Source organism: Nocardia sp. NPDC055050 (genome assembly GCF_053608345.1).
The window spans coordinates 1-57,671 of the sequence record NZ_JBSGVG010000002.1 but is presented as its reverse complement, the minus strand read 5'-3'; the positions used below and the strand labels follow the sequence as shown (position 1 = coordinate 57,671).

The window sequence follows — 57,671 nt, the reverse complement described above, 5'->3', positions numbered from 1 at the left end:
AAAACCGACTCGTGCTTGACAGGGCACCGCCAGGTAGCAAATACTACACTCAATGTAGCTACAAAGACTGTAGCTTTTGATGGGAGGTCGCCATGACGCGCCGGTACTGCATCATCGGAGCGGGATACACCGGTCTGGCCGTGGCCAAGGCCTATACCGACCTCGGTCTCGACTACGACCACATCGAGGCGACCGCCGCGATCGGTGGCAACTGGTCGCACGGGGTGTACGACTCCACCCACCTGATCAGCGCCAAAGCGGTCACCGAGTACCCCGACTATCCGATGCCGGATGACTATCCGGATTTTCCCAGTGCCGGGCAGATGCGCGACTATCTGCATTCCTTCGCTGCCGCATTCGGGCTCGATCGGCGCATCGAGTTCGACTCTCAGGTCACCGACGTCGCGCCGCTCGATGACACCGGTACGGCGGGCTGGCGAGTCGAATTCGCGAGCGGTGAGGCACGCGAGTACACCGGCGTCGTCGTCGCCAACGGGCACTACTGGGACACCAACATTCCGACGTATCCCGGCGAATTCACCGGCAAGCAGATCCACTCCAAGAACTACAAGCGCCCCGCCGACCTCGACGGCACGCGGGTCCTGGTCGTCGGCGCCGGTAACTCCGGATGCGATCTGGCGGTGGAAGCCGCACTGAATTTCGGTACGTCGGAGATCTCTCTTCGCCGCAGCTACTGGTTCATCCCGAAATATGTGCTCGGCGTGCCGAGCAGCAAGTTCGACATCGGCTCGGTTCCGGTGCCGAAACTGCTGCAGGAGGCCGTCTTCCGGTCGATCGTCGCAGTGGGGATGGGTAGCTTTCACCAGTTCGGGCTGGAGAAGCCGAAGCACCGCATCTTCGACCAGGATCTGGTGGTCAACCAGCAACTGCCGTATTTCCTCAAGCACGGCCGGATCGCGGTCCGTCCCGAGATCGCGCGCTTGGACGGGCACACAGTGCATTTCGTCGACGGCACCAGCGGGGAGTACGACACCATCGTCTGGGCCACCGGTTTCAGGACAACCTTTCCGTTCCTGCGCGAAGGGCTGCTCACCTGGGAGAACGGGCAGCCGCGGCTGGTGTCGCACACTTTCGCGCCCGGCCTGGCCAACCTCTCCTTCGCCGGACTGGTCGCGCCGCGTTCCGGCGCGGGCATGTTGTTGATGAACAGCTCCCGGCTACTCGCCGAGGCGGCGTTGCTGCAACAGCAAGTACGCACCCCGCTCGGCGATCTCTACTCGATCGTCTCCGAACCCTCCGGTGAAATCCTCGCCGGTGGACCGGAATTGCGCTGGGAGGTGCTGCGCGGCCGATGGCTGGTGCGCGTGCTCACCCAGCTGTCCACATTGCGGATCCTGCTGTTGCGCAGTTCCGTCACGACGGCGACGGAACCTGCGAGCCCAGAACCCGTGCCGGTTGCGCCACGCAGGCTGACCCGCATCGTGGTGAGCCCAGTCCTCGCCGTCGCCCGTCGGATCGCTTGACTCCCAACCCACTACACAGGAGCCCCTTCCATGCCTCCCAAGAATCGTGCACCCCGGACGATCGCCGTCGGTAGCCCCTTGACCCTGCCGTGCGGGGTGACTTTGCCCAACCGCATCGCCAAGGCCGCGATGAGTGAACAGCTCGGCGAGATCAACGGTGCGCCCAGCCAGACGCTGACCCGTCTCTACAGTGCGTGGGGTCGCGGCGGCGCGGGTCTGTTGATCACCGGCAACGTGATGATCGATCGCCGCGCCTATGTCGAGCCCCGCAATGTGACACTCGAAGACGATCGCCACCTCGAAGCCGTCGGCAACTGGGCGCGCGCGGGGTCGCGGGAAGGCGCCGTGATGGTCATGCAGATCAACCATCCCGGCCGAGTCGCGATCGGCCCGCTGAATCGGCTTCCGGTGGGCCCGTCGGCACTGCGTCCGGGGACCATCGGCTACAACCTGCGCAAGCCACGCGCGTTGACGCTTGACGGCATCGCCGACCTGCGACGTCGCTTCGTACGCACCGCGGAATTGGCGGTCGAGGCCGGTTTCGCCGGTGTGCAGGTGCATGCCGCGCACGGATATCTGCTCTCGCAGTTCCTCTCTCCCATCGCCAACCAGCGAACCGACCGATACGGCGGCAGCCCGGCGAATCGTCGTCGACTGCTACTCGACATCGTCGCCGACGTGCGCGCAGCCATCGGGCCACGCGCACTGCTCTCGGTGAAGCTCAACTCCGCCGACTTCCAGAGCGGGGGACTGGACAAGCGCGAATCGCTCGATATCGCACTCGCCCTCGAGCAGCTCGGGATCGATCTGCTGGAGGTCTCCGGCGGCAACTACGAAGCGCCGGCGATGACCGGCGTGGTGCAGGACAGCACCCGTGCGCGCGAGGCCTACTTCCTGCGCTACGCCGAGAATCTGCGCGCCGAATCGGCGATGCCGCTCATGCTCACCGGCGGTGTCCGCACCCTCGAATTCATGAACGACGTGCTGGCACAGGGCGCGGTCGATGTGATCGGGCTCGGCCGCCCGTTCGCGGTGCGCCCCGATATCGCGGCCGAACTGCTGGCCGGTACGCAGGAGCCGCAGATGCTGCCCACGGCGCCGCGCATCCCGATCAAGGGCGCGACGCCGATCAACTCCTATCTCCAATTGGCCTGGCACGCGGCGAATTTCCGGCTCATCGCGGCCGGCGAGCGTCAGGTGAGCGGACCGGGCGCGATCCGGACTCTGGTCGCCGCCGGGACCACCGTGACCGCCCGCGCGCTCACCCAATTCTGATCACCGAGGAGCAACTCATGAGCCTGCCCACTCCCACTCCCGCCCTGCGGGCCGTCGTCACCGGAGCCTCCTCCGGGATCGGCGAAGCCCTCGCCGACGGCCTGGCCGGTCGCGGATACTCGTTGATCCTGGTGGCACGCCGCGAAGACCGGTTGCGCGAGTTGGCCGATCGGCTTGCCGAACGTCACCGCGTCGAAGCCGAGGTCCGTGCCGTCGACCTGTCCGACCGCGACGAGCGCGCGAAACTGTGCGAGGAACTCGCCACCCGCGAGATCGCCGTCCTGTGCAACAACGCCGGTTTCGCCACCTACGGCACGCTGGCGACCGCGAACCCGGCCAGGGAACGCCAGCAGGTGGAGCTGAATACTGTTGCCGTCCACGACCTCACGCTCGCTGTACTGCCCGGCATGCTCGCCCGCCGCGCGGGCGCGATCCTGATCACCGGATCCACCGCGGGCAACCAGCCCGGTCCGAACAATGCCACCTACGCCGCCAGCAAGGCCTTCGCCAACACCTTCGCCGAATCGCTGCACGGTGAATTGGCCGGCACCGGCGTGCAGTGCACCTTGCTCGCGCCGGGGCCGGTGCGGACCGAATACGCCGAGGTGGCTGAGGTTCCGAACCTGGACCGGATGGTGCCGGGCCCGCTGTGGGTCAGCGCCGAACAGGCCGCGAACGATGCGATCGCGGGCATGGCAGGCGGTCGCCGCCGTGTAGTCCCCGGCATCTTCGCCAAGGTACAGACCGTCGGCGGCCAGTACACCCCGCGCGGGTTGGTCGGGCCGATCCTGCGCACCATCTACCGAAGGGTCAAGTGACATGGGTTGGGAACCTGCCGACCGGACCGAGGGCCGATCTTTCCGGGTGGATATGCGCCGCGCACTGGCAATCGGCGATCCGCGCCGCAGCCTCTACCGCGACGCCCACTACTTCAGCGCCACCGTCGACATCGACCCCGCTGCGATGAAGCCGTGGCTCCCGGCCGGGGTGCGGTTGACCGAACCGGCGCGCGCGGATCTGTTCACCGCGTGCTTCCCGGACAACAACTTCGAGTCGCCGGGATACCACGAGGCGGGGTTGTTCGTGCACATCAAGACGGTGCAGGGCACCGGAATCCACTGCCCGTGGATGATTCTCGACGACGATGTCGCCTTGATCATGGGGCGCGAACTGCTCGGCTATCCGAAGAAGCTCGGTGAGGTCGACTGGACAGTCACCGACACCGAGATCCGTGCCGAGGCGTCGCGCCGCGGCAACAAGCTGCTCACCATGGGTGGCAGGCTCGGCGCGGTTATCGCCGATCCGCCACCGATTCTGGGCCGCCCGCACCGCAATGTCGTCGGCCTCGCCGGGCTGTTTCCCGCCTTCGTGGTGGGCTTCACGCCCCGCGAGCGGGTGATCGAGGTGCGCCAGATCGAGGACTTCAGCCTGGACGTACACGGTTCCGAACGCGATCCACTCGACCAGATGGGGATCGGGCGGGTGATCCAAGCGCGGCTGCACCGCGTCGATCTGCTCGGTGTGTGGGTGCCACCGATACCGCTGCGACCGCTCACCCCGCTGTTCACAGCGAGCCGGATGCGGCCTCGAGTCCTATGAGCATCGCCGATCGACTCATCACCGAACCGCTCGACATCCCGCGACCGGCCGTCCGCGCGCCGTTCCCCCGCATCGATACCTTCGACAAGGCACTCACCGCACCGGGCGGTTTCGGTCCACGACTGCGCGCATGCCGCACGGCCGCACTGGATTTCCGTCGCGAGTTCGCCGCCACCGGGCGACCGGACTCGGTGCGGACCCACGATCTGATATCGCTGCCGTATCCGACCCGCTACGGTCTGTTCCGCGCCGCGATCAGTCCCACACCGTTCGTCACCATCAGCAACCGCTTGCTGATCGTGCGCTGGACCGAGACCGACGGCACCCCGCGCACGTTGCTGTTCGAGCCGAGCGATCATGCACTCGACTCCTACACGCCGTATTTCGATGACATGAAGCGATTGGCACCAGGACCGGTACGAGGCCTGTTCGTCCATGAGCACACCGATGTGCCGACTGCCTGCCGCCGCGCCGGAGTCGACCCGGCCGAGGTCGACTACCTCGCCTTCGACCACCTGCACACCCAGGATGTGCGGCGCTGGCTGGGTACCACCTCGCCGCAACCCGACATCAGCCCGAATCAACCTGTGGTAGCGGCTTTCCCGAATGCGAAGCTGCTGGCTCAGCGTGACGAGCTCGAGGCCATGGCCGACCTGCACCCGTTCCAGCGGCCCTGGTATCAGCCGAGCACCTTCGTCGACCTGCCACCCGAGAAGATCCTGCCGCTCGACGGCAGTGTCCTGCTCGGCCCCGGTGTCGCGCTGATCACCACGCCGGGCCACGCCATGGGTAACCAGTCGCTGGTGCTCAATACCGACACCGGCATCTGGGCGATCAGCGAAAACGCCATCGCCACGGAATGTCTCACGCCGGACCAATCTCGAATTCCGGGTCTGGCGAAGGCGGCGAAATCCTGGGGACACGAGGTGGTGCTGAACGCCAACACCATCGAAACCACGTACGAGCAGTACAACTCGCTGGTCATCGAGAAGACCATCGTCGATGTGTCCCAGCAGGATTCACGCTTCCTGCAATTCTTCCCGTCCAGCGAGCTGACCGGCGCACTGCTCAATCCCGGCACCGCACCCACCTTCACCCACCGCGCCATCCGGCACGGCTGACCCACTCGGCGGCATCATGACCACCACACCCGCGCGCAACCTCGGACTTTTCGCTCAGCTGCTCGATCCCGCACACCGCGCAGACCCGTACCCGCTCTATCACCGCATCCGCGAGCGCGGACCTGTCCGGCTCGGCGGGGCACCGGTAGTGGTGTTGTCGTCGTATCAGGACTGCGCAACGGTATTGCGCGACAAGGCGAGCAGCGTCGAACGCCACTACGCCTCGATTCCTTTGGGGCCCACCCCCGTTCACGACCTCGCGGGAGACCTCGCCGGCGAACTCACCGGCATCGCCCCGATGCTGTTCCGCGACAACCCGGATCACGCCCGCCTGCGTCGTCTGGTCGCCGCGACCTTCACTCCCGCCGTTGTGCGCCGGATGGAGCCACGGATCACCGCCATCGCCGACGCAGCTCTGGACCGTGCGGCCGAGCGCGGGCAACTCGATATCGTCGCCGATCTCGCCGGCCCGCTGCCGGTCACAGTGATCTGCGAACTACTCGGTGTCCCACTCGATGACGAACCCCTGATTCGAGGGTGGTCGACTGGACTGGCACGCGCTCTCGACCCGGTGTCGGCCACCGCCACCACGGGCCGCCCCGACCCCGCGGCACTGGTCGGCGACAACAACGCGCTGCACGATTACTTCGAACAGCTCGTGCGCCACCGCCGCACCCGGCCGGGTGCGGATCTGGTGTCCGCCCTGATCGTCGCCGAGGACTCAGGCCAGGCCCTGAGCCACGACGAACTCATCGCCACCTGCGCGCTGCTGCTGATCGCTGGACACGAAACCACGGTCAATCTCATCTCCAACACCGTTCTGGCTCTGCTTTCTCATCGCCTCCATGGCCAGATCCTGTGCGTAGCACCGCCTTTCGTCACATCAGTGGTCGAGGAGAGCCTGCGCTACGACCCGCCGGTCCAGCTGGTTCCCCGCATCGCCCGCGAGGCCATCCAGCTCCCGGATATCACCATCGCGGCCGGTGACTTCATCGTCATGCTCCTCGCCGCGGCCAACCGTGATCCGGCGGTGTTCGCCGACCCCGATCGATTCGACCCTGCCCGTGCGAATCGTCATCTCGCCTTCGGTCTCGGCCAGCACTTCTGCCTCGGCGCCTCGCTGGCTCGGCTCGAAGCCACCGTCGCCATCAACTGCTTCGCCCGCCGGGTCATCGACCCCCGCCTGGTCAGCGATCCACCGAGCTATCGCGAGCACGTCACCTTGCGTGGACCGGCGGCGATGCCAGTCACCTTCGCCTCGATCGCTTCCGCGAACGCCGCGTGACCGGATGCGTGTGGTCCTGAGTGACCCGGGCGGGACCCAATCGGTCCAGTCCTCGTTCAGCCGGCGGAACGGGCCATGTAGCAGACCAGAGCCTCACCTCGGCAACGAACCGAGGTGAGGCTCTGTGAGTCCGGCCGCCTCGACGCTGAACCGGATAGCGCAGAGGCGCCCGCTCGATGACTTCCGCGCCGGCACGGTGCAGCCCCGGGATCGACACGGAATTGCTCAGTCCAGGAGCTGGGGATCCCGGCGGCAGTAGGTGATGGGCGGGTCGATGACGATCACATCGGTGACGGTCAGCAGGTCGGCGGGCACCTGGCCATCGAGGTGGATGAACGTGGGGCACAACACCACATCGACGGCGAGCTCGGTGACGAGGAACTGTAATCGGGCCAACGGTGTCGTCGTGAGTATCAGAGTCCCGAGGAGCTCGTAGCCGAGATCGATCGCGGTGGTACGGATCAGTGATTCGCACTGCGGTCGGCTCGGACCGGTCAGGTCGGCACGCACATAGCCGATAGCGGTCCTGACGGCCGGACGCCGGCGCCGACGGGCGAACCCGATGTCTGCCGAGGCGCGAGTGAACCGGCGCGCACCGGCCGGGTCCGAGATCTGTTTGTGCATCGGATGTCCTGCCTTCGGTCGAAGCCATGTCTGCGGGCACGGCACGGATAGGAAGGTGATGGCGAGATCGCACCAGGCTGGAACGATCTGGCGCGATGAGCTATCGAGTCCGCCCGCGGACATAGGACGCAGTGGTCGCATCGGCGAAGTAGCGCACGGCGCCACCGGTGGTGATATCGGCTGCGCTGTCGCCGATGTCCGGGTGGGCGGCACACGCAACTCGAGGGGCAATCATCACCTGAACACCTCACTGTCTGCGGGGTGGAGCGTTCGACGGGCCCAACCTCATCACAGTTACCGATAGGCAAATAGAGTAGAAAGTCCCTCTAAAAAGAGTGGTCGGGGAGCCGTGTCAGCATCGGGGACGTGCTCGCGTCTCGGGTAGCGTTCGACCGGGTGGGTTGTGAGTACATCTTCACGAGCAGATCCACTGCTCGGTACGAAGCTCGTCGAAACCCCGGTAGGACTAGCACATCCGGGCACACTGGATCGGCTCGCCGCCGGACCGGCGTGTTACGCCGAAACCGAGACGGCATCACGTGGTGACACCGGCAGCGAATCCGGTACGTCTAGCGAGATTCGCTGATTCCGATTCGATCATGCAGTGCGGCAAGGGGTTTCGGAGCCCACCAATTGGCGCGGCCCATCACGTGCATCGCCGCAGGCACCAGCACAGTGCGTATCAGTGTCGCATCCATCAGCACCGCCAGGGTGAGCCCGAGGCCGAACATCCTCATGAATGGCACTTGCGAGGCTGTCAGCGCGCCGAATGAGATCGCCATGAGCAGCGCGGCGGCGGTGATCACCCGTCCGGTTCGGGCTACGCCCAGCGCCACGCCCTCGTCGTTGGCCTGAGTGCTGTGGTCGGAGGTCTCCCAATGTTCGCGGAACCGCGAGACCAAGAACACCTCATAGTCCATCGATAGGCCGAATGCGATGCAGAACAACATCACCGGCATGCTGGCGACCAGGGTTCCGGTGGGCGTGGTTCCCAGGGCTCCGAGGTTGCCGTCTTGGAAGATCCATACGAGCGCGCCGAACGTCGCCGTCAGTGACAACACGTTGAGGATCAACGCCTTCACCGGGAGCACGACACTTCCGGTGAGCAGGAAGAGCAGCGCGAAGGTGAGGCCGGCGATCAACCCGAGCACCAGCGGCAACCGTGAGGTGATGGCATCCACGCTGTCGCGGTTGATTTGCGCGAGTCCGGATATCTGTACCGATCGGCCCGCCGGGCCCGCCACATCGTGAATCCTGTCCAACTGTGTGTCGGAGGCGTCAGTGCTCATCGGTGCGGTGCTGAAGACCGTGAGAAACCCGCTGCCCTCGGCCAAGCCGGCCAGATCGGCCGGTGGCCCCACTTTCATGCCTCCCGCGAACGAGCCGGTCGGGGCGGCCACCGCGGCGACGTCGGGCACGAGAGAGAGGTTTGCGGCGTAACGCTCCAGGTCGGCCTGTTCCAGGCCGGACGCGTCAGGGATGACGATGGGGATCGACGCCGCGGGATCGATGGCGAACTCGCTGCGTAACTGGTCACCCACCTGATGCGCCGACATGGAATCCGGGAGCAGGCGGTCGTCCGAGAATCCCCATTTCATGCCGATGGCGGGAGATCCGAGCAGCAGTAGGAGTGCGATCACAGCCAGACCGATCGGTATGGCGTGGCGCATGACGCGCTTGGTCGAGCGGTACCAGAACGACTGCTCGATCGGTGTGGGCACGGGATCGGGTCTGCCCAGCAGGCGGCGAGCCAGGCGCCGCACATCCAGGGCATCCAGTCTGTGCCCCAGCAGGACGATGACCGCCGGTGACACTACGATCGCCGCAATCGCCGCGAAGGCGACGATGGACACGCCCGCGTACGCGAACGACCTCAGGAAATACATCGGGAACACCGCCAGCACCGACATGGACAGTGCGACGGTGATCGCGGAGAACGCCACGGTGCGGCCCGCGGTGGCCATGGTCCGGAACAGCGCGGCGTTGCCGGTGGCGCCGTCGGCCACTTCGTCGCGGTAGCGACTGATGATCAGCAAGGTGTAGTCGATCGCCAGGGCGAATCCCAGCGCGGTCGCCAGGTTGAGAGCAAAGGTCGACACCTCGGTGCCGAAGGTGATCAGCCTGAGCACCGACAACGAACCGACGATGGCGATCAATCCGACGGCGACCGGCAAGGCCGCCGCCAACAGCCCGCCGAACACCCACACCAGCGCAACGAAGCTCAGCGGAATCGCGATGGCCTCCATCAGAAGCAGGTCGTGCTGGCTCTGCTCGTTGACTTGCGCGTAGGCCAGTGGCGTGCCGCCGGCGCGCACGGTGACGTCGCCCCTGTCGCGCGCCACTTCGTCGGACAGGGTCTTCGCGTAGTGCTCCGCGTCGTTCTCCGAGCCCGCGAGATTGGCCACGATCAGCCCGGACCTGCCGTCTTTGCTGACCATGGCCGCCGCTGCCTGCTCGGGCGAGGTCCACGCCGACGACAGGTCCATGACGTGCGGCGACCGTTTCATATGGTCGACGACATCGATGGCGACCTGTCGACCTTGTTCACTGCGGGCACCGTCGGGGGCGGTCACCACGATCAGCAACTGCTGATCGCTGACGCCGAACTTGTCCGTCAGTAGCCGGGTCGCCCTGGCCGAATCCGACTCCGGATCATTGAAGCCGCCCGCTGACAGGCTCCCCACCGCCGGGATGCCGAATATCGCCGCGCCGACAAAGAGCGCCATCGTGACGGCGACGACTCGTCGTGGTGCGGCGACAGCCAGTTGTGTGATCCGGTGAAACAATGCGGGTCCTCTCGGGGCGGGAGCTATCGGCGGACGGCTATATGATCAGTCGCGCCCCGGCTTGGTTGCCGAGAAATATGCGATTGCGCCCGAACAATTGATGGTGATCTGATCGAGGCCGGCCGCTTGAAGCCATTGACGAAGCTCGTTCTCCGGGTAGACGTCGGCGAAGATCCCGCGCCGTTGCCACAGTGACACGAAGAGATCGTTCTTCCGGCCCTTACCGGTGAGAACCGTACTTCCGCGCAATACACCGCCCGGGCGTAGCGCGCGCCCGACAGCGGCTATCGCACCCGCCGGATCGGGCATGCAATGCAGGCCCATGTAACTCAGGCAGAGGTCGAATTCCGAATCGTAGGGAAGTGTCACCACGTCGCGTTCGACCAACTCGAGGTTCCCGATTGCGGATTTCTCTGCTTCTTTGGCGGCGAGCGTGAGCATCGCCGGGGAGACGTCGGCGCCGATGTATCGCTTCGGTGTGGTGCCGGCCAGTTGCGGGAATACCGCACCGCCGCCGCACGGAATATCGAGGACCTCGGCGCCGTCGACCAGACCGCGCACGTCTTTCAGGTCGGCATAGAAACGCCGGTAATCGGATCCGAATGCGACGTATGTGTAGACCATCGCAACGATCGGATGCTTCACCGTGTAATCCCATCCTGAAGTGATGGGTGTGCCTTTACGCCATTTCTGGGTGACGATCGTCATTGTTCTTTACCATCCTTTTCTTCGGCGTATCGCACTGATATGAGTGTCTTCGTGATCCGGCCGTTCATGCGCAAAACGTATGTCCGCCGATATGTTGGGTTCGAGGGGTGCGCGGGTCGGTCCAGGGCGATCACGTGGATTGCGGGATGCTTGCGAAGGTGCCGCGCGGAAAGCCAATTGCGATGGGGTGCAAGGGTATTGGTGGTCGTAACCACATGCTCCCGGGTCGCGCTCGCCGGCGGCCGGACCGGCGGCCTGCAGTCCGGGGCCGCCACGTCGCTGCTGGACTGGTCTGACCTCTGAAGATGCATGCTGACATGCTGAAATAAACCTGCGCCAGGTATGGCGGCCCCCTGCCGATCCGAGTGGACGAATTGCTCCCCAGGCTTCACGGAGGCCACCATCACCTCAAGCGAGTGTGACTTATCTCACATTAGGCGGAGAAGCTCCGGTCCTACGTAGCTGGTAGCTTCCAAAGTAAGGGGACTCGGGGCGAGGAGCGTCGAAGTCACGCGGGAGAAGTGCAATTCATGGCTCGGAGGGGATGACTATGTTCAACGATTCTAATCCAAAGATCGATGCCGGTGTAGCCCACTGATGCAGCCCGGCGCGGAATCGCTGTTAAAAAAGCTTTCTCCGGCAACCAAGGCTGCGCTACGCCGTGCGCTCGCTGCCGAGGATGTGAACGTATCCACGTCGGCGGAAACGGACGCTGTAGCGCTCATCGGCGTTGGTTGCAGGTTCCCCGGGCGCATCACCGATTCCGGTAGTTACTGGGATTCCCTGATGGAAAAACGGGATGCGATCACCGAAGTGCCGGCGGGGCGCTGGAATATTCGCGAGCAGTACGAACGGCATCCGGGAATTCCCGAGAGCAGTTCGATGAACTGGGGCGGATTCATCGATGATCCCGCTGGGTTCGACGCTGAATTTTTCGGTATATCCAGCGCCGAGGCTACGGCCATGGATCCGCAACAGCGGGTACTTCTCGAAGTCGCTTGGGAGTCGATTCAGAATTCCGGAATTCGCTCCGACGCTCTCGGCAACAGCCGGACTGCTGTGATTGTCGGGATGACGAGCTGGGATTATACGATCGTCAATATCGAGCGGCGCAGTGAGCCTGTCGCGCATATGGCTACCGGAAACACCCACAGCACCGCCGCCGGGCGTATCTCGTATCTGCTGGGTCTTCACGGGCCGTCTTTCACGGTCGATACGGCCTGCTCTTCTTCGCTGGTCGCCATCCACCTCGCGTGTCAGAGCCTGCGGTCGGGCGAAAGCGACCTGGCCCTCGCCGGTGGCGTGCAGCTGAATCTGGCGCCCTACGCGGGGCTGGCGATGTCGCGATGGTCTGCCTTGTCGCCGACGGGCAGGTGCCGGGCGTTCGACAGCGAAGCCGACGGATTCGTCCGGAGCGAGGGTTGCGGTGTCGTCGTGCTCAAACGCCTGTCCGATGCGGTGCGCGACAACAATCGCATCATTTCCGTCATCCGCGGATCGGCGGTGAACCACGACGGACCGACGAACGGGCTCACTGCCCCGAGCAGGGCTGCGCAAGCCGATCTGATCCGTCAGGCACTGGCATCGGCCGATGTCCCGCCGGGGACTGTGGGTTTGATCGAAACACACGGCACTGGAACGCCGCTCGGCGATCCCATCGAGTTCGATGCGATACGTCGGTCCTACGGCGCCGCGGGTATCAGTTGCGCGCTGGGTGCGGTGAAGACGAACCTGGGTCATCTCGAGGCAGCGGCCGGGGTGGCCGGGCTGATCAAGGCGAGTCTGGCGCTCTACAACGACGCGATTCCGCCCAACAATCATTTCAACGAGTGGAATCCGCAGATAGACGCGTCGGGATCGCGGTATTTCGTTCCGACCGATTGCACGAAATGGCCGGTCGCCGATCACCCGCGTCGTGCCGGGGTGTCGTCCTTCGGCATTTCCGGCACCAATGCGCACGTGATCGTGGAACAGGCACCGGAAGTGCCGCTGACAGCGGTGCTGGAACGTCCCGTCACGGCATTGCGCCTGACGGGGAAGACGCCGGAACGGATTGCCGCCGAGGCCGATGCCCTCGCAAACTGGATGGCAGGCGACGGGGCGAAGGTTTCGATCGACGATATCGCCCACACCGTCAACCGGACACGGGCGAGCTATCGGCATCAAGCTGTGGTGGCAGGCCGGGACCGGGCCACGATTACCCGCAGGCTTCGGCAACTGTCCCGGCCGGAAGCCGATGGCGCCGTGGTGCATCGACGGTTCCGGAGCGGGCTGCGGCCGGTGTGGTTGTTCTCGGGCCAGGGATCGCAGTGGGCCGGGATGGGTCAGCGGCTGATGGCGGACGAGCCCGTCTTCGCCGCAGAAATCTCGCGGGTGAGTTCGCTGATCGCCGCCGAAGTGGATTTCGATCTTCGTGACATGCTGAGCCGCGGCGAAGAATTCAGCGGAATCTCGCAAATTCAACCCGCACTGTTCGGTATTCAGGTCGCGCTCGCGGCGCTCTGGCGTTCGTACGGGGTCACACCCGGCGCCGTAATCGGTCATTCCATGGGGGAGATCGCCGCGGCGGTCGTTGTTGGCGCTATCGACGTACAGACCGGGGTGCGCGTCATCTGTCGTCGCTCCCTGCTGCTGCAGCGAAACGCGGGCCGAGGCGCGATGGCGATGCTGTCGCTCAGCTCGGCCGACTGCGCCGCACTGATCCGCGGATACCGCGGCCTGGATATCGCCGTGCTCGCGGCACCGAGCCAGACGATCGTCTCCGGCGACGAAACCGAGCTGGCCGACCTGATGGCGCGGGCCGAGAAGGAGTCGATTCCGGTCTGGTCCATCAAATGTGATGTGGCGAGCCACAGCCCCCAGGTGGACAATCTGCTCGGCGATCTGCGCCAGCGCCTCGCGGGGGTGGCGAAAAGACAAGAGCCGGAAGGCGGGTACTACTCTGCGACCTCGGCCGACCCGCTGGAGACGCCGCTGTTCGATCCCCAGTACTGGGTCGACAACCTGCGCCGGCCCGTGCAGTTCCACCGAGCCTTGTCGGCCGCGGCTGCCGACGGGTATCGGCTCTTCACCGAGATGTCTCCGCATCCGCTGCTCGCCTCACCGGTCACCGACACGCTCGAGTCGGTGCTGGCGGGAGAAGAGTTCATGGTGAATTACTCCATGAAGCGCGATCAGGATGAAACCGAGGAGTTTCGTTCTCAACTCGAGCGCGTCTTGTCCGCGCTCGAGCCGGCATTCGGCGAACTCGGCCCCGACACAGGTCGATTCGTCGATGTCCCGGCCGCGCCGTGGGCACATCAGAACTTCTGGACGGCCGATCGAGCGCCCGTCGTGGATACCGGCGGTCACCCACTGCTCGGCCGAAACGTTGGTGTCCCGCGCACCGGCACCCACGTCTGGAGTGTCGATGCCGGTACCGAACGGCATCCGTGGCTGAACGATCACCGGGTGCACGGAATGCCGGTGATGCCGGCCGCGGTGTTCGTCGATATGTGTCTGGGTGCTGCCGGTGACGTATTCGGTCTCGGATCCGAACAACTGGAGCTGCACGATTTCACCGTCGACAACATGCTCGTGCTCGACCAGCACTTGACCCTGACCACGCACCTGACCTGGCGGGCTGCTGATCGAACGGCCGAGATCGAGATCTTCTCGCAGTCGGTTGACGGCGACTGGCTCCGGCACGCCGGGGCAGTGGTGAGTCGCGTCGATGATGTGACCGGCGATCGCGACCGGGCTCCCGTCGATATGGCCGGCGAGCCGGGGACTTCCACGAAGACGGTGCCGGTGTCGGCGCTCTATGCCCTGTTGAGGCAATCCGGCCAACTGCACGGGCCGGCTTTCGCGGCGTTGACCAGGATCGAACGGCATGGCGGGGGAAAGGCTTCCACCATGATCGAACTCCCGGCCTCCGCTCCGCAGAACCTTCGATTCACGGCGCATCCGGTCATCCTCGACGCTGCCCTGCAGAGCATCGGCGCCGCGCTGAGTGACACCTCTTCGACGCTGTCTGCGGACGCCACCTATCTGCCGCGATCGATCGAGTCTTTCCGGATCTTCGAACCGATCGGCCACGCAGTCGGCTGCCGCGTACGGCTACGGCAGTCCGACGATGTGGACCGCAGTGTCCAGGCATCGGTCCAGCTCGTGAACGAGGCCGGCCGGTCGGTGGCGGAATTCACCGGTATCTCCTTGAGGAAAGTGACCTCCCGGAGGCTGGATCTTCCGATCGGGCACAAGGTCTTCGACACCCGATGGACAGCGAAACCACCGACGGCACCGGCGAGTTCGTTCGATGGGAGCAGCTGGATCCTGGTGACCGACGGCGACAACTGGTCATCGTCCGCGTCGGCCGTCGCCGCCGCGATCGGCGAGAATCAGGGGCGGGTTCTCCCCGCTACGCTCGCGGACGAGCGATCATTGCTCGCGGCATACGAGTCGGCCGCGGAGGGTGAAGGCACTTCCCCGGCCGGGATAGTGATCTTCCTCGATCCCGCCGGGCCGCGGGAGGCAGCCACCGCGGTGGGAATCGCGCGCGCACAGGGGTGGCTGCGGCACTTGTCGTCCATTGTTCGGACGATCGTTCAGCACCCCGCCGAGCAATCGCCACGTCTGTGGCTGGTGGCTCGGGGCGGCCTTGCTGTTCACGATGACGAAGTCGGCGACCCCGGGGTCGGGGCACTGCGCGGGGTGATCCGGACGCTCGCGTTCGAGCATTCGGAATTGCACGCGACGCTCATCGATCTCGACCCCGGTGCCGACGGTGCCGCGGAACTGTTGTCCGAACTGAGGGCAAGCGCCGGAGACGATACGGTCGCCCTGCGTCGCGGTCTCAGATATGTGGAAACACTCGCGAGAGCGCAACTCGGCTCAGACGTTCCGGGCAATACGGTGCGAACCGACGGCTCGTACATCATCACCGGCGGCCTCGGCGGGCTGGGACTCAGCATCGCGCGATGGCTGGTGGAACAGGGTGCCGGCCGCGTGGTTCTCAACGGCCGGTCCGCGCCATCCGACGAAGTAGCGGCGCTGCTGGCGGAGTTCGGCGGCAGCGCCGAAGTGGTCGTCGAACTCGGCGACGTTTCGGCCGCCACGACCGCGGACAGACTCGTCGCGGCCGCCGAGCAGACCGGTCGGCCGTTGCGGGGTCTGATTCACGCTGCCGGCGTGCTCGACGACGGAATATTCCTCTCGCTGGACGACGAGAGCTTGACGAAGGTGTGGCGACCGAAAGTGGCCGGTGCGGTGGCCCTGCACCACGCCACCGTCGGCCGGGACATGGATTGGTGGATCGCCTTCTCATCGATGGCCGCGATGCTCGGATCGCCTGGCCAGGCAGCCTATGCCGGGGCGAACGCGTGGCTCGACGCTTTCGTTCGATGGCGCCGCGCGCAGGGCGCACCGGCATCGGTGATCAATTGGGGCCAATGGTCGGGTGTCGGATTGGCGACGTCGGTAGTCCTTCCTGTAGTCGACCCGCTCACTCCGGCGGAAGGTGTCGAGGCGTTCGGAACGCTGCTGGCCCACAACCCGGCGCGTATCGGAGTCGCGCGGCTGCGGCTGGATCGTGCGCGGGATCTTCCGGAGCTGAAACAGCTGGCCTATTTCGGGGAGGTGATCCAAGAATTCGATCATGCGGACGTATCGGAAGAATGGATCGGCCCGGACGGTCTGCGGAAAATGGGCCCCGACGAGGCGCGCAAGGCAATAGCGGAACGATTGGCCTCCCGTCTGAACGCCATAGTCGGCGCGACGTCGTCGGTCGGACTCGATGCGAGTGCTTCACTGTTTTCGGTGGGAATGGATTCGCTGATGGCGATACGTATCAAGAATGCGTGCCGAAGGGATTTCGGGGTGGAACCGTCGGTTGGACTGCTGTTGCAGGGCGCATCATTGCATGATCTGGTACAGGACATCGCCGGTCAGCTCGGGTTGAGCCTGTCCGAGCATTCGAATGAGAACGACGAAACACATAATCGGCCGATAGCACGTGCGCACGCTCGCCGAAGCGCACGGGCACGACGGTCGCGCGGCGGAGAATAGGATTGCGTGAGTAAGGTGACAGTAGCGGCCGATTCCGGTATCGAGAACTCGATTGCGATCGTCGGTATCGCCGGGAAATTTCCCGGCGCCGAGTCAGTGGAAGAATTTTGGGAAAATCTTCGTCATGGTCGCGAATCCATTATCGATATCTCCGACGATACGCTGATCGGGTCGGGAGTTCCGGAAGCGGTGTTCAAACGTCCGAATTATGTGCGGCGTGCCCCGATTCTGGCAGACATCGACAAGTTCGACGCCGAATTCTTCGGGTTCACGCCGCGAGCGGCACGGATCATGGATCCGCAACACCGGATGTTCTTGCAGACGGCCTGGAAGGCGCTCGAGGACGCCTGCTGTGATCCGTACCGGTACGACGGCGCGATAGGAGTGTTCGGCAGCAGCGCGGCCAGCGGTTACCTGCTGCACAACCTGCTTTCGCACGGTGACCTGCGCGAATCGATCGCTCAGGGAGCGAACGCAGAGCTGCTCAACCTATTGATTCACAACGACAAGGACTATCTGGCAACCAGGCTGTCCCACCAGTTCAATCTCCGAGGCCCCAGCCTGACCGTGCAGACGGCGTGCTCCTCTTCCCTGGTGGCTGTGCACATGGCGTGTCAGAGCCTGCTGTCGAACGAATGTGACATGGCGCTCGCGGGCGCCGTATCGCTTCGGATACCGCACCACGTCGGATACTTCTACGAACCGGGATCCATGGCATCGGCGAGCGGACATTGCCGGCCCTTCGATGCCAGGGCCGACGGTACCGTCTTCGGTAGCGGTGCAGGCATCGTGGTTCTGAAGAGGCTCGAGGACGCGCTGGCGGCGAATGACACCGTCCACGCGGTGATCGCCGGTTCCGCCGTCAACAACGACGGGTCCCGGAAGATGGCGTTCACAGCGCCCAATGTCGCGGCCCAGGCGGACGTCATCGCCGAAGCACAGGCTGTCGCCGGTGTCGACTCGTCCGATATCAGCTATATCGAAGCCCACGGCACCGGGACGCCGCTGGGAGACCCCATCGAGCTGGACGCACTGCGCCGGGCTTTCGAGATATCGAGGAAACAGCGGTCGGCGCCATGCTATATAGGCTCCGTCAAGTCCAATATCGGACACCTCGAGGTGGCATCGGGTGTAGTCGGTCTGATCAAGACCGTACTGTGCCTGAAGAACCGAGCGATTCCGCCGACGCTGCATTTCGAAAAGCCCAATCCCGAACTGCGGCTCGATCGCAGTCCTTTCGTGGCACCGACAGAGTATCGCCCGTGGGATTGGGACGGCCTTCGATACGCCGGCGTGAGTTCGTTCGGAGTGGGCGGAACGAACGCGCACGTCGTGGTGCAGGAGGCCCCCGTCGTCGCCGCTGCGCCGTCCCGTTCCGGGCCGCAGGTGCTGTTGCTGTCGGCGCACACCCATGAGGCCCTCGTGGAATCACAAGGGCGCCTGGCCGCGCACCTGAATTCGAGCCCGGAACTCGACCTTCTCGATGTGGCGTACACCCTCGACAAGGGACGAAAGCCCCATCAGGTGCGAGTGGCCACCGTGGTGAACGACCGGGCTTCGGCGACGCAGGCCTTGGCCGGTCGCGGAAACGAGCCCAAGATCGTGCTCGACCCGGACGCAGCGGTTGCCTTCCTGTTCCCCGGCCAAGGAACTCAGCACCTGGGGATGGCCCGGGACCTGGTGGAATCGGAGCCGGTTTTCGCCGAGACCTTCAACCGTTGTGTCGACGAGTTCCACAGACTGTCGGGTCGCGATATTCGCTCGGCGGTATTCGGCTCGGACACCACGCAATTGAACCGGACCTGCTACGCGCAGCCGGCGATCTTCAGCGTCGAGTACGCCTTGGCGAAGCTCCTGGAGTCGTACGGCGTCCGGCCCGCGGCGTTGGTCGGGCACAGCATCGGTGAATATGTGGCAGGCACGGTAGCCGGTGTCTTCGATCTCGGCACGGCGATCCGGGCTGTGGTCGCGCGCGCTGAGCTGATGCATGCCGCGCCGATGGGCGCGATGCTCGCTGTCGCGTCTGCGGTCGGCGGGATCGAGGACGGGCTGGGGCCGGAGCTGGATGTCGCCGCGATCAACGACCCGCACCAATGCGTGGTATCGGGGTCGACTCCGCGCATCGAGGAGTTCGAACGCTGGTCGGCGGGCCGGGGAATTCTGACCCGCCGATTGGATGTCTCGCACGCATTCCATTCGGGCCTGATGGAGCCAGTGGTGCCGAAGTTCCACGATGCACTCCGGGACCTGCCGCTCGCCGAACCGAAGATCCCGTTGTTGTCGAACAGATCCGGTTCGTGGATGTCAGCGGTGGAAGCGACCGATCCGGCCACGTGGGCGCAGAGTATCCGCGCTACCGTCCGGTTCAAGGACAATATCGAACATGCCCTGGACACGGCAGGCTACGTGTTCGTGGAGGTCGGACCCGGCGGATCGCTGAGCGCATCCGTGAAGCGGCACCAGAGCTGGACCGAGGACAATCACGTTGTGCGCCTCATGCGCCGACCGTCGGAGAACGCGAACGATCACGACGTCTTCCTCGGCGCACTCGGCCTGCTGTGGACTGCCGGAGTGGGTATCGATTGGTCCCCGCGGTATTCGGGCGCCGCTCCGCGCTGGGCTTCGTTGCCGGCGTATCCGTTCGCACGTGACCGCTATTGGATCGACGCCGCCCACGTTGTCACCGGCGACTCAGGAGGAGCCGACGCCACCGAACCGAAGCGGGACGTGTCCGGACGGGTCTCGGCCCCGAGCGAGAACGCCGAAGACGTGGGCGGCGTCCGGGCGATCGAGATCATGCTCAGCGAGATCGCGAACGAAGTGATCGGTGTAGACCACCTCGATCTCGACACGAACTTCTTCGATCTCGGCGTCGATTCGCTCATGGCCGTCGGATTCGTCCGACGAGCGCTGGAGTCCGGGGCGGATATCGAACCACAGGATCTGTTGGAGAATCAGACGATCCGATTGCTGGCGCGGGCCGTGTACGAGCGGTCGTTGTCGAGTGAGGGCAGCGAGAGCGCGGCCACACCCGATGCGCAAGCGGCGGATTCGGTCGCCGACACAGGCACACCGGCGAAGTTCACCGACCGCGAACTCACCGGGATCGCCGGTCAGCTGAGCGGACATCGACCGGGAACACCCGTGCCCGTCAGCGAGATCGAAGATATCTATCCGCTGTCTCCGGTACAGAAGGACACGCTGCGATACGTGCTCGCAGACGGGGGCGCCGGTGTCTTCCTCGAACAGTTGGTGGCGACGTTGGTCGGCCCACTCGACGTCGAACTGTTTCGCGATGCGACACAGCGGGTGGTCGACCGGCACCCTGCCTTGAGAACGTCGATCGCGTGGAACGGGGATGCCGAGCCTGTTCAGGTGGTTCGCCGCAGCGCGACAATTCCGTTCGTCGTCGAAGACGTGACGGCATCGGACAGCCACGATGGGGGGAAGCGCGAGAGCGAATTCATTGCCCGGGATCGGGGGCAGGGCTTCGACCTCGCCTCGGCGCCCCTCGTTCGGATCACGATCGTCAAGGTATCCGAGGACCGCCACCGAATCGTGTGGACGCATCATCGGATGCTCCTCGACGGCACATCTTTCGCCATGGTCGTCGCGGAAACCGCCGCCCGATACCAAGGTCTGAAGGCGGGAAGACTGAGCGCGCCGAAGGCCGCTCGGCCGTTCCGGGACTACATTTCGTGGGTTCACGAACTCGACGGCGATTCCGCCGAGGAGTTCTGGCGCGCCGAGCTGAACGGCATGAGGTCCAACGCGCTGAAGGAGATTCGTCCCGCGGAAGCCCCCGCAGCCTCCGGGGAGGGAGACGCGCAGCCGGTTGTCGCCGTCGGACTCACCGCCGCGCAGACGGCACACGTCACCGAAAGCCTGCGTGCTCAGCGCGTAACTTTGGCGACCGCGGCCTACGGGGCGTGGGCAGGCGTCGTCGAGCGGCACAGCGGCGAATCGGACGTCACCATCGGCGCGGCCGTATCCGGGAGGTTCGGTCCCTCGGCCGGCATGGAGCAGATCGTCGGTGCGTTCTCGAACGTGGTCCCGCTGCGCGTTCACTTCGATCCGTCGGTTCCCACCGGAGAATGGCTGCGACAACTCCAGTCCCATGTCACCTCGCTCAGGAGTTTCGAGCATGTCGCACCGCCTGACCTGGCGCAGTGGTCGGGCGTGCCCGCGGGGCGTCCACTGTTCGAGACCGCGGTGTCGGTCGCGGTCCACGCATACGAAGGTCTGGACGTCGGCTTCGCCGATGTGTCGTTCGAGGATGTCGACGTTCACCTCCGATCGAACGTCCCGCTCTGGGTGATGGTGATTCCCGGCGCCGAGATCTCGTTCCGGGTGATCTACCACGCCGCCCGGATCGACGCAGCGGAGGCAAGGTCGCTGCTCCAGGATTGGGTGTCGATTTTCCTGGAGTTGGTCGGGGAGGGTCGGCCGGGTGTCGATGGCGAATAGGGGCGGGCCCGACCGTGTTGCGGTGCCGGTCGTTCCGTGGGTGATTTCGGCCAAGAGTGCTGCCGCGTTGACCGCGCAGGCCGCGAAACTGCTGGCTCACGTGGAGCGACACCCCGGGCTGGACCCGGTCGATATCGGCTATTCGCTGGTGACGACGCGATCCACGTTCGATCACCGGGCTGTCGTTCTGGGCAGGGACAAGGACGAACTCGTCGCCGGACTCACGGCCTTGGCCCAGGACGCCACCGCGCCCGGACTCGTGACCGGCCGTACGACGGTCGGGGCCAAGACCGTTTTTCTGTTCCCGGGCCAGGGCAGCCAATCGTCGGGTATGGGGCGCCTGCTCTGGGATCGGTATCCGGTCTATACCAAGGCGTTCGACGCCATCTGTGCCGAGTTCGACGGAGAACTCGAGACTTCGCTGCGCGAGGTGATCTTCGCCGACCCCGGCTCCGGCACCGCCGAGTTGCTGCATCAGACCGTGTATACGCAGGCCGCGCTGTTCGCGGTGGAGGTGGCGCTCTTCCGGCTGCTCGATTCCTGGAATGTGCGGCCGGACTGTGCGATGGGGCATTCGCTGGGCGAGATCACCGCCGCCCATATCGCCGGTGTCCTGCCGCTGAAGGATGCCTGCACCCTGGTAGCCGCACGCGGTCGGCTCATGCAATCCCTGCCCGCCGGCGGTTCGATGATGTCGGTATCGGCGGCGGAGGATTTCGTGGCACCCTTGCTGGCGGATTACGGAGACAGGCTCGGCATAGCGGCGGTGAACGCACCCACCTCGGTGGTCGTCTCCGGCGACGACGACGCGGTCGGAGAATTCGAAGAGGCGCTGGCAGCCGCCGGAACACAGACGAAGCGACTACGAACCAGCCACGCCTTCCATTCCCGGCGAATGGACCCCGTCCTGGCCGAATTCGCCGCGGTCTGCCGCGGCCTCGATTTTCACGCGCCCGGCATCGAAGTCGTCTCCAACCTCACCGGAAAGCCCGCGGACCCCACCCAGCTCGGTTCACCGGACTACTGGGTTCGGCATCTGCGCGACCCCGTCCGATTCATGTCGGGCGCCCAATACCTGGGCCGAGGTGGCAACGCCGGCAGTTTCCTCGAAATCGGCCCCGGCACCGCGCTTTCCGTGATGACGCGGGAAAGTCTCGCGGCTGCGGGCGACGCCACGCCACCACAGGTCGTCACGTCGATTCTCCGGCTGAACCGTGATGCCGACACGGCTTTCGTCACCGGTGTGGCGGAGGCGTATGTGGTCGGTGTCGGTGTGGATTGGTCGGCTGTCTTCGCGGGGACCGGTGCCGGGCGGGTCGACCTGCCGACGTACGCCTTTCAGCGAAAGTCGTTCTGGCTGAACGAGAGTACGACTACAGATGTCGGCGCGGCCGGTCTATCCGCGGCGGGTCATCCGATGTTGGGTGCGGTGGTCGATCTGGCCGCCGGTGGCGGGGTGTTGCTGTCGGGGCGGTTGGGGTTGCAGACGCATCCGTGGCTGGCCGACCATCGGGTGGGTGGTGCGATCTTGCTGCCGGGGACGGCGTTCGTGGAGTTGGCGCTGCACGCAGGCAGTGTGGTGCAGGCTCCGGTAGTGGAGGAGCTGATCTTGCAGGCGCCCTTGGTGGTGCCGGACTCGGGCGCGGTCGAGCTGCAGGTCGCCGTCGACGAGCCGACGGGGTCCGGGCAGCGGTCGGTGACGGTGTTCTCCCGCCCCCAGGTCCCCGGCCACGGCTCGGGTGCGCCATGGGTGTGCCACGCGACGGGCGTATTGCGTTCGGAGAGTAAGGGTTTCGGAAGTTCGGGCGATTCGGCGCAGTGGCCACCCGCTGGTGCGTCGGCGGTCCCGCTGGGTGAGGTGTACGAAGATCTGGCCGAGGCGGGGTACGAATACGGATCGGTCTTCCGGGGTCTCCGGTCGGTGTGGCGTCGTGGGGACGAGACGTTTGCCGAGGTGAGCATGCCGGAGCATGCGCGGGCGGAGGTGGAAGGGTTCGGCATTCATCCGGCACTGCTGGATTCCGCACTGCACGCGCTGCTGGTCACGGGTGCGCTCGGTGCCGGAACCGCCGCCGGAGATGTCCGCCTGCCGTTCTCCTGGGAGGACGTTTCGCTGTCGGCTGTCGGCGCCACCGATCTGCGGGTTCGACTGCGGGTCGCGGGTTCCGATCGTGTCGAGATCGAGTTGTCCGATCCGGCGGGGGGACCGGTGGCGCGGGTGGGAGCGCTGACGGTTCGAGATGTTTCACCCGCCTCGTTCGGTGCGGCGGCGCAGCGCTTTTCGGTCGGTGACGCACTGTTCACGACCAACTGGTTGGCGGCTCCGTCCAAGGAAGCCGTTGTGCCGCAGGGTGAGTGGACGACCGTTGCCGACGAGACCGGCCTGCCGTTGGAGCGGTGCGTAGTCCACGGCCGGGAATACCTGGTGGCGCGGTGCTTCTTCGCCGAGATCGGTGCGGAGGGCGCCCGACAGGTGCGCACCGGTGTGACCGACGTCCTGGCGCTGTTGCAGAACTTGCAGGGGGTGGATTCGCCGCCGGCCGTCGTGGTCACCTCGGGTGCGGTCGCGACGCATCGCGTCGAGGATGTCGATGATCTGGTGGGCGCCGCCGTGTGGGGGCTGGTCCGCAGTGCCCAGAACGAGAACCCCGGACGGATCGTCCTGGTCGATGTCGGGGATCCTGCGGAATACCGCACCGGGGTCGTCGCCGCGATTTCGCATGGCGGCGAACATCAGAGTGCCGTGCGGGACGGGGAGGTACTCGTGCCACGGCTGGTACGAGTCGGCGCAGATGTCCTCGGCTCCGCGGAGCTTGTCACCGCCGGCGGCGATTGGCAGCTGGTGACGCGAGGGCGAGGGACGTTGCACGGCGACAACATGATCGCCGCTTCCCATGATTCGTCGCCTGCGTCGTTGCGGGCGGGTGAGGTTCGGGTCGGCTTGCGTGCGGTCGGCCTGAATTTCCGTGATGTGCTGATCGCGTTGGAGATGTACCCGATTGCGGACACTCCGGTCGGTAGCGAGGGTGCCGGTGTGGTGCTCGAGGTGGCCGACGATGTGGTGGATCTGACGCCCGGCGATCGGGTGATGGGCATCTTCGCGGGGATCGGGTCGACGGTGGTGGCGGATCAGCGGATGATGGTTCGTCTTCCCGAAGTGCTGACGTTCGAAGAAGCGGCCGGAGTGCCCGTCGTGTTCGCGACCGCGGTCTACGCGCTGCGGGATCTGGCGCAGGCGTCGCCGGGCGAGTCGGTGTTGGTGCATTCGGCGACCGGCGGTGTCGGTATGGCCGCTGTGCAGCTGGCGCGCCATTGGGGACTGGATCTCTACGTGACGGCGAGCGTTCCGAAATGGGATGTCCTGCGTGCCGCGGGATTTTCCGATGATCGGATCGGCGATACCCGGAGCACCGATTTCTCCGCCGAATTCCTCCGGAACACCGGCGGCTCGGGAGTCGACGTGGTTCTCAATTCGCTGACCGGCGACAAGATCGACGCCTCGCTGGAACTGCTGTCACGCGGTGGCCGATTCATCGAAATGGGCGTCACCGATATCCGCGAGGCGGAGCAGATCACCGCGCGGTATCCCGGCGTCGAATACCGCGCGTTCATGCTGCCAGAGGCGGGCGCCGACCGGATTCACGAAATCTTGGTCGAGGTGGCCGACCTGTTCGACACCGGTGCGTTGCGGCCGGTGCCGGTCACGGTGTGGGATGTGCGTCAGGCGCCGGAGGCATGCCGGTTCCTGAGTCAGGCCAGACACGTCGGAAAGAACGTCCTGTCGATACCGAGGAGCCGCAACCCCGAGGGGACCGTGCTCATATCCGGTGGCACCGGTGGTCTCGGAGGCAGGCTGGCCGAACATTTGGTGGCCGAGTGCGGTGTGCGCCATCTGGTGCTGACTTCACGCCGCGGGCCTGCCGCCCTGGGGGTCGGCGAATTGGCGTCGCGATTGTCGGAACTGAGCGCGCGGGTCGAGGTGGTCGCCTGCGACATGGCGAACCCTGCCGCGGTCCGATCACTGGTGGCGGGTATCGATCGGTCGCACCCGCTGACGGCAGTCGTTCAGGTAGCGGGTGTGGTGGACGACGCGGTCTTCTCGTCGCAGACGCCGGGGCATGTCGAGCGGGCGCTGCTGCCCAAGGTGGATGCCACGTGGAATCTGCACGAGGCGACTCGCGATCTGCCGTTGGACGCGTTCGTCATGTACTCCTCGGTGGCGGGGGTGCTCGGCAGTCCCGGCCAAGCGAATTACGCGGCGGCGAACGCCTTTCTGGACGGCTTGGCGCACCACCGCCAGCGGCTCGGCTTGCCGGCGACCGCCATGGCCTGGGGCGTCTGGGAGCGGCCCACCGGGATGACCGGGCACCTGCGGGACGCGGATCTCGAGCGATTGCGGCGTGGCGGTTTCGCGCCGATTTCGGACGCCAAGGGCATGGCCCTGTTCGATGCGGCGATGGCCACGGGTCTGCCGTCGACCGTGCCTGCCCCCATGGAACTGGAGGCGATTCGCCGGCGGATTGTCGACGTGGACGACATTCCGCCGCTGCTGCGCGGACTGGTCCGGGTAACCAGACAAGCTTCCGACAGCGATTCGGGTACCGTCTCGAAGCTGCTGGCTGAATCGGCCGGGCTCAGCCGCGCCGACAAGGAACGACTGTTCCTCGACGCGATCCGCTCGCACGCGGCCACTGTGCTCGGGCACGGCTCTCCCGACGACATCCCCGCCGACTCCGCCTTCGCCGACCTGGGATTCGATTCGCTCGGCGCGGTCGAGTTCCGCAATCGAGTGCAGTCCGCGACCGGTGTGAAGCTGTCGGCGACCGCCGTCTTCGACTATCCGACTCCCTCGGCATTGGCTCGCTACATCGGCGAGCATCTCGCGCCCGACGACAACCCGGCAAGACGAATACTCGGTCAGATCGACTCACTCGCCGAGACCTCGCTACTCGGGGATCTCGAAGATCAAGACCTCCGGATCTTCGCGGATCGTATGGAGGAAATGGCCAGGAGAGTCAGGGCGACATTGCCGGAGAGCGTCGTTGTGAGTCGTGAGGTCGATCCGGAAGAGGACATAGATTTTGATGAAGACGACGCCATATTCGAGTATCTGGACCGTTCCGATCCGACGTTCAACTGAGTTGAGAGGTCTTTGGCAGTGAGGGAGGACGAGCTCCGGGACTATCTGAAGAAGGCCGTCAAGGACCTGCAGAAGGCTCGCCAGCGCTTGCGGGACATCGAGGCGAAGTCGCGCGAGCCGATCGCGATCATCGGCATGTCCTGCCGCTATCCAGGTGGCATCGAATCACCTCAGGACCTGTGGGAGACCGTTCTGAACGGTCGCGATGTCATCACGGATTGGCCGACGGATCGCGGGTGGGACAACCTTGTCCGACATGGTCTCGGGCCCATAGATTTCGACAAGATCCGGAGTCGTTCCGGCGGATTCCTCACCGCGCCTGGCGAGTTCGATGCCGAATTCTTCGGGATCACGCCACCCGAGGCGTCGGCGATGGATCCACAACAGCGCCTGGTGCTGGAAGCGGCGTGGGAGGCTGTCGAATGCGCCAGGATCGATCCACGGACGTTGCACGGCAGCGACACCGGCGTCTATGTCGGCGCGGGCAATGACCAAGGCTATGGATCCCTGGAGGCGCAGGGGGAGTACGCCGATACCGACTCGACGGCTTATCTGACCGGAAGTGTCGCGGCGCTGGCCTCGGGGCGGATCTCGTACATCCTGGGCCTGAAAGGGCCTGCGATAAGCCTGGATACCGCGTGTTCGTCAGGTTTGGTGGCCGTGCATACGGCCGTGCAGGCCCTGCGTTCGGGCGAATGCGCGATGGCGCTGGCCGGGGGCGGTTCGGTCCTCGCGACGCCGGGAGTCTTCGCGCTGTTCGAGGGCGGTCTCGGAGTGGCCGCAGACGGGCGGGTGAAATCGTTCGCGGCGGGCGCCGACGGGACGATTTTCGCCGAAGGCGTGGGAATGCTGGTGCTGGAGCGCTTGTCGCAGGCACGGCGGCTCGGGCACGAGGTGCTGGCGGTGGTGCGTGGTTCGGCGGTCAATCAGGATGGTGCCTCGAACGGGTTCATGGCGCCGAACGGCCTGGCTCAGCAGCAGGTGATCCGCGCGGCGCTGGCCAACGCCGGGGTGCCGGCCGCCGAAGTGGATGTGGTGGAAGGACACGGGACCGGTACCGAGCTGGGGGACCTGATCGAGGCACAGGCATTGCTGGCGACCTACGGACAGAGCAGGCAGCAGGATCGGCCGTTGCTGCTGGGATCGATCAAGTCGAACATGGGCCACACACAGCTCGCTTCCGGGATCGCGGGGGTGATCAAGATGGTGGAGGCGATGCGCTGCGAGACAGTGCCGTCGACGCTGCATGTCGATGAACCCAGCCCCCATGTGGACTGGTCGACCGGGGGCGTGCACGTGGTTACCGAGACACAGTCGTGGCCGGACAATGATTGGCCGCGCCGGGCCGCAGTATCGTCCTACGGAATCAGCGGCACCAACGCGCATGTGATTCTCGAGCAGGTTCCCTCGGGCGTTCCTGTCGACGCGACAGATTCGGCCGTGCTCTCGGTGATTCCGTGGGTGATTTCGGCCAAGAGTGACGCGGCCCTGATGGCGCAGTCGGCGAAGCTGCTCGCTCATGTGCAGCGGCACCCGGAGTTGGATCCGGTCGATATCGGTTATTCGCTGGCGACGACACGATCGGCGTTCGACTACCGGGCCGTTGTCCTCGGCAGGGACAGGAAAGAACTCGTTGACGGACTGACGGCATTGGCCGAAGGTTCCACCGTGACGGGGCTTCTCACCGGCCGAACGGCAGTCGACGCGACGACGACCTTCCACTTCGCTGGACGGGATACCGGTGCGGGACAGCTGCTGTACGAGGAATTTCCGGTTTTCGCCGCCGCGTTCGACGCTGTCACTGCTGAGTTCGGTGAACAGCCGGCGGCGCCGTTCACGGTGGAGGTTGCCCTGGTCCGGTTGCTGGAATCCTGGGGTGTGCGGCCGGATTGTGTGATGGGCAGTTCGCTGGGTGAGATCACCGCTGCTCATGTCGCTGGTGTTTTGTCGTTCAAAGATGCCTGCACGCTGGCGACCGCGGACGAATTGCCCACGGCACTGGCCGATTTCGCTCTCGCGGAGCCGTCGATATCGTTCGCGGCCTCGGGCGAACCGGCCGGGCCGTTCGGCTCCTTGTACACCCCGGAGCCGGCGCGCGACGTGCTGGCACGTCCGGGAGCCACCCTCATCGAGATCGGATTCGACGCACCGCATGCGCTTCTTCGGGGCGTCGCGGGCGGCTGGATTCGAGGGATCCGGGTCGACTGGGGAGCCGTCTTCGGACGGCGGGGCACGGTGGCATTGCCCACGTATGCATTTCAGCGGCAACGCTATTGGCGTGGCATCGCCCTCGGAAATGAGGAATCCAAGTGAGTCATGACTCGTCGGGCGCCTCGTCCGGTTCGCGGCCGGTGAATATTCCCGGTGAGCGAGAAATCCGTTCCTGGTTCATCGGTGCACTCGCGGAGAAGCTGGCGGTACCACGCGCGGAGATCGATACCACCGTGCCGTTCGCGGAGCTGGGATTGACGTCGCTGCAAGGCGTGCGGATGTCGGATGAGCTGAGTCGATGGCTCGGCGTCGCGGTATCGGCCGGAGTCGTCTTCGACTATCCGACAATCGATCTGCTGGCCCGTCACCTGTTCAGTGAGATCAGCGACGGTGACTCGACCGAGATGACCGAAGCATCGGATCCCGGGGACGAGGATGCCGGGGAAAGTTTGGAAGACATAGAGGAACTGCTCCGACTGCTGGATGAGGATGCCGGCGGGGATGGTCACGGGGAGACCGAGTGAGTACTGCGAACTCTTTTCGCAGCTTGATTTGAATGGGTGCGCATATGTTCGGTTCGTTTTTGGATCTGTTGATGCTGCGGAAGGCGGAGCAAGGATCTGGTCTCGCCTTCCGATTCCTGAAAACGGGCGACATCGGCGGTGACATCGATGAACTGACCTACGCCGACCTGGAACGCCGGGCCATGGCGATCGGGGCACGGTTGCAGGCCGAGGGTTTCGCGCATCGGCGGGCGTTGTTGCTGTACCCACCGGGGATCGAGTTCCTCTCGGGCTTCTTCGGCTGCCTTGCCGGTGCCGTGGTGGCGGTGCCGGTGCCGTTGCCACAGCGGCACGAGGTCGATCGGGCGTTGCGCCGGTTGCGTCAGGTCATCGCGGACGCCGACATCCAGGTGGTGCTGACCACCCGATCGGTCATCGATGCGCTCGGCGCGGTGGTCGAGCAGGTGCCGGAACTGGCGAGGCTGCGATGGATCGCGACCGACGAAGTTCCCGGCGATATCGCGTCGACCTGGTCCGATCCCGGGGTGGGCCCGGAAACGGTCGCCTTTCTGCAGTACACGTCGGGCTCTACGAGTGCACCGCGAGGCGTCGTCGTCACCCACCGCAACCTCCTGCACAATCAGCAGGCGATCGCCGAGGCCATGGACCACACCCCCGAGCGGGTGGCGTCGTGGAACGGTTCGTTGTTCGTCAGCTGGTTGCCGGTGTATCACGACATGGGGCTGATCGGGCCGGTGTTGCAGACGGTGTATCTGGGGGTCGATGCAGTTCTGTTCTCTCCGTTGCACTTTCTGCAGAAGCCGGAGCGGTGGCTGCACGCGGTATCGCACTTTCGGGCGCACACCAGCGGCGGTCCCAACTTCGGCTACGAACTGGCCGCACGGCGAGTCACCGCCGAACTGGCAGAACAGCTGGACCTGAGCCGATGGCGGGTGGCGTTCAACGGGGCGGAGCCGGTGCGCGCAGGCACACTGCGCCGATTCGCGGACGCGTTCGCACCGTCGGGGTTTCGGCCGGAGACATTCCAGCCGGTCTACGGCTTGGCCGAGGCCACGCTGCTCGTGACGGGCGCTCCGGTCGATCGCGCACCGACAGTGGTGAAACATTCCACCGATGCCGACCCCGCCCGGTCACGTGAGGTGGTCGGGGTGGGTTACCCGCCCCGAGGTGTCACGCTCGCGATCGTGGATCCCGAGCGAGGCGTGGAGTGCCGCGACGGCGAAGTCGGCGAGATCTGGGTGTCCGGCGACAGTGTGGCGGCAGGGTATCTGAACGACGAGGACAAGACGGCCGAGGTGTTCGGCGGCGTCCTCGTCGACGGTCGGGGTCGTTTTCTGCGGACCGGCGATCTCGGATTCCTTTCCGCGGGCGAATTGTTCGTCGCGGGGCGGAGCAAGGATCTGCTGATCATCGACGGCAAGAACCACTACCCGCAGGACATCGAGTTGACGGCCGAATCCGCGCACGGCTCGGTGCGTCCGGGCTGCGTCGCGGCGTTCCCCGTGGACACGGGCGATGTCGGGGAGCGGCTGGTACTGGTCGTCGAAGTGGCGGCGACCGAGGCGGACGAGCTGGACTACATCCGGGCAGCTGTCCGCGGCGCCGTTGCTACCGAACACGCCATCGCCATCCACGATGTCGTGCTGATCCGCCCGCGAACGATCTTGAAGACGAGTAGCGGCAAGGTCCAGCGCCGGGCTTGCCGCACAGCCCATCTCGACGGCGAACTGGACACGGTCGAGGTTCCGGCAGGCGCTGCGGCAGCGGAGAACCAGGAGACTCGACGCATCGCCGACACGGCTTCGGCGGCGCAGATCGAAGCGTGGCTGATCGCCGCGGTGGCGCAGGAGACCGGCCTGCACCAGGACCGGATCGACGTCGATCGTCCGCTGGCCGAATTCGGTTTGGGCTCCAGCAGTTTGGTCCGGCTCACGGCGAGTTTGGCCGAAAGCATCGGCCGGGATGTCGATCCGAGTGTGATCTTCGAACATCCGACTATCACCGCCCTCGGCACCGTCCTCGCTGAGGCGGCCACACCACGAGCCGACGAACAGCCCGACACCGGCGACAGTGCCGTGGCGATTGTGGGGATGGCATGCCGATTGCCCGGCGGAGCAGACGATCCGGAAGCATTCTGGAAGCTGCTGGCCGACGGGACAGACGTAGTCGGCGAGGTGCCGTCGGGTCGATGGAACCTCGACGGGCTGTACCATCCGGACCCCGACGTCGCGGGCACGGCATACACGCTGCGGGGCGGATTTCTCGAGCGGATCGCCGAGTTCGACGCCGCCTTCTTCGGCATCACGCCGCGGGAAGCCGCGGCGATGGACCCGCAGCAGCGGCTGCTGTTGCAGACCAGCTGGGAGGCGATCGAACGGTCCGGGTGTGATCCTCGCGCATTGAGCGGTACGTCGACCGGGGTGTATCTCGGGCTCTACAGCAGCACCTACCTCGCCGGCGCGGCGCTGGCTCAGCTCGACGGTTATGTGGGCACCGGTTCGGCGACCAGTGTCGCGGCCGGCCGGATCGCCTACCAGCTGGGCCTGCACGGCCCGGCGGTGACCATCGACACGGCGTGTTCGTCGTCGCTGGTGGCGCTGCATCTGGCCGCGCAGGCACTGCGGGCGGGTGAATGTGATCAGGCCCTCGCGGGTGGGGCCACGGTGTTGGTTGGCCCCGAGACCCACGTTGAGTTCAGCAGGCTGCGAGCGATGTCGCCGTCTGGGGTGTGCAGGCCGTTCTCCGCCGACGCCGACGGCATGGTGTGGGGCGAAGGTTGCGGCGTGGTGATGCTCAAGCGCCTGGACGACGCCGTGCGCGACGGCGATCCGGTGCTGGCGGTGCTTCGGGGGTCGGCAGTCAACTCGGACGGTCGTAGCCAGGGCCTGACCGCTCCGAACGGTATCGCGCAGGAACGGGTCATGCGCGCGGCGCTGGCCGCGGCGGGTCTGCACGCGGCCGACATCGACTACGTGGAGGCGCACGGCACCGGCACCACCCTCGGCGATCCGATCGAAATGCGGGCGTTGGCAAGGGTATTCGGTCCAGGTCGCGAACCGGGGCGTCCGATGGGGGTGGGTTCGGCGAAGTCCAACCTCGGGCACAGCCAGGCAGCGGCCGGGATCGTCGGCGTGATCAAGACCGTGCTCGCGCTGCGGCACGAGACAGTGCCTGCTTCGCTGCACGCCGAGCATCCGACCGAGCGGATCGACTGGGAGACGAGCGGTGTCGCGGTGCAGAATCGGCCCGCGCGGTGGCTTCGCGGTAGCCGGCCGCGGCGGGCCGGGGTGAGCTCGTTCGGGATCAGCGGCACCAACGCGCATGTCGTCCTCGAGGAGGCGCCACCCGCGGCTGTCGAACCGGACGGCGCGGGCAGCGCGACCTTGTTCCCCCTCTCGGCCCGCAGTGATGCCGCACTGCGCGGTCAGCTCGAGCGCCTGATCGGCCTGCTGGAATCGGATCCTGGCCTCGCCCTGCCGTCGGTGGCGCGATCACTTGCCCTGCACCGCACGCACTTCGAGCGCCGGGCAGTGGTCGTGGCCGCCGATCGTGCGGAGTTGCTCGAGGGACTTCGGGCAGTCTCGCTGGGCGAGCCCGCGCCGAACACGGTGGGGCCCGAGGACGCGGTGATCTCGGGCAAGGTGGCGTTCGTATTTCCTGGGCAAGGATCCCAGTGGCTGCGGATGGGCCGGGATCTGTGGTCGCAATCCCCGGTGTTCCGAGCCGAATTCGCACGTTGCGACGAAGCGTTGCGCCCCCACACCGGCTGGTCGGCGGTGGGTGTGCTGTGTGGTGATGCGGACGCGCCCCCGCTGCGTGACGATGATGTCGTGCAGCCGATGCTGTTCGCGGTGATGGTGTCGCTGGCCGCGATGTGGCAGGCGGCCGGCGTGCTGCCGGACGCGGTGGTAGGCCACAGCCAGGGTGAGATCGCCGCGGCCTATGTCGGCGGTGCCATCGGGCTGGCGGCCGCGGCAGCCGTGATCACCCGGCGCAGCCGGGCCTTGTCGACCGTCAGCGGTGGTGCGATGGCGGCGGTCGGATTGCCTGCCGCGGCACTGGAAGCGAGGCTGGGTGGCGGGGTGTCGGTGGCCGCGGTGAACAGTGGCGCCTCCACCGTGCTGACCGGTGACCGCGAGGCCGTGACGGCCCTGCTGGCCGAACTGGAGCAGGAGAACGTCTTCTGCCGTCTGCTGGCGGTGAACTACGCATCGCACTGCTCGGACATGGACCCGCTGCGGGAGCCACTGGCTGCCGAGCTGGCGGGGATCGTTGCCCTTCCGGCCTCGATCACCTGGTACTCGACAGTCTCCGCGGAGCCACTGCCCGCCGAGCCGCTGGCGCCGGACTACTGGTATCGCAATCTGCGCGAGCCGGTCCGTTTCGCCGACACGATCGAGCGGATGATCGGCGACGGCTACCGATTCTTCGTCGAGGCGAGCCCGCATCCGAGCTTGACCACGGCCGTCGAAACCGTTGCCGCGGAGTGTGATCGCGCGGTCGTCGCGGTCGGCTCCCTGCGCCGAGGCGAAAGCGGTCCACGTTGTCACGATCGTGCGGTGGCGCAACTGTACGTCAGCGGTTTCGGGCTGGACTGGACACCTCTGATGCCCGCGTCCGGCCGCGCCGATCTGCCCACGTACGCCTGGGATCCGCAGTCGTACTGGACCGAGCCGAAGGGAATCGGCACGAGCAGGTCGGGGCTGTCCACGATCGGTCACCCGCTCCTGGATGTGGTGGTGGCGCAACCGGATTCCGGTGGTGTGGTGGTGGCAGGCAGGGTGGCCATGGCGTCGGCCGGCTGGCTTCGTGATCACACCGTGGGTGGCTCGGTACTGATGCCCGGTGCGGCCCTCGTGGAGCTGGCCGTGCGAGCAGGTGACGAGGTGGGCTGTCCGGTAGTCGCCGAACTCGTGCTACACGCGCCGTTGGTGGTGCCCGCTGTGGGAGGCGCTTACCTGCGAGTCGTGGTCGGCGGTCCGCAGCAGGGTGGGATGCGTTCGGTGTCGGTGTACTCGCGCGAGGAGGGCAGGACAGAGGACGGCGAGCGACCCTGGGTGTGCCATGCGTCCGGGGAGTTGTCGCCACAGACCTCGGCGCCGACGATGCCCGAACTGGCCCAGTGGCCGCCGGCGCGCGCGGTCGAGTCCGATATCGGGCGTTTCTACGCTGACCTCGCCGAGCGGGGATACGAGTACGGTCCGGCGTTCCAGGGTGTGCGCGCGGCGTGGCGGCGCGGCGCGGACGAGGTGTTCGCGGAGGTGGTGTTGCCGGAGCCGGAGGACGTCGGCCCGTACGCGCTCCACCCTGCGCTGTGGGACGCGGCGGTGCAGGTCATCGCGTTGGCCGGGTTAGAGCCGGCGGACGGGTTCGTGCTGCTGCCCTTCTCCTGGTCCGGGGTGTCGATACACGCGGTCGGCGCGACCGCGCTGCGGGTGCAGCTGACCCGCAGCGGAGACCGGCAGGTGCGGGTGCGGATGGCCGATCCCTCGGGCGCGCCGGTGGCCTCGATCGAATCTCTTGCGGTGCGGGACATGTCGTTGTCGCAGTTCACATCGACCGTCTCCGGACCGGGATCGCAATTCGCGGTCGAATGGGTGCCGCTTCCGTCGCCGGGGCGCACCGAAACCGTGGCGCGGACGGTCTTGACGGTGCGACCGCCCGACGCGCCGCACGGTGTCCCGGCCGACCTGGCGGCATCGACGCGGACCGCGGTCGCCACGGTGCTCGAACGGGTGCGGCGGTGGCTGTCGACCGGCCCGGATGCCCCGCTCGTGGTGGTGACGTGCCGGGCGGTGTCGGTCCACGGCGAGGACGTGGTCGATCTGAGCCGCGCGCCGGTGTGGGGATTGCTGCGCTCGGCCCAGACGGAGAATCCCGGGCAGATCGTGCTGGTCGATGTCGAGGATTGGACACAGGTCGACACCGCGGTGTCCGCGGCGCTGGCGGTCGACGAGCCACAGGTGGCATGGCGTGACGGTGCGGTACTGGCACCCCGGCTGATCAGGGACAACGGACAGTCCACCCTCAGCGCGCCCGCCGGGAGCGCCGCCTGGGGACTGGTCACCCTCGGTACCGGCACGCTGGACGCGGACAACCTGGCCTTGCGGCCGTGGCCGGCAGCGGATCGGCGGCTCGGTCCACGCGAGGTGCGCCTGGTTGTGCGTGCCAACGGTATGAACTTCCGCGATGTGCTGATCGCGCTCGGCACCTACCCCGACCCGGGCATCGCGGTGGGTGCCGAAGGCTCGGGCGTGGTCCTCGAGGTGGGGGAGGAGGTGACCGATCTCGCGCCCGGAGAACGGGTGATGGGATTGTTCGCCGGCGCCGGTTCGGTGGCGGTGGCCGATCGCCGTACGGTGGTGCCGATTCCCGCCGGGCTGACCTTCGCCCAGGCCGCCGCGATTCCGGCGGCCTTCCTCACCGCCCACTACGCCTTGACCGAACTCGCGGACCTCCGCGCGGGGATGCGCATTCTCGTGCACGCCGCGACCGGCGGTGTCGGGATGGCCGCGGTCGCGCTGGCGCGGCATCGGGGGCTGGAGGTCTTCGCCACCGCCAGCCCCGGCAAGTGGGCCACGTTGCGGGACATGGGATTCGACGACGAGCACATCGCCTCGTCACGCACTCTCGAATTCGAGGACCGGTGCCGCGCGCAGTTCGGTTCCGCCGGAGCGGATGCCGTGCTCAATTCACTCACGGGTGACCTGCTGGACGCGTCGTTGCGGCTGATGGCGCCCGGCGGCACATTCATCGAAATGGGCAAGGCCGATCTTCGCGATCCCGAACATGTGGCAGCCACATACGCCGGAGTCCGCTATCGCGCGTTCGATCTGACCCGGGCCGATCCGGATCGGCTGCAGCAGATGTTGTGTGAGATCGTCGCGCTGTTCGACTCGGGTGCGTTGGCGCCGTTGCCGATTCGCGCCTGGGATCTGCGTGAAGCGCCCGCGGCGTATCGGTTCATGGCGCAGGCGAGGCACGTCGGAAAGCTCGTACTGACGGTGCCCCGGCCGATCGACCCGGACGGAACGGTCCTGATCACCGGCGGGACCGGAATGCTCGGCACGCTGCTGGCCCGGCACATGGTGTCCGAATACGGTGCCAGGAATCTGCTGCTCATCAGTAGGCGAGGACAGGCGGCGGCAGCCGCGGAGGCCGTCACCGAGGAATTGAGGGCGCTGGGTGCCAGTGTCACCCTGGTCGCCTGTGACGTCGCCGATCGGGACGCCCTGGCGGCCGTCTTGGCGGGAATCCCGGCGCAGCAACCGTTGACGGCCGTGATTCACGCGGCCGGAGTCCTCGACGATGCCGTGTTCGATGCGGTGACCCCGGCGGGGCTGGACACGGTGATGCGGCCGAAGGTAGACGCCGCGTGGCACTTGCACGAGCTCACCCTCGACGCGGATCCGGCCGCATTCGTGTTGTTCTCCTCGATGGCGGGTGTGGTGGGCACGCACGGTCAGGCGAACTACGCGGCTGCGAACGTCTTTCTGGACGCGTTGGCGCAGCATCGGCGGCACCGGGGTCTGCCCGCGATCTCGATGGCCTGGGGGCAGTGGGACCAGGCGAGCGAGATGACCGGTCACCTCGACGATCGGGACAGGGCCCGGCTGAGTCGAAGCGGCATGGTCGCGCTGTCCGCCGAGGAGGGCTTGCGACTGTTCGATACGGCGATGGCTGCCACGCGCGCAGTCGTGGTGACCGCGCGGATCGACACCGCCGCCCTCGCGGCGCTCGACGATGTCCCAGCGCTGGTCCGCGCCCTGGTGCCCACCCGGCGAGCGGCTCACGTGGAGCGACCGACCGCCGGTGCCGTGTCCACCGGCGCCACCGCCGCCGAACGGGAACAGCAGATGCTGGCGTCGATCGTCGAACACGCCAGTGCCGTGCTCGGGTCCGAGCAGCGGTCGGTGCACGTCGATCGTTCGTTCACAGAGCTCGGGTTCGATTCACTCAGCGCGGTGGAATTCCGCAACCGGCTCCAGCGGGCAACAGGCGTCCGGCTGCTGGTGACCGCGGTGTTCGACTACCCGACTCCGGCGGCACTGGCCCGTCACCTGACGGCCGAGATCGCGCCGCGGCCCTCGACACCTCCGTCGGCGAGCCGGATGGTTCGGCCGGACCGCGATGATCCGATTGTCATCGTGGGCAGCAGTTGCCGGTATCCCGGCGGGGCGGATTCCGCCGACGAACTGTGGGAGATAGTTACCCAGGGGCGCGACGTGCTCAGCCCATTCCCCGAAGACCGCGGGTGGAACCTGGCCGATCTCTATCATCCGGATCCCGATCACACCGGTACGACCTACGCTCGCGCCGGTGGCTTCCTCGACAGCGTGGCCGGGTTCGACGCCGACTTCTTCCGGATCAGCCCGCGGGAGGCGCTGGCGATGGATCCGCAGCAGCGGTTGCTGCTCGAGGTGTCGTGGGAAGCGCTGGAGCGTGCCGGGATCGACCCGGAATCACTGCGGGGCAGCGCGACCGGGGTATATGCCGGCATCACCTACGCGGACTATGCGGCCCGCCTGCTGAACAACGCGCCGCCCGAAGCCGAGGCGTATCTGGGCGAGAGCTCCACACTCAGCTTGGGCTCCGGTCGGATCGCCTATTTCCTCGGGCTGGAGGGCCCCGCGTTGACAGTCGATACAGCGTGCTCGTCGTCGCTGGTCTCACTCCATCTGGCCGCACAGGCACTCCGGTCAGGTGAATGCTCGATGGCGTTGGCCTGCGGCGCCACGATCATGGCGTCGCCGGGGGTGTTCATCGGATTCTCGCGCAAGAGGGGGCTCGCGCCGGACGGCCGATGCAAAGCGTTCTCGGATGCGGCCGACGGCACCGGATTCTCCGAAGGCGTGGGTGTTGTTGTGTTGGAGCGCCTTTCGGACGCGGAGCGGTTGGGTCATCCCGTGTTGGCGGTGGTGGCCGGCTCGGCGGTCAATCAGGACGGTGCCAGCAACGGCCTCACCGCACCGAACGGCCCGGCGCAGCAGGCGGTCATCCGCGCGGCCCTGGCCGATGCCGGCTTGGCGCCGAACGAGATCGACGCGGTCGAGGCGCACGGCACCGGCACCACGCTCGGCGATCCGATCGAGGCGCAGGCGCTGCTGGCCGGCTACGGGCAGGATCGCCCCGTGGATCGACCGTTGTGGCTGGGCTCGGTGAAGTCGAATATCGGCCACACCCAGGCTGCTTCCGGGCTGGCGGGCGTCATCAAGATGGTGGAGGCCCTCCGGCGCGGCGTGCTGCCCGCGACACTGCATGTGGACAAGCCGAGCCGCCACGTCGACTGGGAGGCCGGCGCGGTGAGCCTGCTCACCGAGGCTCGGGAATGGCCGGCCGTCGATCGTCCCCGGCGTGCCGGTGTGTCGTCATTCGGACTCAGCGGTACCAACGCGCACGTGATCCTGGAGCAGGCGCCGTCCGGGCCCACCGTTCGCTATGCCGGAGAGGAGCTGCTACGAGATACACCGTGAGCGGCTAGGGCCTTGCGGTCGACTTTGCCGTTCGGATTGAGTGGAAATGCCGTTACTTCGACGAATTCGGCGGGGACCATCGCGTGCGGTAGCACTGCGAGCAACTCTTTGCGCAGTCGAGGCTTGTCGAGTGCGTCGGCCGTCGGAATCACGAAGGCGATCAGTTGCAGATCGTCGGCGTCGTCGGCCACCGCGACGACCGCCGCGTCGTTGACCGCACCGTTGCGCCGCACGGCTTGGTCGACCTCTCCCAGATCGATCCGATGACCGCGGATCTTCACCTGCGAGTCCATGCGGCCGACCAGGACGAGCTCGCCGCCTGGCGTCACATAGCCCCGGTCGCCGGTGCGGTACACCGGAATCAGCAGCCCGTTCCGCTCGATCTTCGTGAACCGAGCCGACCCCTCTTCCGACGGGTTGATATAGCCGGCGCCGACACTTGCCCCGGAGATGCAGATCTCCCCGACCTCACCGGGCCCCACCTCGTCCAGGTGCTCGCCGAGCAGGTGGATCGTGGTGTTGTACACCGGCTTTCCGGCCGGCGTGACACCCGCGGCGGCGTAGCCCGGGTAGTCGGTCATCGGGTGGGAGGTGGCGACGTCGGTGCACTCCGCAACGCCGTACTGGTGCAGCAGGACGCAGGTGTTCCCAGGCCGCGTCGCCCACGTCGACACCCGTGTGGAGGACAGCGCTTCGCCACCGATGAACACGTATCCCACCTGCGCCAGTGCCGTGCCACCGCGCTTCATCTCCCGGTCGACCAGCAGGTAGAGCGTGCTCGGGGCGCAGTGCAGGGTTCGCACGTCACGCTCACCGAGCAAGCGGTAGGCGAGCGAAAGGTCGAAGCTGCGGCTGCCGAGCAGGTGCACGGCAGCGCCCGAGAACAGCGGTGTCATGATGCTGCGTTGCGTGATGTCGAACCCGAACGAGCTCACCACGAGACTCGACGAGAGCTGGTCCAGACCGTATTCGAGGACGAGCCAGTTCAGCAGGTTGTACCAGCCGCGATGGCGCACCGCGGTCGCCTTCGGAGTCCCCGTCGAGCCCGAGGTGAAGACGACATAGCACAGGTCCTCCGGCGTCACCGCCGACTGCGGATTACTCACCGGTGCATCGCGGATCGCCTGATCGCGCCCCTCGTCGGAGAGCAGGATCGTCTCGGGGCGGCTGGGGCCGAGCATTGCCTCGGTCTCGGCCGAGCCGATGACCATGGCCATGTCGGGCAGCTGCGCCAGCATCAGTCGCAACCGGTCCGGCGGGTACGAGGTGTCGAGTGGTACATAGGCGGCACCGGCCTTGAGTACCCCGAGAATCGCCTCGATCAGGCACGGAGTCCGATCCAGGCAGAGGCCGACCAGGGAACCGGGCCCGACCGATTTCGACCGCAGATGATGCGCGAGCTGATTCGCCCGGGCGTTGAGCTCACCGTAGGACCGGACGACAGGGCCGCATGTCACAGCGACTCGATCGGCAGCGGCAGCGGCGTGGCGTTCGAATTCGAGGTGGACAAGTGGGCGGTCGGGGAGCGCGAGGGTGTGTCCGGGCAGAGTCATACAGGGTGTCCTCGATCGTGATGGCGATGCGATCAGTGAATCGGCTCTGCGGATACCCCGCCGCGAACCTTGTTCACCGCGTTGATGATGGCGCGCACTTCCGCCGCCGTCGTCGAATCGTCCAGACCGACCCCGAAGGACCGCACCTGGTCGACGATCAGTTCGCAGTAGACGGGGTTGCCGTGCGGACAGCTCCGATCTGCCGGTGCTTGACGAGTCACGTCGACAACGTCGATGTCATGCCCCGCTCGACGCATTCCGTCGACGAGAGCGGAGCTCGGGTCCGCACCGGATCCGTGGAATTCGATCAGCCTGCCGTCCTCGGTGACCGTAACGATGACGGAGATCCCGGGGCCGCTGTTCTCCCTCCTGCAGTGCTCGAACAGCAGGGGCGCTTCCACTTCGACGTATTCCGCGCGGAATACGTCCCAGAGTCGATCCGGGTCGAGTTCGGTCCCACTGGCGTCCACCAGCAGCTGAACGGTATCGGCGAAATGGCGACGAAGCGCCTTGGGCAGGTGGAGGCCGTGCCGAGTCTCGAGTACGTGGGCGATGCCGCCCTTGCCGGACTGACTGTTGAGCCGGACGATCGACTCGTAGCTACGCCCCACATCTTTCGGGTCGATCGGTAGGTAGGGAACCTCCCACGCCAGGGAACGCACGTCCCGGTCCGTATCGGCGGCGCGCTGTTGCAGGGCCGCCATGCCCTTGGCGATCGCATCCTGATGGGTGCCGGAGAAGGCCGTGTAGACGAGTTCGCCGACGTAGGGGTGGCGCGGGTGGACCGGCATCTGGTTGCAGTACTCGACAGTCGCCCGTATGTCATCGATGTTCGAGAAGTCGAGTTTCGGGTCGATTCCGCGGCTGAACAGATTGAGTGCCAACGTGGCCAGGCAGACGTTGCCGGTCCGCTCACCGTTACCGAACAACGTGCCCTCGACACGGTCCGCACCGCTCAGCAACGCGAGTTCCGCCGACGCGACGGCGGTCCCGCGGTCGTTGTGCGGATGCACCGACAGGATTATCGATGCGCGATCCTCGAGATTCCGGTCCATCCATTCGACCTGGTCGGCGAACACGTTCGGCGTATCCGTCTCGACTGTCGTGGGGAGGTTCAGAATCAGCGGCCGATCGGGTCGCGCGCCGCAGATGGCCGCCACGGAGTTGGCGAGCTCCAGCGTGAACTCGGGCTCGGTGATGTTGAAGGTCTCCGGTGAGTACTCGAAGAGGAGCCGTGACGGGTCGAACGTGTCGGCGCATCGCATCATGTGTTCGGCGGCGCCGTCGGCCATTCGCCGGACGTCGTTCATCGACATGCCGAACACGACCTCGCGCCAGAGGCACGCTGTCGCATGGCACAGGTGCACAACCGCGCGATCCGCGCCACGAACAGCTTCGAACGTCCGATCGATCAGCTCCGGCCTGGCCGGAGTGAATACGCTTATCGTCACATCGTCGGGAATCCGGTCTCCGTCGATAATGCTGCGGACGAAATCGAAATCGGCCTGGCTCGCCGACGGATAGCCGACCTCGATGTCTTTGAATCCGATACCGACGAGAAGATCGAACATCTTCGCTTTGCGGTGCAGGTCCATCGGATGTGCCAATGCCTGGTTACCGTCGCGCAAGTCCACCGAACTCCACAGCGGAGCATTGTCTATCGTTCGAGTCGGCCACAATCGTCCCGCCGGCTCATCTCTCAATTGTGTCGGGTGTGCCGCGCGAACATATCTGCCGAACGGCATCGGCGAGTCGACCTGTTGATTCCGGAACGGCTGAGTTGCAGGCGTCGGCGAGGCAAGCCGAAGATGTGGCAAGTCGCCACTGGTTGTCGTCATGTGCACCCCCGTCGCATATCGCTCCAGCATTGCACAGGTTGTCAAGTGCTGCAAGGCAATCGGCGATGAGTGACAACTGCTGGAACATTCGACAAACCCTGGCGCTCGGGGGAACGGGCACGCTAGTATTCGGTTGACCGGGGGTCACGGGCTCGATCCGACTACACGATCGCCTGTTAGTTGCACGAAGGTGCACCGCGAGGGGGAAGCGTCATGGAATTCGTATTCGAGCGCCATCGATTCCGCGCCTCTCGGTAAATGTCGACAAGCGGGAAGCTGCCGCTGTATATCGTCGAGCGGCTTACCGAAATGGCATGGTTCAGATGGGAGACTGCCATGGGAGAAAAGACCGACCTCAGTGTCGAGGCTACAGTTTGGGAGAATATCGCGTGGCCGGGTATCGTCCACCTGGCCACTCAGATCAGCGGTGGGCCGACAGATCTCACCGACACGCTGCGAGTACCGCGCGAACTCGGTCTTAGATCGGATACCGAAGAACAGCAAGGCGATCTGTTCCAGCGCGCACTTATCGTCGACGTATTGACAGATTGTGCCGAGCTTCTCGGCGATCAGGCGAAACCGCTGATCGAAGGTGAACTCGATTATCTGCTGAACCGGCGACGGGGTGACGGGCGTGGCTGGAACTACTTCCCCGACCTGCCGGAATTCCCGCCGGACGCCGACACTCTCTCCTGCATCACCATCGCTCTGTCGCAGGCGGGGCTGCGAGCGGATGTCGAGAAATATTGTATCCCCGCACTGGAATTCGCGCTGGACCACTGCGTCGGGCCGAACGGCGTGGTCCGCACATGGTTGGTGCCCGACTTCGAACGCACCGCCGACGGGCGACTTCCCGAACCTTGGACGAATTGCCTGTGGGAGGACTCCGGTGACGCCGATGTATTCCCCAGCCTGTTGTTCGCCCTGCACCTGAGCGATCCGGATCGGTTCGCCGGTCCGATAGCGCGCGGAATCGACCACTTGGAACAGGTGCAGCGGCACGACGGGGGCTGGGCAAGCCCCTTCTACTGCGGGCGGTTCTACGCCATCTACGCGGGCCTGCGGCTGCTGTCGGCGGTGCGGCCGGATTCGCCGGCTGTGCTGTCCGCGGTGAATCTGCTGCGAGCGACCCAGCATCCGGATGGTGGCTGGGGCCGCCGTTCCGCGGGTAGCGACCCGCAGAGTACGGCACTGGCCTTGCTGGCATTGGCCACCGTCCCGGATCTGCTGAACAGCGAAGACCTCGAGCGGTCCGCCCGGGCGGCCGACTACCTCGCCGGTTCTCGCGGTGTGGATCGGCTGTGGCCGGCCGGCTCGCTGTACTGGATCTTGGACGAGGTCGGCAAGCCGCCGACGATGACTCCCTTCGCGAGCTCCACCTTGACTGCGGCGTTCGTGGTGAAGGCGAGCTCGGCGTGGCGCCGGATCGACACCCGCCCCTTCTTGTGATCGTTGTGGCGGAGAACCGGCGGCGGTTTCGTACTCACCTGACCGCGCACTGGGAAACGTGGCGGCCCTACACGCTGGCGTATCCGGTAATGCTCGCGCTGGCCGGAGTCGGTTCGACTGGTTCTGACAGCGACGGCTGGAAGGTCGCGATGTCGTGTGTCGGGCTGTCCGCCGGCTGGCTCGGCGCACACTATCTCGGAGATCTACTCGATCGCGATCTCGATGCGATCGCGAAGCCGCACCGGCCGATACCTTCCGGACGGCTGACACCCACCGAGGCGGCCGTCTCCGCAATGGTGTGTTTCGGTTTGCTCATCGGGATCGGCATCGCGATCGACTGGCGCACGGTTCCCGTGTCCGCGGCGATAATAGTGGGAATCTTCGGCTATAGCGCGAGATTCAAGGCTCGAGGGTTCTCAGGTAACGCTGTGCGCGGCTCGTTGGGAGCTTTCGGACTGTTCTACGGTGCGATGGCCGTCCACTCCTGGGCGACGTGGACCCTGCTGGTATCGGCGTTCGTATTCTGCTGCCACGACATCAGTTCCAACCTGGTCGGTACGCTGCGAGATGCCGAGGGAGATCGAGCGGGCGGTTACGATACCGTCGCCGCGGTTCGCGGGACGACATTCACTGTCGCACTTGCCCGTTCCTTATACGCTGCGGCGATTGCCGCAGCGATGGTCGTACCGTGGTTTCTGGGGAAGAACAACGGCGCGTACGTCGCGTCGCTCATCCTTTCCGCGATGCTCGGCTGGTACGCGTTCCGCCTGCTGAGTCGTTCCGATCACTCCCAGAGAATTCAGGCATTACGAGCGCACGCGATGCTGAATATCGAACGACTCGTCCTCACTGCGGGATTCGCGACGTACGCGGTCGATCTGGGAGCGGTGGTGCCGGTATTGCTTGTTTCGATTCTGTCTGCTGTGGTCTTGCATCGCATCATGCGAGAAAAGCACGAATTCGGCGCGAATCACCCGGCGCGGGCGACGTCACCTACCGGACCGGGCTGACGGTCAGCGCGGCCACCGCCCTATCGGCGATCCGGCCGGCTCGCTCCGCCGACATGAGTCCTTCGATGAAGGTGAAGTTCCAGTACAGATCCCCACCACTGATCGTCACAACCGAACGCAAGCAGCTGAGACACGATATTCCGGCGGCCGCCTGAACGCCGGTGACATCCCACTCACCGATTCTGCCGGGCATGTTCAACCGACCGAAGTTCGAGATGGCGATGCCCCGCGACGTCTTGTGGTCGATGAGATCGATGAGCGGCCCGCTGGACTCGACCGACGGCGGAGCCATGAAGGCCAAGGCGGCGAAAGCCGACAGATGCTGCCCGAACCGCAGCCGTCTTGCCAGATCGCGATCGAACTTGCGCGCCGCGATCCAGAAGTCGGCCGCGGGATCGGCGGCGACATGCGCGACCACTCCGCTCGCGTACGAACCGAGTTCCCGGTTGTCGACGCGTGGCACCAATTCATGCCGCAAGCTGATCGCCGATATGACCGATACCCTGCCGGCTCCGGCGGGGGTGATCTCGGCCCCCACCGCCCGTGCCGTGGCGGCGGTCAGGGCAGCGTGCAGGGTGACGCCTTCGTGCCGACAGCGCGCGAGAAGGCCGCTGAGGTCCGCGGCCGGCAGTATCCGCCGGATGAACCGCGTGCGGCGCTCTTGTGGAGGCACTGTGGCCTCGGGTTCGAGCGACTGCGGTTTGCTCAGCGCTGTGATCGCCCGATCCACGCGCGAGACGGCCCTCGCCCGGGCGATGCTTCGTAGTCGGCGAGGCAGCAGGTCTTCCGGAACCGGAAGGGGGCTGCGCGACCGTACGGCCGTTCTCGGCGAAGCGTCGTCTGTGGTCGACTGCGCGGCGTGTTCGAGAAGGCGCCGCAACAACGACGTCATGCCCATGCCATCGGTGATGAGATGCGCCGCCGTCAGAATCAGGTCGTGCGACTCGTCCGGTGTGCCACCACCCCGGACGATGTCGACGATTCGGGCCAGCGGGCCGGTTCGCCAATCGATGCGCTCGGACAACTGCACCGTGTCGACCTCGGCGTCGGCCGCCTGCGCGTCGTCTGCCGCCACGTGAACGGTCCGGATCGGGATGCGCGGATCGGCCGTCGGCACGAACCGCGGATTCGTGCCGTCGGGCTCGGTCTCGACGTGGACTCTCAGCAGAGGATGTTCCGCGACCACAGCCTCGGCGGCCAGGGCGAGCTGCTGGTGTTCCATCCGGCCGCGCAGATGCACCCAGACGACCGCGTTCATCGGTGAAATCTGGTCGATGATCCAGAGCCAGCGCTCGGACGGCCCCAGTGGCCGGACCACCTGGGGAGTATCGGACGCGCGGGTACCCGCGGAATTCTCCTGGATTTCCATGAACATGTACCCCTCACAGATCGTTGTACAAAGACTCGAGACGACTCTCGTACCGTTCCTTCAGAGCCGGGCGCAGCAGTTTCCCCGAACTCGACAGCAGTCCGTTCGTTCGGGTGAACTCCTGCTGCTCGACGATGAAATCACGAGGAATTTCGTAGGAGGCGAGTGCATTGTCCGTTGCGACTTGCCGGAGTGCGGCAGAGAGCTTTTCCTTGCCGTTCTCGGGGTCGACGAGATCCTGATTCGGCACGACCACCGCGAGCAAGAACGGCTGTGCGCTGTTGCCGTAGATGTAGATCTGGCGTAATTCGGGAGTGCCGGAGTACATCGCCTCCAGCTTGGACACCGACACGAAACCCACGGCCGCGAGCTTGAGAATATTCGACGCTCGATCGATGTAGGAGAGGCGGCCGGGCGCCACTTCTGCCATGATATCGCCCGTCTTGTAGAAGCCATCGGCGTCGAAAACGTCGGCAGTGTCCTCCGGGCGCTTGTAGTATCCGCTGAAAGCGCAGATGGACTTTATGTACAGTTCGCCGCGGGGATGCGGTCGATCCGCATTCGTGTAGCCGCTCTCCGGTACGTCGACGAGCTTGTAGTCGACCACCGGCGGCTGCAGTATCCAGCCGTTCTCCGTCACCGTGGTCCCGGCTTCCGTCGACCCGTAACCGTCGACGACCTGGATTCCGAGGCACGACTGTACGAAGTCCCGGATCGTCGTCGAAAGCGGCGCGCCCCCACAGCATGCTGTGACAACGCGGCCCCCGAGTACATCGACACGGATCGTCTGCATCGCCGCCGCGGTCGCAGCCGCCTGGTCGATTCCGAGTTCCAGGAGCCGGCTCTCCTCGCTCTGGAACAGCCGGAAGATTTCGCCGCACAGCTTGGGGACCATCACCAATTCTGTCGGACGTACCAGCGTGAGATCCTCCAGGAACGTGGAATTGTCGCTACCAGCGGTGAAATACCCTGTGCCACCGTTGGACAGGGTCGATGCCAGCCATTGCCGCCCGCCGAGAAAGCTCAGTGGCAGATTCTGCAGATGCAGGGCGGGGACGGTCGGGTCCGGGCGGCCGACGGATCGTTGCCAGTAGTGTTTGATCCAGCTCGTCGGAAACATCGCACCCTTCGGCGTGCCGGTGCTTCCGGAGGTGTAGATGATCGTGGCCAAGGTGTCTTCGTCTTCGGGCACATACACCGGCGGTGGCGCGTGCTTCTTCCCGGCGGCGATCTCGTCCGGTAGTGAGGTCAGCGTCAGCTCCGGCCGTACCGCGGACAGGCGTGTTCGAGCACGTCCGAGCAATGACCGATGCTTGTCGTCGTCCGGGACGTAGTCGAAGACGACGACACGCTCTACCGCCGAATCCTCGGCGAGTGCCGCGATCGCCACGGGCAGGGATTCGACGCTGACCGCGAGCAATCTGGGTGCTGTCTCCCGAAGGATCGGAACGATCTGATGAGCGTCGAACGTATTGTGCAACGGCACCGTGACAAGTCCGGAGAGTGTGCATGCCAGATCGACGACGGCATAGTCGGCACTGGTGAATCCGAGCGTGGCGACGAAATCGCCTGCGGTCAATTCGCCACCGTCCGGAGCGGACCACCGGGCTCGTAGACAGTTGATCAAAGAATGAAATTGCCGATAAGTGATGACATCGAACGAGTCGGATCGTCGGTGCCCCAAGGCGGGGCGGTCCGCGTAGCCGCGGAGGTATACCTCGATCATCTGCGCGGCGCTCGAGCTCGGATCACCGGCGGCCGCACTCACCTCTGCCGACGGTGCGGACGAGGCGAACTGTTCGTCGGTGGCCCGAAGGGTCTCGGCGAGGCGATAATTCACCTGCGCGTACGGGTGTAGCGAAGTCAGGTGCGCGCTTATCGATCGGACGGTCGCCCGCCGGAACAATTCGTCCATCGGTACCTCTATGTCGAAATGATCGATGAAAGCTTCCTGGATCCTGGCCATGGTCAGCGAATCGCCGCCGAGAACGAAGAAGTCGTCATCGTCGGAGAATTCGGTGAACCTCAGCTCGCGAGCCCAGATACCGCGTACGGCCTCTGTAATCAACGGCACTTTCCTTATGACCGAGGAGCAAGGTGTGTCCAGCGATATGGTCTGTCCTCGGGGTCGGGGTTGTCAACAGCTCGCACCGGTCGGCCGTTCGGTCGGGTGCCGGCACCGGTCCCGACCTGGCGCGACGATGTTCATTCTGGTGAACCGTTGATGAAAGTCGTTCCGGGGCGCTAGCATTCGGGTGTCGGGGGCGATCATGAGGGGGGATTCTCGATGATGTCGACAAGCCATGGCGATCCTTGTTTCGGTGGTCGGTGCGCACGGCAGCGAGCGGCTGTCCGCGCCCGGGAAGAAGGGTGAGCACAGCATGGAGACCTGGCTCAGGCGCTACTGCGCGCCCCATGGCGCACCGACAGAGCGCCTGATCTGTTTTCCGCACGCGGGCGGTACTTCTCACGCCTTCAGAGGGTGGCCGCGGAGAATGCCCGCCGGCGTCGAGACCATCGTCGTTCAGTATCCGGGCCGACAGGATCGCATCGCCGAGCGATGTCTCGAGGACATGGACGCGATGGCCGACGCGCTGGCATCCGAGCTGACCGAGCTGACCGACCTTCCGATGGCGATGTTCGGGCACAGCATGGGATCCGCGATCGCCTACGAGGTGGCCCTGCGACTCGAGCGCGATCTCGGATTCATCGTCGACACCGTCTTCGTGTCGGGACGAACCGCACCGCATCAGCGCCATGGCGAAGACGACCATCGCCTCGACGACGAAGATCTTGTCGCCGCGATGCGGCGGCTCGGCGGTGGAGACGACGACGTCTACCGCAACCCGAAACTGTGGCCCCTCATCCTCCCGCCACTGCGCTCGGATCTGCGGCTGCTCGATGCCTATCGTCCAACAACGCTGACGCCCCTACAGGCGGCCTTCGTCGCCTTGGGCGGACAAGAGGATCAGACCTGCCCCGTGGCCGATCTTCATGCGTGGACCGCGGCCACGACAAAAGACATCGAGGTCCGAACGTTTCCTGGCGGGCATCACTACCTCGTCGCCGAGGAGGCTGATGTTGTCGCCGCCGTTGTCAGCCGTCTCGCGACACGACCGCCACTCACCTCGACGGAGCAGGACGTGGTCGACATCTGGGCAGAGCACCTCGGAATCTCCGGAATAGGCGTGGACGACGATTTCTTCAGTCTGGGCGGACACTCGCTCGTCGGCATGAAGATCCTCGACGACATCGACCGCAGGCACCATGTCGAGATCTCACCCGTCGAGTTCTACCTGCAACCGACGCCGGCGGCGCTGGCCGCGAGGATCCATCAGACGATCGGCACACCGTGATGCCCGCCGGTGTCATTCGTGACGGGGCCGGCCTCGCCGCAGTCGACCTCCTCGATGCCGGCTTTCACGCCGGTGACCCGCATGCCGTTTGGACGTACATGAGGGAGCACGCCCGGCTGCACCGACAGGAGTATGCCCCGGGGCGTTCGTTCTGCTCCGTCACACGATATGACGACGTGTGCAGGGTGCTCGGCGACCATGACGCATTCACCTCCGAACGCGGCACCGTCATCACGCAACTCGGACACGACGACATCGCGTCCGGCCTGCTCATGACCTCCTGCGACCCGCCCCGCCACACCGAGGTGCGTCGACCGCTCGCCAAGCGGCTGAGCGCGGGGGCGACGAGCGCGATGGAATCCGAGATCCGGTACGCCGTCGACCGCGTTTTCGCCGACGTGCCCCACGACCGACCATGGGACCTTGCCGAGCGCGCGCTCCGGCTGCCGATGGTGGTCGCAGGCCGGCTACTCGGCGTACCGGAATCGGACTGGGACGACCTGATCCGCCTGGCTGCCATGGCCGCGGCACCCGAGGACCCGAATTTCGCGATCGGTGCCCGAACCGCGACGCTGACCGTCGCGCACCATCAGATCTTCTCCTACTTCACCGAGCTCATCCGGTGTCGGCGCGCGAGTGTCGGACACGACGACCTACTCGGCCATCTCATGTCGATACAGGCAGGCGCCCAGCCGCTGTCGGACGTCGAGGTCATGTACAACACTTACAGCCTGCTGCTGGGCGCCAACGCCACGACGCCGCATACCGTTTCCGGTGCAGTCCTCGCGTTGGCGCGAAACCCCGACGCATGGCAAGCGGCCCACGATGACCCGGCACTCGTCCCCGGTCTGGTCGAGGAGGGGATTCGCTGGACGTCGGCAGCGAGCAACTTCATGCGCTATGCAACACGACCGACGCAACTGAGCGGCGGGACCGTAGCGACCGGGGAGCCGGTCGTGGCCTGGATCGGGTCCGCCAACCGCGACGAGACGGTGTTCTCCAACTCGCACGCCTTCGATATCGCCCGGCGCCCGAACCGCCACATCGCGTTCGGATACGGCCCGCACTATTGCATCGGCGCGCCGCTCGCCCGGCTGACGTTTCGCATCGTGTGCGAACAGTTCCTGTGCCGGTTCGAGTCCGTCGAAGTCGACGGCGAACCGCGACGGCTCCGGTCCTCCTTCATCAACGGCATAACGCACCTCCGGGTCCGGACTCCTAGGCGGGACGAAGCGTGACGCGTTCGACTCCGAAAGTCGCCGGCGGGGCGCGCTGGTTGCTGCGCCCGCCGGATCCGGCGGCGAAGGCACGACTGTTCTGCCTTCCCTATTCGGGGGTCGGTGCCTCGATGTTCGCGCAATGGCCGCGGCGCATCGGAGGTATCGAGATCTGCCCGATTCAGCTGCCCGGCAGGGAGAATCGGATCGGTGACCAGCACTTCGGTTCCTACGAGCAACTCGCGGTAGACCTCACCGAGGCGCTGAAGCCCTGGCTGACGGTGCCTTTCGCTGTTTTCGGCCATTGCTCCGGGGCGCTACCGGCATTCGAAACCGTGGTCAGGATCGAGGAGCTCGGTCTGCCGTCTCCGAAAATGTTGTTCGTCTCGGGTCAGGTGGCTCCCCATGATTGCCCGTTCGATCGCCTGCTCGATCTGGACGAAGACGGGCTCCGCGCCGAACTGTCGGAGGTTATTCGCAGCCGCGGCGCGGTAGCCCGCCCGGCGCTGGTGGATGCCGCGCTGACGGTATTGCGCAATGACCTCGTGGCAACTCGCGGATACCGGCGGTTCCCGCCGGTCCGCCTCGGGTGCGGGATCACGGCAATACATTGGGACCGCGATGCCGAGATCGAGCGTTACCAACTCGACGGATGGCTGCGGTACAGCGATACCTGCCGGATGATCGAGCTGTCCGGCGGTCATTATGACGTCTTGAGCGCGCCGGACTCGCTGTTGCGGGCGGTATCAGCCTGGGGAAAGGACGAGTGGCAGGTTTGTCAGCCCGCGGACGAGGAGGCTTCGTCGCCATGACAGGGTCGCGCCGACAGCGAGTCGAATGTCGGGAAACCGGTCCAGTAGAAACGTGATCGCGATGACCGCCTCCATGCGCGCCAATTGCGCACCGACACATTTGTGGATCCCGTACCCGAAGGCGATGTGATTATTGTGCGCGCGGTTCATATCGAAGCGTTGGGGATCCTGGAATCGCTGTGGGTCACGATCGGCGGCAGCCATCGACACCATGACGAGTTCCCCAGCGGGGATCTCGATGCCGCCCAGGGTGATAGGGACGGTCGTATATCGGAATGTAGCTTCGCAGGCCGACGATTCATAGCGCAGAACCTCTTCGACAAAGTCCGGTATGCGACCCGGGTCGGCACACAACGACCGATGGACATCGGCATCGGCGAGCAAGATTGCGATGGAGTTGCCGATAAGGTGTGCTGTCGTCTCGAACCCCGCGACAAGGAGCATGAACACCATGCTGACCAGTTCCCGATCGGTCAGCCGATCATCGTCATTTCTGGCCGCGACGAGTTCCGACAGCAGATCGGTCCCCGGAGCGGAGATCTTCGTCTCGATCAGCTGTTTGATGTAGACGACGAACTCCTGCATGATCGCGAATTTGTCCCCGGTGGAATGCTCGCCGGAGAAGATGATGGTCGTCCACGCGCGGAATTTGTCGCGATCTCCGCGCGGCACTCCGAGCAGGGATGATATGACCATTGTCGGTAGGGGGATTGCGTAGGAATCGAGTAGGTCGTGAATCTCGCGCGAATCGGCGGCCATGTCGGCGAGGAGGGAATCGGCGATCTTCTCGACGCTCGGGGCCAGATTTCGGACAGCCGGTCCGGCGAACGCCCCAGTGAGGAGGTTGCGTAGCCGAGTGTGTTGCGGCGGATCGTAGAAGACCATCATGTCACTGAACAGACCGCTCTTGACTCGCTGGTCGCCGCCGTGATCGGTGAGTGCTGCCCGGGCACCCGGAGACTGGATCACCTTGCTGATGGTGGTGTCGGCGAAGGCTGCCTTCGCGGACTCGTAGCCGGTGACCAGCCAGCCGGTGCGGCCGTCGGGAAACCTGACGAAATGTACCGGCCCCAGGTCGCGCAGCCTGTCGTAGGCGGCATGTGGATTCCGGTAGTACTCGTCGCCCAATTCGATCGGTGTGGACTGTGACCGCTCGTGCTTCATCCGTCTACTCCCCGCCTGCGCGTCGTTGGATCAGTTTCGCCAACTGTGCGACCGTCATCGTGAGTTTGATGTCTGCCGGTTCGATTTCGGCGCCATATTCCTGATCGATGGCCGCACCCAAATCGATCGCGCCGACGGAGTCCAGCCCCAGATTCACCAGTGCCAGACTCGCGTAGTTGTCGTCCAGTTCTTCGCCGATCAGCCGGGATATGAATTGCCCGACGAATCTTTCGACGTCTCGAGTTCTTCCCTTGTTCGCCGTGCCGTCATCATCGGCTGTCGGTCGTGAAAGACGATTCCACGGTCTGTAATTAACCCGCACAATGCTTCCGCCGTTTCTTCCCGAATTGTTGCAGTGTAATAGCTGGATGCCGGGTGCTCCGGTCCCCCCGATCAGTCGCTATTGCATAGGACTACAGCTGGGTCGGGGTTGTCAACAGTCGGTTCTTGCCGTCTTCGGTGAGTCGTTCGCCGGTACCGGTCGCGACCTGGTGTGACGATGTTTGTTGGGCGGATTCGTTGATGAAATCGGTTCTGTTCCGCTAGTATTCGGGTCGAAGGGGGAGGTGGTTCGGTGAATGGCATAACTGACGATTCGGCCACGATCATGTCCATCGATCGATGGCGGCGATATGTTGCGGACAGCCCGTTCAGCTTCGCGTTACCAGGCGATCGCGCGCACGGTTCGAGGCGAACTCCTGCCCCGAACAATGTATGTGCCACGGTGCCCATTCCGGATATTTCCGATGACTCGATCCGGGATCTCGCAATTGACATGGGGGTGTCTTATCGGCCTGTATGGCTGGCATTGTTTGCGGCCCTCGTTCACAGGTATACCGGCGAGACGGATTTTCTTGTTGCCGAGGCAACGGCGCAGGGTCTGCTGGCACATCGCATCGACCTGGCCGGCTCGCCGGCCTTCCGCGAGCTGGTCGGCAGACTTACCGCCGAATCCGGCCAGGTGCCGGAACTTCTCGGTCCCATACCGGCCGAGAGCCTCCTCGAGCTGGTCCAGCCCGACGCGCGAAACGCGGAGCGCGTACCCTTCACCGCGGCGTTCGGATCGTCATGCGACGTATCCGATTCCGGTGTCACGGACATCGCCGACCTCACCGTGGTCATCGATCGCGGTGCACTCGTCTACCACGCCGAGCAGTGCTCCATCGCCGACGCGGAGCTGATCGCGGGCCATTTCGCGACGCTCGCCGCCGCCGTGCTCGCGGATTCGGATCGCCCGGTGAGCGGATTGCCGATCCTTGCCCCACGAGAGCGCGAGACCCTTCTCGTCGAGTGGAATGCCACCGCTGCTCCCGCCGATCCGTTCCGGACGCTGCAGGGGAGGATCGCCGAGCTCGCCGTCGCCGACCCAGGGCACCCGGCAGTCGTCGACCCGACAGGAACCGTGACGTTCGGCGAACTCGACCGGGCTGCCAATCGCCTCGCCAATCACCTTGGGGCCGTAGGTGTTCGGCCGGGCGATCGAGTGGCGATCCTGCTCGAGCGTTCCGCGTCGAACGTCATCAGCCTGCTCGCGATTCTGCGCAGCGGCGCGTCCGCGGTACCCCTGGATCCGGCGAACCCACACTCACGCACCGCGTTCATGCTCGACGACTCCGGGGCGACGGCCGTTGTCACCGCGGACGCCATGACACCACAGTTGGCGGGTGTCCACGGATTGAGGATCATCTGCCTCGACGGCGACGCCGCCACCATCGGCTCGGCCGCGGATTGCGCTCCGCCGCTGAATCCGGAGCCGGACGATATCTGTCATGTGTTCTACACCTCGGGGTCCACCGGGAAACCGAAGGCCGTCCTGGAACGGCACGGTGCGATGTCCAACATGATCGCCTGGACCGCGCGCGCCTGTGGCATCGCTCGCGCCGATCGCGCCACCTGGATCTCCTCGCCCGGATTCTCCGTCGGGCTCATGGAGTGGATCCCCTTCCTGGCCAACGGCACGACCGTGTACACAGCACCCGCCGACGCCGCGAGGGATCCGAAACGGTTGCGGGACTGGCTGATCGAGAACGCGATAACGCACACATTGCTGGTGAGTTCGGCCGCCGAACGTGTGTGGTCGCTGGATTGGCCGGACGTTTGCGCGCTGCGCTACATGGTGGTCGCCGGTGAACAAGTCCGCCGCTGGCCGCGGGCCGACCTGCCGTTCGAGGTTGTGGTGAGCTATGGCTCGACGGAGACGACGCTCGTGGCCTCGACCTTCGACGCCGCGGCAGGCGTGCGCGTCACCTCGGCCACCGTTGCCGGGGCGGAGCGGGACAGTCCGCCGCCGATCGGAAAGCCGATCACCAACGTTCGCGTATACGTGCTGGACGAGGCAGGCGAGCCCGTCCCCCGCGGTGTGGTGGGTGAGCTGTACGTGGCGGGAATCGGAATCGCGGCCGGCTACCTCGACCGGCCCGAGCTGAACAGCGAACGCTTCGTTCCGAGTCCGGTGCCAGAGGAGCCGGACGCGATCGTCTGCCGCACCCGGGACCTCGTTCGATATCGCGCCGACGGAATGCTGGAGTTCATCGGTCGCGCCGACCAGCAGATCAAGATTCGGGGATTCCGCGTCGAGCCCGGTGAGATCGAGGCGCTGTTGTCGGCCAGGCCGGACATTCTGGAGTGCGCAGTGACGCTGCAGGCGACGACCACGGGTGGGCGCCTGATCGCCTATCTGGTTCCGGAGGACGGCGCCGAGCTGTCGGCCAGCGGATTGCGCTCCGAACTGTCGGCGCAGCTGCCGCACTACATGCTCCCGGCGCAATTCCGGATCCTGGACACATTACCGAGATCGCCCTCGGGAAAGGTCGATCGCACAGCGCTGACTCCGTCGGTCGGCCTGCGCCTGTCGGGTTTGTCGATCTGATCGGACTGATACATATGAACGCCACTCCCTTCTCCGGCACGCAGATCTCGCGTGCGCCCGACCTGCACGCCGCACTGGCCGACCGCCGCGCTTTGCTCCACGACGGTATGCGCCGGGCCGTCGCGGAATTGAGCGACGAGATCAGACCGATCATCACCTATCACCTGGGCTGGACAGATCCCGACGGAAGACCCGCGAACGGTGACGCAGGCAAATGCCTCCGCGGCTGCCTGGCACTCTTGTCCGCCGAGGCGGTGGGTGCGACGCCGGAAATCGCCGTTCCCGGCGCGGTGGCGGTCGAGCTCGTCCACAATTTCTCGCTTCTGCACGACGACATCGTCGACCTGGACCGGGAACGCCGGCATATGCCGGCCGCGTGGACTGTGTTCGGCGTCGGACCCACCATCGTGGCGGGTGATGCCCTGCTGATGCGCGCCCTCGACGTCCTCGGCGGAACCGGCAACTCGGAAGCTGCCCTCGCGCTGGCGACGGCGACATCGACAATGATCGAGGGCCAGGCGGTGGATCTGTCCTATCAGGTGCGGCGCGATGTGGGCGTCGATGACGTTCTGGCGATGTCGGAGAAGAAGACCGCAGCCTTGATCGGCTGCTCGACCTCGATCGGGGCGCTACTCGGCGGCGGGGCACCCGACGTGGTAGCGGCGCTCCGGGACTTCGGGACGTATCTGGGTATCGCATTCCAGGCGATCGACGACATTCTCGGCACCTGGGGCGATCCCGCTGTCACCGGTAAGGATGTCGGAGGCGACGTGCGCCGCCGGAAGCTGACCATGCCGCTCTCCGCCGCGATGAGGCAGAGCGGGGTGGAGGCCGCAGAGCTACGCACCTTGATGAACAACTCCACCGACCTCACGCAGGCGCAAGTCGCCCGGGCGATCCACCTGATCGAGCACTGTGGGGGCAGGCAGTGGACCGAACGATGTGCAGGCCGACACCATCAGCTGGCGCTCGCCGCGCTCGCCGTCCTGGACACCGATACCGACGCATGGCGGTTGTTGTCGGGAGTGGGGGAGTTCACGGTCGGCCGCTCGTATTGATGTAGGACTCGAGATCGATCACGAATTCAGAATTGGGGAGATATATGACTGTCGATATTCAGATCGGCCGGAGATTCAACCTTCCAGAGCTCAGCCGATCGGCGGAAAAGGCGAAGAACATCGACGTGCGGGGAATATTGGGGCTCGAGATCGATGCCGATCTTCCCGACGACCCTGCTGTGGTGGCTCTGGCGTTGACTCGCGACACCTCCGTCTCTACAGAGGAATTGAGAACCGCGGCCGAGCGGCGGATCGCCCAGCGGTCACCGCGGCTGCATACGTTCGTTCCGCTGTACACGACGAACCACTGTGATTCCGAATGCAAGATGTGTGGCATGAAGAAGAGCAACACGCGGATGATCCGGAAGCTCGCAGGGAAGCGCGAGATCGAGGACCAGCTGCGTATCCTGCTCGAACACGAGGGTGTGGCCGGCGTCGGATTCCTGACCGGCGAGTACGAAGACGAATACACTCGGCTCGTCAACGCTTTTCGGATAGGCTGGGCGATCCGGACGGCATTCGATATGGGGTTTCAGCGCGTCTATTTCAATATCGGCAGCATGACCACAGCCGAGATCGAAACGCTCGGTGAATGGATCGACCGCGATGAACCGGCGACTATGTGTGTCTTTCAGGAGACGTACGACCGCCATACTTACGAGCGCTTCATGGGAGGTAAGGACGGCGCCCCGAAAGCGGACTACGATCGGCGGATCCAGTCCTTCGACCGGTGGTTGGACGCGGGGTTCAAGTATGTGAACCCGGGTGCCTTGATCGGCCTGCACGATATCGAATCGGAAATGATCGCACTCGTTTCCCACGCGACATATCTCGCCCGCCGCGGCGGGATCGTCGATATCTCTCTGCCGCGTCTCCGGCCCGCGATGGCATCGAGCAACCGGACAAAGGTCGACGACCAGGCATATATTCGGCTGATGGCGGCGATCGCCTTCGTCTGCCCGGACCAGCGACTGGTCTTGACCAACCGGGAGGGAAAAGCACTCCGGGACAGCGTCATCGACCTGTGTGGCGTCATCAGTCCCGGCAGTCCGGACGTTGCGCCCTATCGGCGTGGCGACGACATCGTGAACGAGGAGAACTCCTCGCAGTTCTTGGTCGCGGACCTGGCTCGGCCGTCGACGATCTTGAAACAGATAACCGACACCGGGCGTGCCGTGCAGAACTTCGCCCCTGAACCGCGCTGACGTGCGCCTGGACGGGGGCTCCGCCTAGG

The 57,671-nt window shown here is 65.5% G+C and carries 29 protein-coding genes and 2 pseudogenes; 21 read left to right on the top strand and 10 right to left on the bottom strand.

Annotated elements, in window-relative coordinates; translation table 11 throughout:
- Nucleotides 1-92 precede the first annotated feature (92 nt).
- The 6 genes from ACWGCN_RS02800 to ACWGCN_RS02775 are packed head-to-tail and all read left to right on the top strand — an operon-like array spanning nucleotide 93 to nucleotide 6,764.
- Nucleotides 93-1,484, top strand: coding sequence for a flavin-containing monooxygenase (locus tag ACWGCN_RS02800; RefSeq protein WP_452458156.1), 1,392 nt, complete (start codon nucleotides 93-95; stop codon nucleotides 1,482-1,484).
- 30 nt (nucleotides 1,485-1,514) lie between these two features.
- Complete coding sequence (locus tag ACWGCN_RS02795) at nucleotides 1,515-2,759, top strand: NADH:flavin oxidoreductase/NADH oxidase family protein (protein ID WP_452458157.1); 1,245 nt, start codon at nucleotides 1,515-1,517, stop codon at nucleotides 2,757-2,759.
- A 17-nt stretch (nucleotides 2,760-2,776) separates the two neighbouring features.
- A complete protein-coding gene (locus tag ACWGCN_RS02790; protein WP_387446756.1) occupies nucleotides 2,777-3,577 on the top strand; it encodes an SDR family NAD(P)-dependent oxidoreductase in 801 nt (266 codons plus the stop codon).
- A gap of 1 nt (nucleotide 3,578) precedes the next feature.
- Nucleotides 3,579-4,358, top strand: a complete 780-nt coding sequence (locus tag ACWGCN_RS02785; protein ID WP_452458158.1) for an acetoacetate decarboxylase family protein — start codon at nucleotides 3,579-3,581, stop codon at nucleotides 4,356-4,358.
- A complete protein-coding gene (locus ACWGCN_RS02780; RefSeq protein WP_452458159.1) occupies nucleotides 4,355-5,479 on the top strand; it encodes a hypothetical protein in 1,125 nt (374 codons plus the stop codon). Before ACWGCN_RS02785 ends, ACWGCN_RS02780 begins: the two co-directional genes overlap by 4 nt.
- Nucleotides 5,480-5,495: 16 nt before the next feature.
- Entirely contained in the window at nucleotides 5,496-6,764 is a 1,269-nt protein-coding gene (locus tag ACWGCN_RS02775) for a cytochrome P450 (protein WP_452458160.1), read from the top strand.
- A 225-nt stretch (nucleotides 6,765-6,989) separates the two neighbouring features.
- Here ACWGCN_RS02775 and ACWGCN_RS02770 read toward each other — a convergent pair whose 3' ends face one another.
- The 4 genes from ACWGCN_RS02770 to ACWGCN_RS02755 all read right to left on the bottom strand — a co-directional run bounded on the left by ACWGCN_RS02770 (nucleotide 6,990) and on the right by ACWGCN_RS02755 (nucleotide 10,882).
- Nucleotides 6,990-7,388 (bottom strand): hypothetical protein, encoded by a 399-nt coding sequence (locus ACWGCN_RS02770; protein ID WP_452458161.1) that lies wholly within the window; start codon nucleotides 7,386-7,388, stop codon nucleotides 6,990-6,992.
- A 100-nt stretch (nucleotides 7,389-7,488) separates the two neighbouring features.
- Complete coding sequence (locus ACWGCN_RS02765; protein WP_452458162.1) at nucleotides 7,489-7,623, bottom strand: hypothetical protein; 135 nt, start codon at nucleotides 7,621-7,623, stop codon at nucleotides 7,489-7,491.
- A gap of 334 nt (nucleotides 7,624-7,957) precedes the next feature.
- Nucleotides 7,958-10,174, bottom strand: a complete 2,217-nt coding sequence (locus ACWGCN_RS02760) for an MMPL family transporter (RefSeq protein ID WP_387446760.1) — start codon at nucleotides 10,172-10,174, stop codon at nucleotides 7,958-7,960.
- 45 nt (nucleotides 10,175-10,219) lie between these two features.
- Nucleotides 10,220-10,882, bottom strand: a complete 663-nt coding sequence (locus tag ACWGCN_RS02755; RefSeq protein WP_378989570.1) for a class I SAM-dependent methyltransferase — start codon at nucleotides 10,880-10,882, stop codon at nucleotides 10,220-10,222.
- A 597-nt stretch (nucleotides 10,883-11,479) separates the two neighbouring features.
- Between ACWGCN_RS02755 and ACWGCN_RS02750 the strand changes: the two genes are divergently transcribed.
- The 7 genes and pseudogenes from ACWGCN_RS02750 to ACWGCN_RS02720 all read left to right on the top strand — a co-directional run.
- Nucleotides 11,480-16,927 (top strand): type I polyketide synthase, encoded by a 5,448-nt coding sequence (locus ACWGCN_RS02750; protein ID WP_452458163.1) that lies wholly within the window; start codon nucleotides 11,480-11,482, stop codon nucleotides 16,925-16,927.
- 6 nt (nucleotides 16,928-16,933) lie between these two features.
- A complete protein-coding gene (locus ACWGCN_RS02745; RefSeq protein WP_452458164.1) occupies nucleotides 16,934-21,394 on the top strand; it encodes a type I polyketide synthase in 4,461 nt (1,486 codons plus the stop codon).
- Nucleotides 21,395-21,416: 22 nt separating this feature from the next.
- A complete protein-coding gene (locus ACWGCN_RS02740; RefSeq protein ID WP_452458165.1) occupies nucleotides 21,417-26,534 on the top strand; it encodes an SDR family NAD(P)-dependent oxidoreductase in 5,118 nt (1,705 codons plus the stop codon).
- 18 nt (nucleotides 26,535-26,552) lie between these two features.
- On the top strand, nucleotides 26,553-28,847 hold the full coding sequence (locus ACWGCN_RS02735; protein ID WP_452458166.1) for a type I polyketide synthase: 2,295 nt from the start codon (nucleotides 26,553-26,555) through the stop codon (nucleotides 28,845-28,847).
- Nucleotides 28,844-29,269 carry an acyl carrier protein gene (locus ACWGCN_RS02730; protein ID WP_387446766.1) on the top strand — a complete coding sequence of 142 codons (426 nt, stop codon included), beginning with the start codon at nucleotides 28,844-28,846 and terminating at the stop codon, nucleotides 29,267-29,269. Before ACWGCN_RS02735 ends, ACWGCN_RS02730 begins: the two co-directional genes overlap by 4 nt.
- A gap of 32 nt (nucleotides 29,270-29,301) precedes the next feature.
- Nucleotides 29,302-35,259 (top strand): annotated as a pseudogene (locus ACWGCN_RS02725) (beta-ketoacyl synthase N-terminal-like domain-containing protein); the annotation flags it as partial.
- Nucleotides 35,260-35,361: 102 nt separating this feature from the next.
- Nucleotides 35,362-38,691, top strand: a pseudogene (locus tag ACWGCN_RS02720) (type I polyketide synthase); the annotation flags it as partial.
- 14 nt (nucleotides 38,692-38,705) lie between these two features.
- Here the strand turns inward: ACWGCN_RS02720 and ACWGCN_RS02715 are convergent.
- Nucleotides 38,706-40,295 carry an amino acid adenylation domain-containing protein gene (locus ACWGCN_RS02715; protein ID WP_452458167.1) on the bottom strand — a complete coding sequence of 530 codons (1,590 nt, stop codon included), beginning with the start codon at nucleotides 40,293-40,295 and terminating at the stop codon, nucleotides 38,706-38,708.
- Nucleotides 40,296-40,327: 32 nt separating this feature from the next.
- Complete coding sequence (locus ACWGCN_RS02710; RefSeq protein WP_452528948.1) at nucleotides 40,328-42,133, bottom strand: 2-isopropylmalate synthase; 1,806 nt, start codon at nucleotides 42,131-42,133, stop codon at nucleotides 40,328-40,330.
- A 336-nt stretch (nucleotides 42,134-42,469) separates the two neighbouring features.
- On the opposite strand from ACWGCN_RS02710, the gene ACWGCN_RS02705 reads away from it, so the two are divergent.
- Nucleotides 42,470-43,582, top strand: a complete 1,113-nt coding sequence (locus ACWGCN_RS02705) for a prenyltransferase/squalene oxidase repeat-containing protein (RefSeq protein WP_452458169.1) — start codon at nucleotides 42,470-42,472, stop codon at nucleotides 43,580-43,582.
- Nucleotides 43,549-44,592, top strand: a complete 1,044-nt coding sequence (locus ACWGCN_RS02700; protein WP_378989580.1) for a UbiA family prenyltransferase — start codon at nucleotides 43,549-43,551, stop codon at nucleotides 44,590-44,592. Before ACWGCN_RS02705 ends, ACWGCN_RS02700 begins: the two co-directional genes overlap by 34 nt.
- Here ACWGCN_RS02700 and ACWGCN_RS02695 read toward each other — a convergent pair.
- Nucleotides 44,576-45,967: a phthiocerol/phthiodiolone dimycocerosyl transferase family protein gene (locus ACWGCN_RS02695; protein ID WP_452458170.1), complete on the bottom strand. Its 1,392-nt coding sequence runs from the start codon at nucleotides 45,965-45,967 to the stop codon at nucleotides 44,576-44,578. The two genes, ACWGCN_RS02700 and ACWGCN_RS02695, sit on opposite strands and share 17 nt — an antisense overlap.
- Before the next feature lie 7 nt (nucleotides 45,968-45,974).
- Complete coding sequence (locus tag ACWGCN_RS02690; RefSeq protein ID WP_387446773.1) at nucleotides 45,975-48,035, bottom strand: AMP-binding protein; 2,061 nt, start codon at nucleotides 48,033-48,035, stop codon at nucleotides 45,975-45,977.
- 229 nt (nucleotides 48,036-48,264) lie between these two features.
- Here ACWGCN_RS02690 and ACWGCN_RS02685 point away from each other — a divergent pair, with 229 nt between their 5' ends.
- From ACWGCN_RS02685 to ACWGCN_RS02675, 3 genes are all read left to right on the top strand, one after another.
- A complete protein-coding gene (locus ACWGCN_RS02685; RefSeq protein WP_449960575.1) occupies nucleotides 48,265-49,317 on the top strand; it encodes an alpha/beta fold hydrolase in 1,053 nt (350 codons plus the stop codon).
- 176 nt (nucleotides 49,318-49,493) lie between these two features.
- A complete protein-coding gene (locus ACWGCN_RS02680) occupies nucleotides 49,494-50,555 on the top strand; it encodes a cytochrome P450 (protein WP_387446774.1) in 1,062 nt (353 codons plus the stop codon).
- Entirely contained in the window at nucleotides 50,552-51,346 is a 795-nt protein-coding gene (locus ACWGCN_RS02675) for a thioesterase II family protein (RefSeq protein WP_387446775.1), read from the top strand. The genes ACWGCN_RS02680 and ACWGCN_RS02675 overlap by 4 nt, the downstream gene beginning before the upstream one ends.
- Here ACWGCN_RS02675 and ACWGCN_RS02670 read toward each other — a convergent pair.
- Nucleotides 51,281-52,510, bottom strand: a complete 1,230-nt coding sequence (locus ACWGCN_RS02670; protein ID WP_452528946.1) for a cytochrome P450 family protein — start codon at nucleotides 52,508-52,510, stop codon at nucleotides 51,281-51,283. The genes ACWGCN_RS02675 and ACWGCN_RS02670 overlap by 66 nt on opposite strands.
- A gap of 4 nt (nucleotides 52,511-52,514) precedes the next feature.
- Nucleotides 52,515-52,832 carry an acyl carrier protein gene (locus tag ACWGCN_RS02665; RefSeq protein WP_387446776.1) on the bottom strand — a complete coding sequence of 106 codons (318 nt, stop codon included), beginning with the start codon at nucleotides 52,830-52,832 and terminating at the stop codon, nucleotides 52,515-52,517.
- 459 nt (nucleotides 52,833-53,291) lie between these two features.
- On the opposite strand from ACWGCN_RS02665, the gene ACWGCN_RS02660 reads away from it, so the two are divergent.
- From ACWGCN_RS02660 to nocL, 3 genes are read left to right on the top strand one after another with little or no spacing between them, the layout of a single operon-like run.
- Entirely contained in the window at nucleotides 53,292-55,379 is a 2,088-nt protein-coding gene (locus ACWGCN_RS02660; RefSeq protein ID WP_452458171.1) for a non-ribosomal peptide synthetase, read from the top strand.
- 14 nt (nucleotides 55,380-55,393) lie between these two features.
- Entirely contained in the window at nucleotides 55,394-56,437 is a 1,044-nt protein-coding gene (locus ACWGCN_RS02655; protein ID WP_378989590.1) for a polyprenyl synthetase family protein, read from the top strand.
- A 44-nt stretch (nucleotides 56,438-56,481) separates the two neighbouring features.
- The gene (gene nocL, locus ACWGCN_RS02650) at nucleotides 56,482-57,642 is read left to right on the top strand and encodes a 3-methyl-2-indolic acid synthase (RefSeq protein ID WP_378989591.1); all 1,161 of its coding nucleotides are present in this window, start codon (nucleotides 56,482-56,484) and stop codon (nucleotides 57,640-57,642) included.
- Nucleotides 57,643-57,671 lie beyond the last annotated feature (29 nt).

What these genes read in the sequence shown, in the direction of transcription:
- ACWGCN_RS02800 (WP_452458156.1), top strand. Translation starts at nt 93, where the DNA reads ATGACGCGCCGGTACTGCATCATCGGAGCGGGATACACCGGTCTGGCC.
- ACWGCN_RS02795 (WP_452458157.1), top strand. Translation starts at nt 1,515, where the DNA reads ATGCCTCCCAAGAATCGTGCACCCCGGACGATCGCCGTCGGTAGCCCC.
- ACWGCN_RS02790 (WP_387446756.1), top strand. Translation starts at nt 2,777, where the DNA reads ATGAGCCTGCCCACTCCCACTCCCGCCCTGCGGGCCGTCGTCACCGGA.
- ACWGCN_RS02785 (WP_452458158.1), top strand. Translation starts at nt 3,579, where the DNA reads ATGGGTTGGGAACCTGCCGACCGGACCGAGGGCCGATCTTTCCGGGTG.
- ACWGCN_RS02780 (WP_452458159.1), top strand. Translation starts at nt 4,355, where the DNA reads ATGAGCATCGCCGATCGACTCATCACCGAACCGCTCGACATCCCGCGA.
- ACWGCN_RS02775 (WP_452458160.1), top strand. Translation starts at nt 5,496, where the DNA reads ATGACCACCACACCCGCGCGCAACCTCGGACTTTTCGCTCAGCTGCTC.
- ACWGCN_RS02770 (WP_452458161.1), bottom strand. Translation starts at nt 7,388, where the DNA reads ATGCACAAACAGATCTCGGACCCGGCCGGTGCGCGCCGGTTCACTCGC.
- ACWGCN_RS02765 (WP_452458162.1), bottom strand. Translation starts at nt 7,623, where the DNA reads ATGATTGCCCCTCGAGTTGCGTGTGCCGCCCACCCGGACATCGGCGAC.
- ACWGCN_RS02755 (WP_378989570.1), bottom strand. Translation starts at nt 10,882, where the DNA reads ATGACGATCGTCACCCAGAAATGGCGTAAAGGCACACCCATCACTTCA.
- ACWGCN_RS02750 (WP_452458163.1), top strand. Translation starts at nt 11,480, where the DNA reads ATGCAGCCCGGCGCGGAATCGCTGTTAAAAAAGCTTTCTCCGGCAACC.
- ACWGCN_RS02715 (WP_452458167.1), bottom strand. Translation starts at nt 40,295, where the DNA reads ATGACTCTGCCCGGACACACCCTCGCGCTCCCCGACCGCCCACTTGTC.
- ACWGCN_RS02710 (WP_452528948.1), bottom strand. Translation starts at nt 42,133, where the DNA reads ATGACGACAACCAGTGGCGACTTGCCACATCTTCGGCTTGCCTCGCCG.
- ACWGCN_RS02705 (WP_452458169.1), top strand. Translation starts at nt 42,470, where the DNA reads ATGGGAGAAAAGACCGACCTCAGTGTCGAGGCTACAGTTTGGGAGAAT.
- ACWGCN_RS02695 (WP_452458170.1), bottom strand. Translation starts at nt 45,967, where the DNA reads ATGTTCATGGAAATCCAGGAGAATTCCGCGGGTACCCGCGCGTCCGAT.
- ACWGCN_RS02685 (WP_449960575.1), top strand. Translation starts at nt 48,265, where the DNA reads ATGGCGATCCTTGTTTCGGTGGTCGGTGCGCACGGCAGCGAGCGGCTG.
- ACWGCN_RS02670 (WP_452528946.1), bottom strand. Translation starts at nt 52,510, where the DNA reads ATGAAGCACGAGCGGTCACAGTCCACACCGATCGAATTGGGCGACGAG.
- ACWGCN_RS02655 (WP_378989590.1), top strand. Translation starts at nt 55,394, where the DNA reads ATGAACGCCACTCCCTTCTCCGGCACGCAGATCTCGCGTGCGCCCGAC.
- nocL (WP_378989591.1), top strand. Translation starts at nt 56,482, where the DNA reads ATGACTGTCGATATTCAGATCGGCCGGAGATTCAACCTTCCAGAGCTC.